29 protein-coding genes are annotated in these 51,279 nt (G+C 60.4%); 16 read left to right on the top strand and 13 right to left on the bottom strand.

The features are described from left to right. Positions 1-430 precede the first annotated feature (430 nt). From Q7C20_RS21735 to Q7C20_RS21720, 4 genes are read left to right on the top strand one after another with little or no spacing between them, the layout of a single operon-like run. Complete coding sequence (locus Q7C20_RS21735; RefSeq protein WP_375070103.1) at positions 431-1,114, top strand: methylamine utilization protein; 684 nt, start codon at positions 431-433, stop codon at positions 1,112-1,114. Next, on the top strand, positions 1,098-3,446 hold the full coding sequence (locus Q7C20_RS21730; RefSeq protein WP_375070101.1) for an EAL domain-containing protein: 2,349 nt from the start codon (positions 1,098-1,100) through the stop codon (positions 3,444-3,446). The genes Q7C20_RS21735 and Q7C20_RS21730 overlap by 17 nt, the downstream gene beginning before the upstream one ends. A gap of 5 nt (positions 3,447-3,451) precedes the next feature. Beyond that, on the top strand, positions 3,452-4,315 hold the full coding sequence (locus Q7C20_RS21725) for a DUF3034 family protein (RefSeq protein ID WP_375070099.1): 864 nt from the start codon (positions 3,452-3,454) through the stop codon (positions 4,313-4,315). Further along, positions 4,315-4,734: a group 1 truncated hemoglobin gene (locus tag Q7C20_RS21720; RefSeq protein ID WP_375070097.1), complete on the top strand. Its 420-nt coding sequence runs from the start codon at positions 4,315-4,317 to the stop codon at positions 4,732-4,734. The genes Q7C20_RS21725 and Q7C20_RS21720 overlap by 1 nt, the downstream gene beginning before the upstream one ends. A gap of 102 nt (positions 4,735-4,836) precedes the next feature. On the opposite strand, the gene Q7C20_RS21715 is transcribed toward Q7C20_RS21720, so the two are convergent. Next, positions 4,837-7,254: a glucose/quinate/shikimate family membrane-bound PQQ-dependent dehydrogenase gene (locus tag Q7C20_RS21715; RefSeq protein WP_375070094.1), complete on the bottom strand. Its 2,418-nt coding sequence runs from the start codon at positions 7,252-7,254 to the stop codon at positions 4,837-4,839. Between the two features lie 442 nt (positions 7,255-7,696). Continuing rightward, complete coding sequence (locus Q7C20_RS21710; RefSeq protein ID WP_375070092.1) at positions 7,697-9,715, bottom strand: TonB-dependent receptor; 2,019 nt, start codon at positions 9,713-9,715, stop codon at positions 7,697-7,699. 212 nt (positions 9,716-9,927) lie between these two features. On the opposite strand from Q7C20_RS21710, the gene Q7C20_RS21705 reads away from it, so the two are divergent. Next, positions 9,928-10,161: a VF530 family protein gene (locus Q7C20_RS21705; protein ID WP_348057334.1), complete on the top strand. Its 234-nt coding sequence runs from the start codon at positions 9,928-9,930 to the stop codon at positions 10,159-10,161. A gap of 4 nt (positions 10,162-10,165) precedes the next feature. Further along, positions 10,166-10,792: a Pr6Pr family membrane protein gene (locus tag Q7C20_RS21700; protein ID WP_348057332.1), complete on the top strand. Its 627-nt coding sequence runs from the start codon at positions 10,166-10,168 to the stop codon at positions 10,790-10,792. A gap of 114 nt (positions 10,793-10,906) precedes the next feature. On the opposite strand, the gene Q7C20_RS21695 is transcribed toward Q7C20_RS21700, so the two are convergent. The 5 genes from Q7C20_RS21695 to Q7C20_RS21675 form a co-directional block, all read right to left on the bottom strand. After that, positions 10,907-11,674, bottom strand: coding sequence for a siderophore-interacting protein (locus Q7C20_RS21695; RefSeq protein ID WP_375070091.1), 768 nt, complete (start codon positions 11,672-11,674; stop codon positions 10,907-10,909). Next, on the bottom strand, positions 11,671-12,192 hold the full coding sequence (locus Q7C20_RS21690) for a PadR family transcriptional regulator (protein ID WP_375070089.1): 522 nt from the start codon (positions 12,190-12,192) through the stop codon (positions 11,671-11,673). Before Q7C20_RS21690 ends, Q7C20_RS21695 begins: the two co-directional genes overlap by 4 nt. A gap of 111 nt (positions 12,193-12,303) precedes the next feature. Further along, entirely contained in the window at positions 12,304-15,390 is a 3,087-nt protein-coding gene (locus Q7C20_RS21685; protein ID WP_375070087.1) for a transglycosylase domain-containing protein, read from the bottom strand. 163 nt (positions 15,391-15,553) lie between these two features. Beyond that, entirely contained in the window at positions 15,554-20,626 is a 5,073-nt protein-coding gene (locus Q7C20_RS21680; RefSeq protein WP_375070085.1) for a dermonecrotic toxin domain-containing protein, read from the bottom strand. Positions 20,627-20,819: 193 nt separating this feature from the next. Further along, positions 20,820-26,219: a hypothetical protein gene (locus tag Q7C20_RS21675; RefSeq protein ID WP_375070083.1), complete on the bottom strand. Its 5,400-nt coding sequence runs from the start codon at positions 26,217-26,219 to the stop codon at positions 20,820-20,822. A gap of 257 nt (positions 26,220-26,476) precedes the next feature. On the opposite strand from Q7C20_RS21675, the gene Q7C20_RS21670 reads away from it, so the two are divergent. Further along, positions 26,477-27,889: an amino acid permease gene (locus Q7C20_RS21670; RefSeq protein ID WP_375070081.1), complete on the top strand. Its 1,413-nt coding sequence runs from the start codon at positions 26,477-26,479 to the stop codon at positions 27,887-27,889. A 4-nt stretch (positions 27,890-27,893) separates the two neighbouring features. Here the strand turns inward: Q7C20_RS21670 and Q7C20_RS21665 are convergent, their stop codons facing one another. The 4 genes from Q7C20_RS21665 to Q7C20_RS21650 form a co-directional block, all read right to left on the bottom strand. After that, positions 27,894-34,400, bottom strand: coding sequence for an NEL-type E3 ubiquitin ligase domain-containing protein (locus Q7C20_RS21665; protein WP_375070079.1), 6,507 nt, complete (start codon positions 34,398-34,400; stop codon positions 27,894-27,896). A 69-nt stretch (positions 34,401-34,469) separates the two neighbouring features. Then, positions 34,470-35,585, bottom strand: a complete 1,116-nt coding sequence (locus Q7C20_RS21660; RefSeq protein WP_375070077.1) for an OpgC family protein — start codon at positions 35,583-35,585, stop codon at positions 34,470-34,472. Between the two features lie 171 nt (positions 35,586-35,756). Beyond that, positions 35,757-37,376 carry an FMN-binding glutamate synthase family protein gene (locus Q7C20_RS21655; protein WP_375070075.1) on the bottom strand — a complete coding sequence of 540 codons (1,620 nt, stop codon included), beginning with the start codon at positions 37,374-37,376 and terminating at the stop codon, positions 35,757-35,759. 29 nt (positions 37,377-37,405) lie between these two features. Continuing rightward, a complete protein-coding gene (locus Q7C20_RS21650; protein ID WP_375070074.1) occupies positions 37,406-38,170 on the bottom strand; it encodes a response regulator transcription factor in 765 nt (254 codons plus the stop codon). 94 nt (positions 38,171-38,264) lie between these two features. On the opposite strand from Q7C20_RS21650, the gene Q7C20_RS21645 reads away from it, so the two are divergent. The 5 genes from Q7C20_RS21645 to Q7C20_RS21625 all read left to right on the top strand — a co-directional run bounded on the left by Q7C20_RS21645 (position 38,265) and on the right by Q7C20_RS21625 (position 42,887). Further along, entirely contained in the window at positions 38,265-39,080 is an 816-nt protein-coding gene (locus tag Q7C20_RS21645) for a carbon-nitrogen hydrolase family protein (protein WP_348060699.1), read from the top strand. A 266-nt stretch (positions 39,081-39,346) separates the two neighbouring features. After that, complete coding sequence (locus Q7C20_RS21640) at positions 39,347-40,672, top strand: APC family permease (protein WP_375070073.1); 1,326 nt, start codon at positions 39,347-39,349, stop codon at positions 40,670-40,672. Positions 40,673-40,778: 106 nt separating this feature from the next. Beyond that, positions 40,779-41,057, top strand: a complete 279-nt coding sequence (locus tag Q7C20_RS21635) for a type II toxin-antitoxin system RelE/ParE family toxin (RefSeq protein WP_375070072.1) — start codon at positions 40,779-40,781, stop codon at positions 41,055-41,057. An 8-nt stretch (positions 41,058-41,065) separates the two neighbouring features. Continuing rightward, positions 41,066-41,371: a HigA family addiction module antitoxin gene (locus Q7C20_RS21630; protein WP_375070071.1), complete on the top strand. Its 306-nt coding sequence runs from the start codon at positions 41,066-41,068 to the stop codon at positions 41,369-41,371. Positions 41,372-41,540: 169 nt separating this feature from the next. After that, the gene (locus tag Q7C20_RS21625) at positions 41,541-42,887 is read left to right on the top strand and encodes an HD domain-containing phosphohydrolase (RefSeq protein WP_375070070.1); all 1,347 of its coding nucleotides are present in this window, start codon (positions 41,541-41,543) and stop codon (positions 42,885-42,887) included. Between the two features lie 30 nt (positions 42,888-42,917). On the opposite strand, the gene Q7C20_RS21620 is transcribed toward Q7C20_RS21625, so the two are convergent. Continuing rightward, the gene (locus Q7C20_RS21620) at positions 42,918-47,075 is read right to left on the bottom strand and encodes a dermonecrotic toxin domain-containing protein (protein WP_375070069.1); all 4,158 of its coding nucleotides are present in this window, start codon (positions 47,073-47,075) and stop codon (positions 42,918-42,920) included. Between the two features lie 210 nt (positions 47,076-47,285). Between Q7C20_RS21620 and Q7C20_RS21615 the strand changes: the two genes are divergently transcribed. Then, complete coding sequence (locus tag Q7C20_RS21615; RefSeq protein WP_348060708.1) at positions 47,286-47,693, top strand: NUDIX domain-containing protein; 408 nt, start codon at positions 47,286-47,288, stop codon at positions 47,691-47,693. Continuing rightward, the gene (locus Q7C20_RS21610; protein ID WP_375070068.1) at positions 47,690-48,196 is read left to right on the top strand and encodes a GNAT family N-acetyltransferase; all 507 of its coding nucleotides are present in this window, start codon (positions 47,690-47,692) and stop codon (positions 48,194-48,196) included. The genes Q7C20_RS21615 and Q7C20_RS21610 overlap by 4 nt, the downstream gene beginning before the upstream one ends. A 126-nt stretch (positions 48,197-48,322) precedes the next feature. Here the strand turns inward: Q7C20_RS21610 and metR are convergent, their stop codons facing one another. Next, positions 48,323-49,240: a transcriptional regulator MetR gene (gene metR, locus Q7C20_RS21605; RefSeq protein WP_057012200.1), complete on the bottom strand. Its 918-nt coding sequence runs from the start codon at positions 49,238-49,240 to the stop codon at positions 48,323-48,325. 182 nt (positions 49,241-49,422) lie between these two features. Between metR and Q7C20_RS21600 the strand changes: the two genes are divergently transcribed. Together Q7C20_RS21600 and Q7C20_RS21595 are read left to right on the top strand one after the other, a co-directional pair. Then, positions 49,423-50,442 carry an alpha/beta fold hydrolase gene (locus Q7C20_RS21600; protein ID WP_375070067.1) on the top strand — a complete coding sequence of 340 codons (1,020 nt, stop codon included), beginning with the start codon at positions 49,423-49,425 and terminating at the stop codon, positions 50,440-50,442. 56 nt (positions 50,443-50,498) lie between these two features. Further along, a complete protein-coding gene (locus Q7C20_RS21595) occupies positions 50,499-51,152 on the top strand; it encodes a DsbA family oxidoreductase (protein ID WP_375070066.1) in 654 nt (217 codons plus the stop codon). The last annotated feature ends 127 nt before the right edge of the window (positions 51,153-51,279 follow it).

Raw genomic sequence — 51,279 nt, 5'->3', positions numbered from 1 at the left:
GTTTTGACCGAGTACAACTTCAATACCTCCACACACTGTTGAGCTTCTCTGTGGGAGCTGGCTTGCCTGCGATGCAGACACCTCGGTACCTCAGGCAAACCGAGTTGATGCCATCGCAGGCAAGCCAGCTCCCACATACAGGCCTCGCAGAGCGGCGGGAACAGGTGACGATTCAGGGCTGCGATCGCGTACGTTAAGTGGTTGCGGTTGACCACTCCCCCTTTGTCGACTACAGCTTTTCTAAGGTGTGTCGATAACCTCTACAGTGCCTGACTGCTTGCGTAGGTTTTTGTCGACCGACGGCTAGGCTTCGCTGTAGATTCAATGGTGGCAATTGGCCTTATTTGCGGCATCATTTACGCCGTAACGCTCGTTGAACCGTTTTGTGCCAAGGCAGGCCGCCTCTCTCTCTTATTTTGTGCGGACCCTCATGGCCAGGATTTTTCAGCAACTTTCCCTTGTCGTTGCGTTGCTCTCGCTTCACGAAGTCGCCTGGGCGGCGGCGCTTGAGGTGGTGATGCGCCAGGCAGATGGCACGCCGGTGGTTGATGCGGTTGTGACGCTGCAAGGCCCGGTTGGCGCGCCGGCCGGTGCGCTGAAGGCCGATATGGACCAGCGCGGCCAGGAATTTTCGCCCCACGTGCTGGCGGTGCACACCGGCACGCAAATCCGCTTTCCGAACAGCGACAACATCCGTCACCAGGTTTACTCATTTTCTGCTGCCAAACGCTTTGAGCTGCGTCTGTACGAGGGCACGCCTGCAGCCCCGTTGTTGTTCGATAAGCCCGGTTTGGTGGTACTCGGCTGCAATATTCATGACTGGATGCTCGGCTATGTCTACGTCACCGATGACCCGCGCTTTGGTGTCAGCGATGCCCGGGGCCACCTGCGTTTTGAGGAGCTGCCGGCCGGTGCTTACCACCTTACGCTGTGGCACCCGCGACTGGCCGGTATGCAGCCGCTCGATGGCGGAGTAGTGAACCTTCCCGCCGCCGGCCTGAGCCACGACGTGCAGTTGAGCCTGGAACCGGGCTCTGCGGATGTGCCGACCACGCCAGCGCCCACTGCGTTTGGCGATGCGTTCAATCGAGCTGCCCATGAAACTGCGCAATAGCTTCCAGGCGCGGGTCGCCAGTGTCCTGATCCTGCTGTTGCTGGTGGTGATCGGTGCGCTGTACTTCAGCGTGAAAGCTGCGACCCGTTCTGCTGTGCTTGGTCAGGCGATGGCTCAATTGGAGGTGGGCTCGCGGGTGTTCGAGCGTTTGCTGGAGGTGCGCGGTCGGCGCTTGGCCGATGGCGTTCAATTGCTGGCGGCGGATTTCGGTTTCCGTGAAGCGGTGGCCAGCGGTGATTCTGCGACCCTGCGTTCGGCGCTGCTCAACCACGGCAAGCGTATCAATGCCAGCGACATGATCCTGCTCGGCATGGACGGCAACGTCCTCGCCAGTACCCTCGATGAAGTGCCCGAGGGCTCGGCCTTTCGTTATGACAATGCGTTACGCGAGGCGCGGCGTAACCGCCAAGCCGTGTTGATGGTGCCCTTGCAAGGCAAGCCGCATCTGTTGGTGGAGGCACCGGTGCTGGCGCCGCTGCCGATTGCCCGGGTGGTGATGGGTTTCAGCATGGACAGCGCGTTTGCCGGGGAGCTGCGTTCGCTGAGTAACCTGGAAGTGTCGTTCCTGGCGATTGATCGCCAGCATCCCGGTGAACTGGTCAGTACCCAACCTCAGGTGCTGCAGGACAGCATCGTTCATCTGATGCTGGGGGATGCCACGCGCAGCGGCGTGTCCACCACCGAGCACATGGACCACAGTTTTCTCAACCAGTCGCTGGTATTGGCCAATGATGACGACGGCCAGGTACTGGCGTTATTACAGAGCCCGCTGGATAGCGCGATGCAGGCTTTTGTGCCGTTGGATGAAAAAATCCTTGGCATTGCCTTGATCGCCTTGATTGCCTCGTTGATCGGCGCCTTGCTGTTGGCGCGCAGTGTGTCGCGCCCGGTACAGGCCCTGGCCCTGGCGGCTGAACGTATTGGCCAGGGCGACTACCAGACGCCGTTGACCCTGGCGCGCAGCGACGAGCTGGGGCGGTTGGCCCAAGCCGTCAACGCGATGCAAAGTGGTATCGCCGAGCGCGAACAGCAACTGGCGCACAATGCCTTGCACGACCGTCTTACCGGCTTACCCAACCGAGCGTTGGTCATGGAGCGCCTGGGCAGTGCGATTTCCACCCAGCGCCCGATGGCGCTGATTTACCTGGGTATCGATAACCTGCGCGCGGCCAGTGAAACGGCCGGGCCAGAGGCGGTGGACCTGCTGCTGCTGGATGTCAGCCGGCGCCTGCAAGCCGCGTTGCGCCCCGGCGACACCCTGGCGCATTTGATTGCCGACGAGTTTCTGTTGCTGCTGGAGGGGGCGGGCAGCGATGAAGCGGTCGGTATGGCCGATAAACTTCAACAGCTGTTGCTGCGGCCCCAGCGTATCGGCGGCCACGACCTGGCGCTGGATTGCCGACTGGGTATCGCGTCCTACCCCGCCGATGGCGAAAGCGCACCCACCTTGCTGGAGCGCGCGGCGATTGCGATGAAGGACGCAGCGCAGATGCCTGGCCGCTTGCAAGTCTACGAGCAGGGCCGTGACCTCGCGCATCGGCGTCAGATCACGCTGATTCGTGACCTGCGGCACGCGCCCGGTCAAGGCCAATTGCTGCTGCATTACCAACCCAAACTCGACATTCGCCAAGGGCATGTGCGCCAGGCCGAAGCGCTGCTGCGCTGGCAGCATCCTCAGTTCGGCCTGGTCTCGCCAGCGGAATTCATCCCTCTGGCCGAGCGCTCGGGCAGCATTAAAATACTGACTCAATGGGTGATCGAAGAGGGCATTCGCCAGCTGTGTGAATGGAACCGCCGTGGGTTGTGCCTGCAACTGTCGTTGAATATCTCGGCGGATGATTTGCTCGATGATGAACTGGCTCACCGGGTGACGGCCTTGTTACGTCGCTCCGGCTTGCCGGCTGAGCAACTGCTGTTCGAGATCACTGAAAGTGCAGTAATGCGCGAGCCGGAAAAAGCCCTGAAAGTCTTGCACCTGCTGCGCGATTGCGGCATCAGCCTGTCGGTGGATGACTTCGGTACTGGCTATTCGTCGCTGGCGCACCTTAAACGCCTGCCGGTGCAAGAGTTGAAGATCGACCAATCCTTTGTGCGCAACCTTGATGAAACCAGCGAAGACGCAGTGATCGTGCGGTCCACCATCGAGATGAGTCACAACCTGGGCCTCAAAGTGGTTGCCGAGGGCGTCGAGTACGCCCATAGCCTGCGCCTGCTTGAGCGTTGGCAGTGCGACACGGCCCAGGGGTATTTAATCAGTCGGCCGTTGAGTGCCGACGCTTTCGAAGCCTGGGTGGCGTTGCCGCTCAGCCCGCAAACTTCTTGGGTCCATTGAGTGGTATGACGGTGCGTTTTTGTCTATTGATCGGCTGTTTTTACGCCCTGACCCTGCAATCGGCGCTTGCCGATAACGGTCGTTTGATTGCCACCGGTGGGGCCAGCAGCCTTGAAGGTGCGGCGGGCGGAGGGATCACGCCATGGGCTGTGCTCACCGGTTACGGTGAACAGCATGAGTGGGGCGCGACGGCCTTCGCCACCACGGTCAACCTGCCGGATTATCGGCTGGACGTGGCCGGGCTGGCGTTGGCCTATGACAACCGCGTTGAGGTGTCTTTCGCTCGCCAGCGCTTCGACCTTGGCAGCCTGGTGCACAAGCTCAACCTGCCCACAGACAACCTCGGCCAGGACGTCTTCGGCCTTAAGGTGCGCTTGTTTGGCGATGTCATCTACGACGCGTTGCCCCAGGTTTCCGTGGGCCTTGAATACAAGCACCAGACAAATTTTGATATCCCAAAACTGGTGGGTGCCAAGCGCGACAGTGACGTTGAAGGCTACCTGGCCGCGAGCCGCTTGTTCATGGGCGCAGCCTTTGGCTACAACGTACTGGTCAACGGCAGCCTGCGTTACAGCCGGGCGAATGAAACCGGCCTGCTCGGCTTTGGCGGCGATCGTCGCGACAGTCGCAGCCTGCTCAAGGAGGGCTCGGTTGCCGTGTTGTTCAACCCGCGCTGGGCGCTGGGCGTGGAGTATCGCCAGAAGCCTGACAACCTGTCGTTTGCCGGTGAAAGTGACTGGGCGGATGTATTTGTCGGCTATTTCCCGAACAAGCATGTGTCGTTTGTATTGGCGTATGCACGCCTGGGGGAGATTGCCACGCTGGATAACCAGAACGGAACCTATCTGTCTGTGCAGGGGAGCTTCTGATGCGCTTTTTATCTGTGCTGTGTGTGCTGCTGATCAGTGCCTGTGCGCAACAACCGCCCAAGGATGACAGCCTTTACCGTGACCTCGGCGCGCTGCCGGGCCTCACCCGGATTGTCGAAGGCATGTTGCTCAACATCGCCCGCGATGAACGTATCGTCGAGCGCTTTCGCCACGTCGATATCCAGCGCCTGCGCAACAAGTTGATCGAGCAGTTTTGTGTGGAAGCGGGCGGCCCGTGCACCTACACCGGTGACAGCATGGCTGAAAGTCATAAGGGCCAGAACCTGAGCCGCAGCGACTTCAACGCGTTGGTGGAAGACCTGATCAAGGCGATGGACAGCGAAGGCATTTCGGTACCGGTGCAGAACCGCTTGATTGCGCGATTGGCGCCGATGCGCGGCGAAGTGATCGGGCACTGACCTCTCTGACACTGCCAGCACCCACATTTTGCTGTGTGCCGGGCATGAAAAAAGGCGGCTACCTTCAACAGGTAGCCGCCTTTTTCTTGCCGCCGGTGTTGCTTAATCCGGCAGTTTAAACGCCATCACATAGTCACCCTGCTTGGTACCCAGGGAACCATGACCGCCCGCCATGACCAGCACGTACTGCTTGCCGTCCTTGCCGGTGTAGGTCATCGGTGTGGTCTGCGCGCCTGCTGGCAGGCGGCCTTCCCACAGTTGCTTGCCGTTTTTCACGTCATAGGCACGCAGGTACTGGTCAAGGGTACCGCTGAGGAACGCCACGCCACCGGCGGTGGTGAACGTACCGCCCAGGCTAGGCACGCCCATGGTCAGCGGGATCGGAACCGGCGAGCTGTCGCGCACGGTGCCGTTTTTGTGCATCCAGATGGTTTTATGCGTGGTCAGGTCGACCGCTGCCACATAACCCCACGCCGGTGCCTGGCACGGCAGGCCCATCGGCGACAGCAGCGCTTCGAGGATCACGCCGTACGGCGCGCCTTTGTTCGGCTGTACGCCTTCGGTTTCACTGACGCGCGGGCCTTGCTTGGCGATCTCGGCTGCCGGGATCAACTTCGATTTGAACGCCATGTAGCTCGGGTTCACGAAGGCGATCTGGCGTACCGGGTCGACGGAGATGCCGCCCCAGTCGAACACACCGAAGTTACCCGGGTAAACGATCGAGCCTTGCAGCGATGGCGGCGTGAACGGGCCGTCGTAGCGCATCGACTTGAAGTCGATCCGGCAGATCATCTGGTCAAACGGAGTCACGCCCCACATGTCGCGTTCTTTCAACGGCGGCGGCATGAAGTTCAGGTCGGACTTGGGTTGGGTAGGGGAGGTGTGATCACCGGCCACTGCGCCTTGCGGTACAGGGATTTCGTTGATCGGCACCACTGGCTGCCCATTGCTGCGGTCCAGCACGTAGATGCTGCCTTGCTTGGTCGATGCCATGACCGCTGGCTTGACGCCGTCAGCGGTTTTGATGTCGATCAGCGAAGGCTGGCCGCCCACGTCCATGTCCCACAGGTCATGGTGGGTGAACTGAAAGGTCCACTTCACGTGGCCAGTGTCGATGTCCAGCGCGGTCAGGCCGGCGCTGTATTTTTCAGAGTCCGGGGTACGGTCGCCGCCGTACTGGTCGGGCATTTGGTTGCCCATCGGCAGGTAAAGCATGCCGAGTTTTTCATCGACGCTGAACATGGACCACATGTTCGGCGAGTTGCGGGTGTAGGTTTTGCCTTCGGCCAACGGGGTGGTGTCGTCCGGGTTGCCGCTGTCCCAGTTCCACACCAGTTTGCCGGTGTGCACGTCGAACGCGCGGATCACGCCGCTTGGCTCGTCGGTGGAGACGTTGTCGGTCACGTGGCCGCCGATAACGACCAGGTTTTTGGTCACGGCTGGCGGCGAGGTGGAGTAGTAACCGCCTGGGGCGAAGCTGCCGATGTTGGCACGCAGGTCGACCTGGCCTTTGTCACCGAAGTCTTCGCACATCTTGCCGGTGTCGGCGTTCAGGGCGATCAGACGGGTGTCGGCGGTTGGCACGAAGATGCGTTTCGGGCAGACGGCGCTGACTGGCGCCGGGCTGGCGGAACCGGTAGGGCTCTGCTCGGACGCGTACACAGCGTCATCGTGATACGACACGCCACGGCAGGTCATGTGCGCCCAACCCTTGAAGTTCTGGGCACCTTCGGTGCTGATCTTCGGATCGAAACGCCAGATTTCCTTGCCGGTGTCCGGGTCCAGCGCAATCACTTGGCTGTGCGGGGTACACACGTAAAGCATGCCGTTGACTTTCAGCGGGGTGTTTTCCGCAGTGGTCTCACCGGGATCGCCTGCGCCAGGGATGTCGCCAGTGCGGAAGGTCCAGGCTGGCACCAGCTTGTGGGCGTTTTCCGGGGTGATCTGCGCCAGCGGCGAGTAACGGTCACCGAAGGCCGAACGGCCATAGGAATTCCAGTCGCCATCGGCTTGGGTCGGCGCTGCGCTGGCCATGCCAGGGACGGCGTCGCGGTCCAGTTGGCCGGTCTTGACCATTTCACCCGGGTTGGTGAATTGGCTGGCAAGCGCGGTCGCGCCGGCCAATACCACGGCGACGCTCAGTGCCGCAGTGCCCATCGGCGCGGCTTGACCACGCAACAGCGGGCGACGGAACCACGGGAGCAACATGACGATGCCCAAGGCGAACAACAGGGCCAGGCGCGGCACCAACTGCCACCAGTCCAGGCCGACTTCCCACAGTGCCCACACGGTGCTGGCAAACAGCACCAATGCGTACAAACCCAATGCAGCGCGGCGGGTAGCCAGCAGCAAAACGCCGGTGAGGGCGATGCCGATACCGGCCAGCAGGTAGTACAGCGAGCCGCCGAGCATGCTCAGCTTGACGCCGCCGGCCAGCAAGGCCAGCCCCATGATCAGCAGCAAGACGCCTAGCAGCCTGGGCAGCAGGCGACTCGGGCTTGAAGCACCATCAGTGCTCATAGTGTGTTTCTCCGTTACGTTGGAATAATTATGTAACCCCGTGCTTCACTGTAGATGACGATTCGGCGCGGGCTTGGTTCAGCGTAAATCCGGTTTTTCTGGGGATAGCGGGGTTATCCACAGGCAAGCAATTTATCCCCAGGCGCAGTCGGGTGTAAGACAGCGCTGTCTCTACGGGCAGGGAAAATCGTCAAGGTGGGGTCGACCGGGGCATGAAACGTTTCAGTTTGTTGCCGACAAGGATAAAGCGACTGCGCGCCGAGAGAAAGCGCGAATCGCAAGATGCATCATTTCAGATTTGGTAACAGTGACAGAATGTCGCTGCAAAACACATGTGGGAGCGGGCTTGCTCGCGAATGCGGTGTATCAGTCAGTGAAGATGCCGATTGATATACCGCATTCGCGAGCAAGCCCGCTCCCACAGGGGGGGCTGCAGTGTTTTTTAGAACGTGGTCCGTACGCCGAACTGCACGCTTCTGCCCGGCGCAGGCGCGATATCACGCAGGATCGAGCTGGCGTACCGCACGGTCTGGTTCGTCAGGTTTTCACCATTCACAAACGCCAGCCACTGGCTGCCGCCCATGTTGAAGTGGTAACCCATGCTCGCGCCCAGGGTGGTGTAGCCATCGGTGCCGCTTTCGTTGTCCGGCACACGGCCTTGGCCAGCGGCGTGTTCCACATCGATACGCGCCTGCCAGCGGTCCAGTTCCCACAGCAAACCACTGTTCAGGCGCAGTGGCGCAATACGCGGCAAGGCTTCGCCAGTGTCCAGGTTGGTGGCGCGGGTGTAGTCGCCCGACAGCTCCAGGGCAAATTTGCCGTAGGCACTTTCGCCGAGTTTCCAGTGATCCTGGGCTTCGAAGCCAGCGAAACGCGCGCGCACGCCGGAGTATTCGTACTCGGGGATGCCGCCTGCGTCTTCCTCGCCCTCATCGTTCAGCGTGCGGCCCGTGCCGAGCAGGCCGATGTAGTTGGAGAAGCGGCTGTAGAACACGCCGAAGCTGCCTTTGTGGGTGCCATTGTCGAAGCGCAGGGCCAGGTCGCTGGACACGGCTTTTTCTTTCTTCAGGTTGGCATTGCCCAGCTCAAAGGTGCCGGTGGCGACGTGCGCACCGTTGGCATACAACTCGTAAAACGTCGGCGCACGCTCGGTGTAACCCAGGGTAGCGGCCAGCGACCAGACGGGCGTGAGGGTGTAGACCGCGCCCGACGACAGGCTGCCGGCAGTAAAATCATTGCGCTTGTCGGCACCGGTAAAGCGCGCATTGCCCTTGGCGTCCGGGTCGACGTCTGTGTGTTCCACACGGCCGCCAAGGCTAAGTTTGAGGCGCTCGGTGGCCTGCATTTCCTCAAGAATAAACAACGCGCCGGCAGTGGTGTCGGTCTGCGGCACAAAGGCTTCTTCGCCCAAGGCCGAGAACTCGTTGCGGGTTACCTGTGCGCCGACAACGCCATTGAATGGGCCGATCGGCTGATGGCGCGCTTCGACGCGCGCTTCATAACCCTTGTTCTTGAACACCGTGCCGGTTTCGCCGCCTTCGATCTCGCGGTGTTCGTAGTCGGTGTAGCCCGCGTCGAGTTTTACCGACGTGAAGGGGCCTTGCAGGTTGCGAAATTCGGAGGCGAACGCGTAGTGATCCTGCTTCATGCGGATGCGCACGTCTTGCTCGGCGGGGGAGCCGTAGTTGCTGTCGTAGTTGCTGTAGGACAGCCCGGCATATCCGTCGTCCCAGGTGTAGGAGCCGCCCACCGCGCCGCCGTCCTGGCGCCCGTCGCTGTTGCCCAGGCGCCCGTTTTTGCCGGGGCCATCTTCAGTGTCCGGAGCGTGGCGGCTGCGCGCAAAACCCGGAATTTTCAGGTCGTTGAATTCCCGCGCGTTGGCGTCAAGGTGCAAGGCGAAGCTGCCATTGCCGGCCTCCAGTTTGCCTGCGCTGCTGCGCGTGGTGTCGGCGCCGCCGTAGCGCAATTCACCGGCGCCATGAATGCCTTCGATGGCTTCAGTGGGAATGCGATTGTCGAAGGTGTTGACCACGCCGCCGATGGCGCTGCCGCCGTACAGCAACGCAGCCGGGCCGCGTACGATTTCAATGCGATCCACGTTGATCGGGTCCAGCGGCACGGCGTGGTCGTAGGACAGCGACGACGCATCCAGCGCGCCCACGCCATTGCGCAGGATGCGGATACGGTCGCCATCCTGGCCACGGATGATCGGCCGGCTGGCGCCAGGCCCGAAGTAGGACGAGGACACGCCAGGCTGCTTATTCAGGGTTTCGCCGAGGCTGCCTTTTTGTTGCAGGGTCAGGTCATCGCCTTCCAGCACGGTGGTCGGCGAGGCCAGTTGTTCACTGCCCAGCGGGTTGCCGGTGATGACTTGGGGCTGCAGTTCAAGGGCGTGGGCTTCGGAGCAGAGCAACAGCGCGGCGGCGAGCGGGGTCAAGCGCCACAGGGAAGAGAGGGACATCAGACATTCCTTGGCAAAGCGGCAGAAAAAAGAAGGCTGGAAACGGTATCGAAGCGGTCACTTTTGATACTTATAGTTACAATATAACATCTCTTTTTTCGCTGAAAAGGGGAACTTTCTCTCAGGGTCTATATTCAATGCGATGCTTCCACCGTCACGCCCCGTCGGCTAAGGTGCGCGGCTGTGTTTCCTCTTTTTGCAAAAGGCCTGGCATGACCGCGACAAGCAACGACCCGCTCCACGGCGTAACCCTGCAACACGTCCTCACGACGCTGGTGGAACACTACGAATGGGACGGCCTGGCCGAGCGCATCGATATCCGCTGCTTCAAGAGCGACCCAAGCATCAAGTCGAGCCTGACGTTTTTGCGCAAAACCCCGTGGGCACGCGAGAAAGTCGAAAGCTTGTACGTCAAGCTGATGCGCACCAAACGCCCGCTGGATTGAGCCGATGAAACGCTTTGTTGCGGCTGCGGCGCTGGCCGGCTGGGTGGGGTTGGCGATTCAGCAATACCTGATCTTTTATTCGCGGCTGGCCTCGGGCGCCAGCCTGTTGGGCGGGTTGATCAACTTCTTCAGTTTCTTCACGGTGCTGACCAACACCCTCGTGGTAGTGGTGCTGAGCTATGCGCTGGTGGAACGGGATTCGGCCGCGAAGCGGTTTTTCCTCTCGCCCGCAATCAGCAGTGGGATTGCCGCGAGCATCATCGTGGTGAGCCTGGCCTATAACGTGTTGCTGCGGCATTTGTGGAGCCCTGAAGGCTTTCAATTCATTGCCGACGAATTGCTCCACGACGTGATGCCGCTGCTGTTCTGCCTGTACTGGTGGCGCTGTGTGCCCAAAGGTACTTTGCGCCTGAAACACTTGGGTGGCTGGGTGATTTACCCATTGGTGTACTTCGCTTATGCACTGCTGCGCGGGCATTTGCTCGGGCAGTATCAGTACCCGTTCATTAACGTGGACACGCTCGGTTATCCACAGGTGTTTGTGAATGCCGGGGGGATTCTGGCGGGGTTTGTGGTGATTGCGTTGGCGGTGTTGGGGCTGGACAAGTTCCTGAAGACACCGTCGAACTAATGTGGGAGCTGGCTTGCCTGCGATGGCGGTGAGGCAGTCAAAGCAGTTTTGTCTGATGCACAGCTATCGCAGGCAAGCCAGCTCCCACATTGGAGCTTTAGTGTGTTTGATGTATCACTCTTCTTCGCTGCCCTCGGCGCGCCAGTAACCCACGGCCTTGAGGAATTCCTCATTGACCTTGTGCGTGTCCAGCAACACACGCCGTACTTGGCGTGACAGCTTCGTTTCGGTAGCCACAAAGCTGTACAGCGAACCGCCCGGCAGCGTCAGTTTCTGCACGGTTTCAAGCAGGTCATCCTGGCCGCGAATTACCCAAATCACTTCAACTTCAGCAGCACTGTTCAGCGTCTGCTTTTCGCCTGCGTTGGCAATCTCAATCACCGCCAGCACCTTGCGCCCGGCCGGCAATTCTTCCAGGCGTCGGCCGATGGCGGGCAGGGCGGTTTCGTCGCCGATCAGCAGGTAGCTGTCGAAGATATCCGGCACGATCATCGAGCCCCGTGGCCCGCCGATGTACAGGTGCTGGCCAACCTGCACCTGATCGGCCCAGGTGGACGCAGGGCCATCGCCGTGCAGCACGAAGTCGATGTCCAGCTCGCCAACGCTCAGGTCATAACGCCGTGGCGTGTAGTCACGCATGGCCGGTTGCGGACCGTCGTCCTTGATGTTGAACGTCGGGCTTTCCAGCGCGGCTCGTTCGGCGGCGTTCTGCGGGAACAGCAGCTTGATATGGTCATCGCTGCCCAGGCTGATAAAACCGGCCAGTTCAGGCCCGCCCAGGGTAATGCGGCGCATGCGTGGGGTGATATCAACCACCCGCAGCACCTCGAGGCGGCGACGTTTGATTTCGTGGGTCACGCGGTGGATGGCTTGCGTAGTCATTGGTCTTTCCCGTCGGCGATGGATTGAGCGGTGCGATTGAGCAACGCCGCGACACGAACGATTTCTTCCGGGCTCCAGCGCCCGTGGTGCGAATGCAAGGCGTGGCGCAGGTTGTGCACCGCCTCGTGGATTTGCGGCGGGCGGTCCTGGCCGCGCAGCGAGCGTTTGCTGACGTCGATGCGCATGCGCACGCCGTCCAGTGCAACTGCTTGCTCGCTTAGGAAGAGACGACCGGCGTCGGTAATTGTGTAGCGTTTTTTTCCGCCGTCGGCGTCGCCCTGAATCAAATCGCTTTCTTCCAGAAACGTCAGGGTCGGGTAGATCACGCCGGGGCTGGGGGTGTAGGCGCCGTCGAACAGGCTTTCGATTTGGCGGATCAGGTCGTAGCCGTGGCAAGGCTGTTCGGCGATCAACGCCGGCAGCAGCAATTTCAAATCGCCGGGTGCAAATACCCGAGGGCCGCGACCGCGGCCGGCACGCGGGTCAAACCCGTCGCGCTGATGAGGATGGTCTCGCATGGTGGGAGCCTCTTTGTGTGTCTAGATATAACGTAAGATATATCTTAGTCGTCACGCAAGAACTCCCGACAGACGGTTCGCTTGGCGTTACCTCTCCCTGGCGTTACACAATCACGGCGCCCGAGCCAGGCACTGCGTAAGGCTGCCCGGTTGCAGATACGGCAACAAAATCGGCGCCATGCCCTTAAGCACCTGCACCGGCAATGCCGAGGTAAAGGTGAAGTGCTCGGCGGATTGGCCGGGCACAAACGCAGTAAGCGTGCCGAAGTGATGCTCGCCAAGGTAGAACACAAAGGTGGCGGTGCGGTTGATCGATTTGGAACTGAGAATCCGCCCACCGGCGCCGATGGCTTCGATGCGGTTATCCCCGGTGCCGGTCTTGCCGCCCATGGCCAGCGGCGTGCCGTCGGCCAGTTTGAAACTGCCGGCCACGCGTTTGGCCGTACCGGCGTCGACAACTTGCGACAAGGCGCTGCGCAGGGCACGCGCCACTTCCACGGTAATCACCTGCTTGCCGGGCGCCGGGTCATTGACCACGCGGGTTTCGTAAGGCGTATCAACAGCAAAATGCAGCGTGTCGATGCGCAGCACTTTGGGCCGCACGCCGTCATTGAGGATGATGCCCATCAATTCTGCCAACGCCGCCGGGCGGTCACCGGAGCTGCCGATGGCGGTGGCCAGAGACGGTACCAGGTGGTCAAACGGGTAGCCCACCGCTTGCCAGCGCTGATGAATATCCAGGAACGCTTCGACCTCCAGCATGGTGCGGATGCGGCTGTCCCGCGCGCTTTGATGGCGGCTTTTGAACAGCCAGCTGTAGACCTCCTGGCGTTCGAACTGGCTGGCTTTTACCGCGTCGCTCAACGTGGCTTCAGGGTGGTTGAGCAGGTAGCCCAGCAACCACAAATCCAATGGATGCACCTTGGCGATATAGCCTTGGTCCGGCAGGTTGTAGGCGCCGGGGCCATAGTCTTTATAGAGCTTTTCCAGGCGCTCGTCGGTCAGTTTGAGCGTGCTTTTGACCCCGGTCATGTGTGCCCGCACAAACAGGTTGAAGCTCTGCTGGCTGGCGTTTGGCAGCAAATAACGATGCACAGCAGCCAGGCGAATCGGCGTGGGGCGCACGCTGTCGAGGAAGGTGTCGAGGCGCGCCTGGGTGTCTTTCTTCTGGTACTTCTTCCAGAACTTGCGCAGGAACGTGGTGCCTTCGCGGTCGGCAAAACCGGCGAGGTATTCCTGACGACGCGGGTCGTTGTCGTCCTTGAGCAATTGCGCGCTGTTGTTCTCGCCCGCATAGGTGACATAACGCACCACATCGCGCATCAGCCGAATGAACGGCAGGTTGATGGATTCACGCAAGGCGTCGCGCAGGCTGGGGTTGCGGCCGTTGTCCTGGCTGCGAAAATTGTTGAAATGGTGCAGGCCGCCGCCGGTGAAAAAGCTTTCGCCGGGGCGGGCCGAATAGGTGCGGTCAAGGGCGGCGTCAAGCATGCCTGTCAGGGATTTGTCAGGTGCCTGGATCAGGTAGTTGATGGCCCAGCGGCTCAGGCGGTCCTGGTCATCCACGCTGATTTTTTTCAACGCGGCGGGCGCCTGGGCGGCGTACTTGTCGTGCAGCTCGCCGATGATTTGCAGGTAGGTGGTCAGCACCCGCAGCTTGGCGGTGGAGCCCAGCTCCAGTTTGCTGCCTTCGTTGATATCGAAGGGTTGGTCGGTGTTGTCGGTTTGTACGCGTACCCGCGAGCCGTCGGCGGTCAACTCAAACAGAGTGAAGCTGTAGCGCACTTGCGCAGTGCTGGCCGGGGTGAGCAGGCGTTCGCCGAGCAGGCCGACCTGACGGGCGTACTCCGGGTCGGCGAGGTGCTTGAGGTAGTCGCTGACCTGGCCCTGCAGTTGGCCTTGCAGCGTGCTGGTGGCCGAGAGGTCGAGGCGATCCAGGTCGTACAGCGGCCGGTTGAGCAACGCCGCCAGGCGGCTGCGCGCCACGCTGATGCCCTTGTTGGTTTCAATCGGCTGCACCGTGGGTTGTTGCACCCAGTCGCGATACGTCACCTTGCTCGCCAGTGCGGCCTGCAACAGCGCCGGTTCGATCACCCCGTTCTGGGCCAGCAAGCGCAGGTGGCTGTCGGTAAGCTGCGCCAGTTCATCGCGCCCTTTGGCCAGGTAATGCGAAGGCCGGCGCTGGGCAATGATCAGCGACAACACCTCGCGCAGCGCCAAGCCTTGTTGTGCGTTCACCGGGCCGGTCAGTGCCGCGTTGACCTGATTGAAATCGGCGCCGTACCACACGCGCAAACCCTCGGCCATGCCGTGCACTTCACCGTGACCCGGCACTGCTGACAGCGGCACGCTGTTGAGGTAATCGCGCAGGATATTTTTGCGCGCGGGCAGGGTGTCGGGGCCGTCGTGGTAAGCGCGCACGGCGGCGGAAAACATCTGCCGCAGTTTCTCGCTGCCCGACACGGTCAGGCCATCGGGTGAGTGCCGGTATTTTTCCAGCTGAGTCGCCAGGGTGCTGCCACCGGCACTCTGGCCCGGCAGGTGGAGCAGCTTGGCGACCTGCGACCACGCCGCCTTGGCAAAGCGCGGCCAATCCACAGCGGGGTTGGCCTGCGGTTGCGCGGTGTCAAGCAGGTCGCGGTCTTCGATAAACAACAGGCTGCTGACCACCAGCGGCGGAATCGCGTCGAAGTTTGAGTACAGCTGTTGCGGGTAGTTGTACTGATACAGCGGCACCGCGCGGCAGTCAGTGATCGACAGCCCGGCCTGGATTTTCTCTGCGTAAGGCACGAACAGGCCTTTACCTGCGTAATCCATGAGCGCCGGCGAGAACCGCGCCTGAGCGTCGATCACATAACCGCGCTTTAGCAGGCGCGGCAGGAAGGTGCCGAGGTCGCTGTAGCCCAGGCGGCGATCAAAAGGCCCCGCGCCAGGGTAGACCATGGCGTCGCTGGCGCCGGGTTTGACCTGGTAGGTGAGGTCGTGGGCCAGACGGCTGAGTTCCCGGGCTTGCAGGCGCGAGGTGCGCATTTCCTTGGCGGCGGCAAAACCCAGGGCAACCAGCGCCATCAGCACGATCAGCCAAAACAGTCGCCGCCAGTAGCGGCGCTTGGGTTTATTTTTGGGTAAAGGCGCTGGGTCCGAACTGCCTTGTAGTTTCGCAGCCTCTGTCGATTCGGTTTGCCACCGTGCGCCCATAGTCGATTGATCCCTTCACGCAGATTGATCGGGCTTGGTTCAAGCGTAGTCGCTGGGGGGCGGGCTGCGAGGGAAATTGTGATCAACCCGTCAAGTAAGCCCCCGCTGATCTTGCCCGGCGACTTCGTCGGCACACTCCACGCCGGTAAAACCCGATCGGCGGTCAGGCCAACCGGCTTAACACCTCACGGGTCAAACGCCGCGCCAGTTCTCCTTCGTCGCGCACGCTGTCGCCGAGTAGGCGCAGATAAGTCGCATCACTCATCTCCTCGCCCGTCAGCACCACGCTATGCGGCACGCCCATTTTGTCGGCCAGCAGCGCCAATTGTTGAAACAGCTGCTGGCTGACCTGCGCGTCTCTTTGGTCCGCCGGTTTTTTTTGATCCAGCGCCCAATCCTTCTGCGCATAGCGCAAATCGTCGACACCGCTGGTGGCGTCCGAATGCAGGCTCAGGTTGTCTCGAAATGCCTGCGGGTGGGTTTCCATCAGGTAATCGCGCCAGAAATTATGCTGCAGCATCTGGTCAACCAGCCCGTCGCCTTGCTCCAGTGCCAGCACGCTGGCGCAGGCTTGATCGAGCTGTTCAGGGCTGACACCTGCCGAGGTCCTGTAGGCCATGTGGCTGGCCAGCCAAGGCAATTCGAGGCGTTCTCGCAAGGCCGTTTGATACGCGGCGTACACCTGCACTTCATCGACCTCGCCGCGCAACCCGTCTACCACTTCGGTGTTCAGGTGCTGGCCCAGGCCGCCGTCTTCGAGGGCGGTGATGCGGTGGCGCACATCCGCCTGGGCGATGAGGTTGACCTGTTGCAGGCGCGATTTCTGTTTCGCCAGCCGGGCCAACGCGGGCCCCAGGTTCTGCGGGGTCGAATCGCGATGAGCCTCAAACACCAACACCTCGATACCCATGGCATTGAAGATCTCGGCACCCGCGTCGGCGCAGGTAAACGGCGCGGAGGCCATGGTGAACAAGCGTTCGCGCAAGCCGTCGTCGACGTGCATGTTCTTGAGCATGCGCAACACGTTCGCGCTCAACTGCGCTTTGTTAAGCCGGTAGAGGTCCGCGTCTTCACGTACCTGAAAAACGATGTCTTCCAGGTGCAGGCTGCGGATCACCTCGAAAAACCCCTGGGAGCCGTGCTCGGCTTCCAGCTCATTCCACACCAGCTGCAAGTGTTCCTTCTGCTCTGGCGGTTGATCTTCCAGCCAGAACACGCTGTCGGTTGCGCCGCGCGCAGGGTAGGTGCGGTAAGGGTCCAAACCGTGGGCACGCCTGAGGCTGACCATCAGGTTCTCGCTGTCGAAGTCGAGTTTGCGTCGATCCAGCTGGGTGCGAATCACCACCTGTGCCTGCGAGGAACCGGGTTCCACTGCCGGCAGGCGTGTCACCGACGTGTTGCGCATATTCAGCACGAAGCCGAGGGGGCGCTCCACGTCGAACAGCCCCGGCGGCCAGTCGCGGATTCGGGTGTTGTTGAGCATCAGCACTTGCAGGTCCGGCATGTGGCCGATATCCGGCGGTACCAGCAGGTGCGGGTTGCTGGACATGATCAGCACGCGTAAATGATGCAAGGGCTTGAGCGCAGTCAGGCTGGATGCTGTCCAGCGGATCGGATTATCGGACAGTCCCAGCAAAGTGAGCCCAGGCATATCGCTCAAGGCTGCGGGCAGCTCGGTCAAGCTGTTGGCCGTCAGGTCCAGACTGGACAGGTTGGGGAAGTTGTGCAAAAAGCCCGCGTCAATATCGAGCAAGTCGGTGGCGGTCAAATCCAGGCTGGTGACGTGCCCAAAATCCGCACCAAGCCTCGGGAAGAGCTCGAAGTTGCCCTCTATGGCCCGCCCACTGAGGTCAAGTTTGAGGCCAAAGAGTCGATCGCCATATTCGCTCTTGTAGTGTTGCGGCTGTCGTTCCCAGCAATTACGCAGCTCGGCGCTCACATCGATTCGGAACAGCCGCTCGTCGTCTGCCAGCCGGCGGTTGGAGGAGCGTGTGGGCGAGAGCAGCCACTCGTGCAGGTCTTCCTCCAGTGCTCTTTTCTCTGCCTCGAATGCTTTCAGTGTGTCGAGCCCTTCAGGCGTGCTCATCAGCGCGGCGTAGCTTTGTACTTCGCTGTCGGTCATGCGCGGGTAAAGGCGCCGGATGCGCGCTTCCACCGAGCGGCCAGGGCTGAACAGTTGGCGCAGCGCCTTGAAGCGCGGGCGTTGTAATAACAGCAGGGTTTCACGTTGCGCCACCGGCGGGGTCGGCGGTTGTGCGAGCACGGTTCTGCGTTCGGCGGGTGGCAACAGTTTGGACTTGAGCCATTTCTCAAGCGCACGGCCATCGTCAGTTTGGTAGCCGAGGGCGATGCGGCGGTCTTCGGGCAGCACGCGCAGCATGGCCTCATACAGGTCGTAGGTCTGCCGAGGCGCTTCGGCGAGGGCATAGTGCCCGTCGGCCTGGAGGATCAGCACCCTGGCGATCGACGCGTCGCCGGGCCCGACGGCACAGCGCAGCGGGCCATTGGCGGTGCCTTTGTGGATGCTGATGCGCAGGTCGCCGAAGGTATCGCTGTGCACCCGCAACGCGTTGAGCAACAGGCGTTCGGTGTCGGCGCTGGGGGGCAGATTGGTGTACAGACCTTCGCAGGCGTGGGTGGCGCGGATTTCGAACGCCAGCTCCCGGGCCAGGTGCTTTAGGCGCAACGGCACGCGGCGCTCCTGGCTCATGATCTGCCGTTCACTCGGCCGGGCGTGGCTCAGCAGCCTTTGCACCAGGGTGCCAGTCAGGTCGGGAACCTGCTCTTGCAGCAATTGGCCGTTGGCGTCGTCGGTGACCTGCGCGTTGCGGTACAGATGCTCAAACAGCACGCCTTTTTGTGTGTTGAGGTAGTCGGCCAGTTGATCGCGCAGGGCCTGTACCCGGTCGGCCGGTTCGGCGGGCAGGTGGCTGCCGAGCAGGCCCTTGAGTTCTTCTTCGCTCAGAGACGCCACGAGCTGATGGGGCAGCCGCCCTGCGTTTACATGCTCAAGGCTGATTCGCAGGGTGTGCCCCAAGCCTGCGCCTGTGTCGCCGTACCGTATGGGTTCACCGCTCAGGTCGGCGGCGTCAAAGACGTCGATGGCGCTTTCGGCGGGCCATCCCGGCAGCTCGGTGAGAAGTTGCGCGATCCAGCTGTCGGCATCGCCCGTCGGTTCGCCGTTGCGCACTCGCGCAACGAGGGTGTCGACGTCCTGGCGCAATTCAACCCGTTCGAGGGTGTCGTCCAGCAGCGGCGGCAGCTCGGTGTTGTCGACATAAATGCGCCGCAGTTCGTCGATGCCGATGCCGCTGATCTCACGAATCTGCTCCAGCTGTGCAGGCGCCAGCTCGGCCGTGACCGGGCTGAGGCGTTGCATCAGGCGTTGAGTATTCCAGGTCAGCGGCTGTTCGCCCTCGTGCACCAGCGTGCCGTCGCCGTTGGTGTACACCTGGGGTTGATAAGCTTCGGGCCGTTCGGGATGCACCACGTGATGTTGGCCGGTGTCCGGGTCTTGGGTGACTTCGTAGTGATGCGCGTCCAGGCGCATGATTTTTTTGCCGGCGACGTTATGGAAGCCGTTTTTGTCGGCTTTGGCGGTCGGCGCCGGTGCCAGTTCTTTTTGCCGGTACGGGGTCAGGTCGGGGTTCCACAGGGCTTGTTTGCCACTGGGCAAGCGCACCGCGATCAAACCGTCGACGAAGGCCGACAGTCTCAACTTTGCCAGTTCGCCCAGTTGCGAGCCGATGCCGAACAGGCCCAACTGCACGAGGCTTTGCACCGCGCCCACCGCGTGTTCGATGGCCTCGATGCTGCGGTCCTCGGCCCAGTCCAGCAGGCCCTCGAAGATCTCATCGGCGATTTGCCACGCGCTGTAGGCAAGCATCAACGGGCCCAGTACCGGCACCAGTGGTGTGGCGATCAGCAGTGCCACGTTGAGGATGTCGGAGAGGATTTTCTCAAGGTTGTCCCACCAGGCCCAGCGTGCCATGCGGTCGGCATAGGCGGTGCTCACCGCGATCTCGCGGCTGTCGTTGAGTAGCCTGTCGAGCTGCTGCTGGTACAGGTGGCTCCAGAGCCCCTGTTTCAGCCCTCGGGCGCCAAGCTGCACGTCGGGTTTGTCGACCGGGGTATCGCGCCAGCTGGGCAGTGGGTCCAGCGGTTGCCGGGAATGCCAACTGACCCTGCTCAGGCGGTCTTGCAGCTCTGTCAGAAATACCCCCCGGCTGGCCTGAGGCACGAAACGACAGAAGAAGCGTTGATAGTCGGGTTGGCGAAGTTGGCGGGTGAGTTCCTGCACGAACGCCCGCGTATCGGGGTATTGCTTGAGTGGGTGTTCCGGGTCATCGGGTATGTAGACCACGAGGGGCGCCGACTCGCGGCTGCGCAAAAGGTCGGGGGCGATCAACACGATGCCGGTGAGCACGGTGTCCATCATCAGCAGGTCGTGGCAACGCACCGGCAAACCGTTGACGGTGAGGTCGGCGCGGCCCTCAATCAGGCCGGGCAGCAAGCTGTGCATGGCGTGGTCGATATGCCCCATCAGCAATGCGCTGTGGATCGCGGCGCGGAAGGCGGCTTGCTGGCTGAGGATGACCCTGGCGCGTAAAACCCCGGCGACCACTGGCTGCTTGAGCCCCAGCTGTTCTTCGAGATGTTGGCTGTAGAGGGCGCCGATATCCAGCTTGCGCACCAGCGTCTTGAATTGCCCGACGGTGATTCGGTGTTTGATGTGTTTGACGTCGTAGCGGCCCTGGGCGTCGGGTCGGGTGGTAAATACGGAGTCGTTGGTGAAGGTGTCCCCTGCGGCAAAGTTATGCAGGGCCGCCTGCAATAACGAGACGCTCCTGCTGGTCACGCCGCTCAGAGGCGTGCCGGTCGGAATATACAGTTTGAGGTAAGTATTACGGACATCTTCTTCCACGCCGTAGTGTTGTTTAAGCGCCTGTTTAAGTAGCGGTTCGGCGAAGGTTTCGATGTCTTGCAGCTTGTTAAGCTGCTTGTCGACGGCATTTTGTGTTTCCCAGTGTTTGGCCACCGCTGCTTTTAATAACGGCTGCTCGGGCGAGCGTATTCGGTACCAGTCTGCGATGCTTTTTGAGGCCTCGCCCAAGGCCTTCAAACGCTTGGGTGAAGCCTGCTTGGCCCAGGTAGGCAGGGCGTTGGAAATAAGCTCGAAATGTACGCCGTTGTCGTCGGATGACGCCGCGGGCGTAGCAGTATTAACCACTGACATGAGAGTTGCCTGGTGCAATAAATGAACCGGCAGCTTAAGCAACTAACGAGTGCTTAATAAGTTTGAAATATGGGTGTGGGGTGGCAAGTTTTGTTGGAGTAAAGAACCGATAATCGAACTGAAGTTATATATGTTTAGCGCCTTTTTTATGACTGCGCAGGTTGCCGCTTTACCCCGGATAAAACGTGATCACTTACTCACGCCGCGCATATTTAATGCTGTTCTTCAACAACCCCAACCAAATCGGATCGTTAGCCGGCCCCCACCGGTATTGAGTCCCGTCGTGGAACAACACCGTCAGTTTTTGCGAATGCCACAGCTCCATCCTGGCAATCAGCTGCGCCATATAGTCTTTCGCCGGGCACACAATCGATGCCCATGGATCGCAGATCCACAAGCCCGACCAGTGCGCCTCGCTGAAGTCCGCCGTGTGGTGGACGCCTGGCGGCGGCGTGCCCACCAGCGCGAACGAATGGGCCGGCGGGCGCGTGCCCCATAGCTGCGCGGCACCGTCGTTGGCATGCACATGCTCACGTGCCACATGGGCCAATTGGTCGCAATTGCCGGCCCCGGTTCTGAGAATAACCTCGGTGTAGTTGGGGCGGTCGATCATGCTGTATTCCCACATCACCACCGGCCTGGCGACCTGCATGCGAAGCACCTCGTTGCGCGTGGCCCCTGTGATATTGGCCGAGCCGATCCCGGTTCTGTCCAGGCGTGCCAGGGTGCTGACGTTCGCGCGTTCGGCCAGGTATTTATTGAGTTGGCTGGTGCTGGTGGTGGGGACGGTGGTATTGGGCCCCCAGTACTCAATCCTGATGGGGTGGGAGACGACCTGGATGTCCAGGCTTCGTCCCTGCGAGGAGGCATGAAGCAACAGCTCCCGTTGTTTGAGTGTGCTCAGCATGTTGCCCTTGACGCGCATCATTGCCACCGTCTCCTCGGAAAAACCGCGACGGGCCAATTGCCCGTACAGCGTTTCCAGGGTCGGCAGCGCCACCAGCGGTTGGTCTCCAATAAATCCGCCAGCCTGCAGGAAGCGGTTTTTCAGCTCGGCGTAGCCATTGATCAAATCCTGGTGATCACCGCCCTTGCTGAAGTCCAGCAGGTGCAATTGCATGTCCTCCAATATCCCGGGAGCCCCCATGGCTCTGTAAAAAACCCCCACGTCGGCCTCGACCACCAAGTGCTGCCCCACGGCAACGCTCGGTGCCGTGAGGTCGACCAGCAGCCCCCGCAGGGTGCGCTCGTCATCAATGCCCTCAACGATCCCGTTAAGTTTCACAGCGATACTTTGATTCTCCAACACGTTGTCGCGTTGGAGGTTGGGCAAGCCAAATTCGGGCTCGTCGAGGGCCTTGCCGGTGGCCACGGATTTGTAGCGCAGCGGTGGCTGCTGGGGCTGCGCGATCAGTCTGAACTGCATGCCGTAAGGGGACACCTCGTACACGCAGCGGTTGATCACCAGTTTGCGCTTGCCCGCGGGTTGCAGCGAGGCGGGAACCAACCGGATGTGCTCCAGCGCCTGAACGCGGCGCTTCTGGATCGAATGATGGTGTACATGAATTTTTTTGATGAAACAGATCAGCGGGATCGGACTGCGTTTTGGCCTGCGGGGAGGGCACGTGGCCTCGAACCCGTCGGTGAGCCCAAAAAAGGCCGGGGAATTCAGCTCGTCCAGATGATCGCGGCTGCCATGGCGCAGGCGCCAAACGCGCTCTTGCCCTACCAGGTCGGTGGCGTTGGAGCGTTGAATGATCAGCGGCGGCGTGTCGAAAAGCGGTTCCGCGACCAGGGCTTTGTAGCCATCTGCCGTACTGACCGGGGTGACTTCAATGGCGTGCTCGAGTCGAAAGTTGATCAGTGCAGGCCCATAGGGCCTGGCGATGATCGGGTCGAAAGCGTGCCATGCGCTGAGGCGGTTGATGACCAGCACATCCGTTAAACCGTCGGCCCGCGTCAGGGTGGCCGGGCCCACATCTGCCCTGTTTTGCAGCCGGTTGTAGGGGAAGGTGCTGCCCGGTGCGAGGGTTTGCCGGGCGCTGCGCAGGGCTTGGCTCAATGCGTATCGGCCGGACTGGTTCAGGTGGACCAGGCCAAACCGGGTAAGGCGCACCAGCGTTGGCACGAACTCCAGGGGGTTGAGGGTACCGTTCAGGTAGCGTGCACTGAGTTTGCTCAGTTGCAGGAGTTTTACATACGTGGGGGCAACATTTTTCAGGTGGCTCAGGCCACCGATCAGCAAGCCCTTGGTGGGTACGAACATGCCAATCGTGTCGAGGAAGCACCCCCATGCGCCATTCAGCTGACGCCGGGCATCGCCGGAGGCCAGGTCCTTGCCGCAAGACCAGAACGGGATAAGGTTCAGGAGCGCCTGGTACAAGGCTTCGGCGTTTTTCTCCCGCTCCTCCAGCAACGTCGAGCCCTTGGCCTCTGCCAGCAGGGGGTCGATGTCGAGGAAAAAATGCCGGTCGACGATGGTGCGGGCCAGGTTGCGGCTTCTGGGAGAATCGAAGGTCAGTGGCGAGGCGAGTGCTGCGGCCGGCGCGAACTGCCACACCTTGTCCACGATCACCGTTGAATGCTGGTCAAGCCGTGGTGCACTGCCTTTGAGGTAGGCGTGTTCGTCAATGGGAAGCGAGGTGCCCAAGTACAGTTGGCTGGTGGGCTGGGGACTGTGAGGGGTGCCGGTGGTGACTTTTAACGGTTCGCCTCCCAATGTGAGTGCGGCCGGCAAACGGCTGTTTTTGAACACCTGGTTACGCAGCGCAAACAGCTCGTAGTAGTGAACGTTGTGGAAAACCTCGCAGCGCAGGATGAAGCCGAACCTGCCGGTTCGGGACATTTTTTCTTCCCGCGATTGTTCGAGCAGCGGTTTTTTCGACGGTTGGCGCACCACCAACAGTTGCACCTCACCTTCTTGCAGGTTCGAGCGATCAGCCACTGGAAGCTGCGCCAGCAGGTATTGAATGATGCAGGTGTAGGCCTCTTTGAGGTGTTGTATGCGGGTTTCGGAGAGGGTTTCGAACAACCGGTTGATGTCCGAGAGTTTGGCGAAATGTGGCTTCATCTGCGCCAGGTTGAAGTCCACCCAGGAGGTGCGCCATTGTTCGGCGAAAGGTTGCAGGTGCCCGCTCATGTGCAGGTCCTCCAGCGATTGCAGGTTGGCAAAGGGCACCGATTGATGGGAAGGCAACCGCTGTGGCCCCGCGCCCCACTGCAGGCCCGCGAATGTCAGCCAGCGGCTGCCGGGGAACACGCGTTGAAGATCCTTCAGGGCAAGGCTTCGGCGGGTGGTGAGCGGGGTGGTGAAGAGTGTCGAAGCGTCTCGCAGGCTATCGATACGGGTGGCCAGGGTTGTTTTGACCGCTTCGATTTCATCCAGCCTGTAGGCTTGATCTTGCGCGGCGGGTTGCAGTTCGCCGCTGGCAACCGCCCAGTCGATAAGGCTGCCGGTGGCGTAATGTTCGCGCCACTGTGTGTGCGCATCCGTGTCTGATGTGTGTGTGGCCAGGGTCATCACGTCGCTGAACGTGAGATACCTGGATGAGCCCACCGCAAGCGCTTCGGCGAGCATCACGCCTTGCTTGAAGAGCATCCAGGCATGGGAACTCATGAAGTACAGCGAGTCGGGAATATCCTGCACCAGACATTCCGGGGCGATGCCGGCCAACAGAATGTGCGCGACCAGGGCGGTGGTTTCGGCGGTTGCGGCGCCGGTTTCGATCAGGTGCAGCTCGATGGCGGTGCGCAGTTGTGTGTAGGACCAGCCCCAGTAGTCGCGGTGATTGAGGTCGAGGCCAGCCACCCGGTAGCGGGTTTGACCGGCCTGCGGGTCAAGGTCGAGGATCAGCGCAGCCAACACCAGCGCGTCACGGCTTGCGCGGGTGGTGGTTTGATCCGGCGCGTGGCCGTACCACTGCACGGCGACGATCAACTGGTCTGCCAGCTTTTGTGCGGTGGGGCTCGCCAGCACAGCGTGCAGTTGTTCATCGGCCTGGGCCGGGCTGGTCAGCTTCGTCAACAACCCTGCGCCTAACAGTTCGAGCAGGCCTTTATTGGGCCTGGGTAGGAAATCCGTACTGATCTGCATGACCCTGGCGCGTTGTTCGGCTGAAAGAGTCAAAGCGCCCGATTGGGGCATGCCCAAGGCGCCCCAGTAGTTGCCGAACCTGGGGGACAGGGGCGAGTGGGTTTCCAGCCGGTGCCGGGTTTCTTGCGCAGCGTACTCATCCAGCGGAAGGTCGAGGTGGTAGCGCTGCAGCGCGTGTTTGAGGTCAACCTGCTTGCGCGGCGCCAAAGGCGTGAGGGCCGGGTGGCTGAACGCGGGGTCGCTCACTGTAACCGGGTGGCTGGCGGTTATCGGTGCGCGCGTTTCCTCGGCGATCAGGTCGCCCAGGGTGGTGGACAGCGTGTCGCGATCATGGGCGCCGGCCAGTTGTAGGCGCAGGTGCATCAAGGCGATATCGGCGTTGGCCAGGTCGCAGGCCGGAGGGATGGGCGCGGGTTGACGGGCACGCAGGTGTTCAATCAGGTCCCACACGGCGTCGACTGTTTGCGGCACGTCCAAGGCATACAGTTCAAGCCATTGCGCCAGGCTGAATCGTGCGTCCACAGGGATGCGCAGGTTCAAGCCACGGGCACTGTTTTTCAGGCGTTCAAGCTGCTCCTTCAGGGCCGGGTCCGCCAACTGGTCATGGCTGATATCGACACGTAGCTGGGTCGGGTCGGTACCGCTGATGGTGTGGGTAACTGGGTCGAATTCATAGCTGTCGGGGTTCAGCTCAGCGGTGTGTTCCAGGGCCATGAACAGCGGGTTCAGGGTGATCGCTTTGAGCAAGCCCGCTGCGGTGTTTAGCGTATTCGCGCAAAACGATTGTGAGGTGAAAGCCTGCCGTGCCGCGTGCAACGCGAGCGGGGTAAAGGCGGTTTCGGTCAAATCCGCCGCCGTGAGCTGATCCAGTAAATGCTCGGCCAGGCTGTGCAGGTCGCTGTTCGATTGCTCGAACGCGGTGGCCAAAGGGCAAGGGCGTTCGCTGCCGCAGAAAGACTGAAGACGCTGCATTTCTTCGATCACGGCGCCACGCTGCACGCGGTTTTGCGGTTGCGGGTAGCCGTAGAACCGCAATACGTGGCGGGCGCTCAATTGCTGCGGCAGTTGTGCAGCCTCGAGTGTCGGGCAGGGCAACCCGATGGCGTCCGGGTCGATGACCTGGGCGATGGCCAAAATCGGCTGTGCAAGGCGCCGCCAGCCGCTGTCGTCATCGAGGCTGACGCTCGGCGTGGTCGCGTCTTTGGCGTACAGCGCGCCTTTGCGCAGGGTCATGTCGGCCAGCTGCACCGGTTGGCGTTCGGCCCAGCTCAGTAAACGTGGTCGGTCGAGCGCCTGGAAGTAGAGTTGCAGCCAGCAGTGCAGAGAGCACGCAGGTGCAATGTCCAGCAGATTGGTGGGCGTGTCCCAGCAGCTTTCCAGGTGCTCGATCAGCGCCTGGATCATCTGCCGGTCGCCGTCCCGGCGTTGCTCACGGCCCTGGTCGAGGGTGGTTTGCGGGTCGGGTGCAGGTGCATCTGTGAGCGTGTTCAGGTGGGTCATCCATGAGATTCCGGTGCGGGTGATTGTCTGGCTGACAATCGCTCGCGTTATCCTGACCCTGGGCGCGCGCGGCGGCATTGCGACCTTTCCGTATTGGCCATGGCCTTTCTCGCTGCGTGCTGAAAGCCTTGCACCAGAGCCTTGAGACAAGGCATGACGCTGCCGGGATAGTCTGGAATACTCACCGGCGTTTCGCTGCGCTGCTCACGAGGCAGTGCCTATAAAAAGCAGTTACTCCAACAACAAGGTGGTACTCCATGCCCGTTGGCAACTCCACGTCCCACGAGGACACTGTTCAAGGCGGCCCGCTAAAACGCGAACTTGGCGAGCGGCATATTCGTTTGATGGCGCTTGGCGCCTGCATCGGCGTCGGCCTGTTCCTGGGTTCAGCCAAGGCCATCGAAATGGCCGGCCCGGCGATCATGCTCGCCTACATCATCGGCGGCCTGGCCATTCTGGTGATCATGCGCGCCCTCGGCGAGATGGCGGTGCACAACCCCGTCGCCGGTTCGTTCAGCCGATATGCCCAGGATTACCTCGGCCCGCTGGCGGGCTTTCTCACCGGCTGGAACTACTGGTTCCTGTGGCTGGTGACCTGCGTCGCGGAGATCACCGCCGTGGCCGTGTACATGGGCGTTTGGTTCCCCGACACCCCGCGCTGGATCTGGGCCCTGGCGGCGCTGATCAGCATGGGCACCATCAACCTCATTGCGGTAAAAGCCTTCGGTGAGTTCGAGTTCTGGTTCGCCTTGATCAAGATCGTCACGATCATAGCGATGGTCATCGGCGGCGTTGGCATCATCGCGTTCGGCTTTGGCAATGACGGCGTGGCGCTGGGTATTTCCAACCTGTGGGCCCATGGCGGCTTCATGCCCAATGGCGTGCAGGGCGTGCTGATGTCCCTGCAAATGGTGATGTTCGCCTACCTCGGCGTGGAGATGATCGGCCTGACCGCCGGTGAAGCGAAAAACCCGCAGAAAACCATCCCCAGCGCCATCGGCTCGGTGTTCTGGCGCATTCTGCTGTTCTACGTCGGCGCGTTGTTTGTGATTCTGTCGATCTACCCGTGGAATGAAATCGGCACTCAGGGCAGCCCGTTTGTGATGACCTTCGAGCGCCTGGGTATCAAGACCGCCGCCGGTATCATCAACTTTGTGGTGATCACCGCTGCGTTGTCCTCCTGCAACGGCGGTATTTTCAGCACCGGGCGCATGCTCTACAGCCTCGCGCAGAATGGTCAGGCCCCGGCCACGTTTGGCACCACGTCTAAAAATGGCGTGCCACGCAAAGCGCTGCTGTTGTCGATTTTTGCCTTGTTGCTGGGCGTGTTGCTGAACTATCTGGTGCCGGATCAGGTGTTCGTTTGGGTGACTTCCATCGCGACCTTCGGCGCGATCTGGACCTGGCTGATGATCCTGCTGGCCCAGCTGAAATTCCGCCGCGGCTTGAGCCCTGCCGAGCAGGCGGGGCTCAAGTACCGCATGTGGCTGTACCCGCTGAGTTCGTACCTGGCGCTGGCTTTTTTGGTGCTGGTGGTGGGCCTGATGGCCTACTTTCCGGACACCCGTGTGGCGCTGTATGTGGGGCCGGCGTTTCTGGTTCTGCTGACCGTGTTGTTCTACGTGTTCAAGTTGCAACCGGCGGGAGAAGGCGTTCCACGCTCGGCTTGAGCGACTAGTCGTCGACCCACTTGACCGACCTTTGCGCTGCCACGGTTAACTGGTTCACCAGTCTAAGGCGTTCGGCAGCTTGCAAGTCGATCAATGATTGGCGCCTTTCCAGATAGGTGTCGGAGCGTGTGTCCGGCACCTCACTCTTCAACTTTTCTTCCTTGTAGCGTGTCACGTCGCTGATGGTAGAGAAGGGTTCTGGGAAGTTAGAGGCCAAGTAGTCGATCCAGAATTCTTCCAGGAGCAGTGAGGCCTGGAACGCTCCTGTACTCTTCATGACCGTGAGTTGGCGCCTGATGTTGTCGACGTCTGCGCTCTCGATCATGTCTTCGACCGAATACAGCATTCCGGCCGGCTCAAGTGGCAGGTCCCACTCCTGGGTCAACTGGGTTCGCAGGTAGAGTTTGACCTCTGCATCATCCGGGTTTTTGCCCATATCGCGTTCGTTTCGCAGGAAATCTTCGGCTAACTGATCCAGTGCGCGCAGGTAGAACCAGCCGCGAGCCAACCTCAGCAGTTGTTCCGTGGCTTGCAGGCTGCCTGGCTGGGACCGTGCTTTATGAATCTTGCACTCGATCTCCATATTCATGAACACCAACAGCGCACCATCACCACAGGTGCCTGCCGAGTAGGTGTTCTGGTAGATGCGCTGACGCAAATCAGTGGATTCGCCCATCGCCATGAGCACCCGCCAGACCCGCTTTGTCAGGGCCATCCTTGAACGTTCGCTGATTTTGTAGGCCAGCGTCTGGGTCAGGTCTCGCAGCACACGGAAAGCGTCATCAGGACTGGCGCCCTCATGCTGTTCCAATTGCTCCCACAACGCCCTGCGCTCGGCCCGCTCGGTCACGGGAATACCTTCTAGCCAGCGATTGAAATCAGTGTTGGCGGGGGGCATGTGCAGGGCGCCCGGCATCGCGCCGCCCAGCAACATGCCCGTGCGGTGTCGGTACTCCGTAAGCTGCTGCAAGGTTGCTTCGTTCAGCGGGTTGTCGTGCAGAACGGTAACGCGGTTCGTCGCTTGCATGCCGGCATCGGTGAACAGCACTTGCGGCACCGTGGTGAGCTGGTTTTCCTGGAGCTGCAGGCTGCGCATGCGGGTCAGCGTCTCTGCGCCGATGGGCCATGTGTCTATACCGGTCTGGCGCAGGTGCAGTTCACGCAGACGCCTCATGCGCGATACGTCTGGGGGCAGACCCAGTGGGTTGCCGTCCAGAGTCAACTCTTCCAGCGACGTCATGCCCGCCAAGCGCTGCTGCGATTCAGCGGTGAGGGTAATGTTGTTGTCGCTCAGATCCAGTCGCTCAAGTAGTGCCATATCAGCGATGCTACCGGGCAGTTGGGTAAGCATGCAGTCGAGCTTCAGCGTCTTGAGGTTGGTAAATTTGCTCAGGAAGGCCTCTCCCGTCGACGGAAAGCTGTCGCCGGAAATTGCCAGGTATTCAATGTGTTCGAAACCTCGGGTACCGATGATGAAGTCAGCATCCGGCAGGCCATTGCCATTGAGTCGAAGCACCAGGCTGTGGGTATCGAAATGCAGACCGTCGTAAGGGCGCCGTGTCTCATGGCGCCAGGCACTACAAATTTGCTGCGCCGTTACGCGCCGTCGGGCCAGATTCATTCCCCACGGGTCATTGGCGTCCTGGGCGTATTCTGCTTCCGCCCAGCGCGTCAGGCCGAAGACCAGCGCGTCGTATTCGGCCTTGCGCTCCGCCAGTTTTTGCAGCTTTTGCTGTTGGGTTTCGCCCAGTGAGTCGAGCAAGTTATTGGCATCAACCGGTCTGAAACTGGGGTAAAGCTCCAGAACCTTGCTCACCAGATCCACGGGAGGAGTCCTGCTGAATGGCCACCAACCCGGCATGCTAAACGGATAGGCGATAAACGAACTGTCGACACGCATCGGCGGTTGCAGCCAGTACGGAATGTGCGGGATGCCCAGCAAGGTTTTAATGGCGACGCGCTGTTTGAGCGCCAGATCGGCAATCGCGTTGCGCAGCGCCGTTATGTCGCCGCTGTCATCCATGCCCAGCGCGGTGCGCTGTTCATCGCTCATTACCTGCCAGATAGCCGTCAGCAGGTCGGTGGTGGCGGTGCTCGGTTGGCCGATCAACACGCCTTGGTCGTCATAGGCCTGATAGCGCCCATCGACCCGTACGAGGCTTTTTTGCTCAGTGCCCGCCAGGTGCCCGGCGCTTTCGAGCACTGGCCCGCTTGGGCTGCCTTTATGGATATCCAGGCGTACGTCGGCGGGCCAACCGGGGAGCTGGGCGAGTGCGTATAGCATGATTTTTTCGCTGTCGGGGTTTTGCAGGCTTGTCAGGTACACGCCTTCAAAGGCGCGGTTCAGGCGAACATCGTTGGCGGTCAACCTGGCCTGTTCGGCAAGGCGCAGCGGTACCACGTCATGCTCGTTGAGTCGCTTGAGTTCCTTGGGCGTGGCGTGGTCGAGAAGCGCCTGCAGCGCACTCCCCGGCAGTTGCGGGTAATGCTGGCGCAAGCGCGTGTGCAAACCGTTGCCGGGGCGCTCGCTCTGGGTGTAAAACGCTTCGAACAGCTGGGTGCGTTCACGGTGGGCGTGCTCGGCAATTTTCTTCGCCAGTTTGAACAGTCGCTCCTGCAAGCCTTCCGGCAGTTCGCCCAACAGCGTCTTGGTCAACGTGTCGTTGCGCACCAGGTTCATCAGCGGCTCAGCACTTCGACTCTGCGCTTCTGACAGGCGGATTTTCTCGCTGGCACCTGCGTTGGCCGTAGGGGCGTGGGCGATGATGCGACCCTCGGCATCATGGATTTCTACCACGTGGCTCGGCGGCCAGTGTGGGAGTGAGTACGCCAGCTGCAATTGCAGAGCAGGCCTGGCAAAGGGCGTCGCCGAATAGGTGCTCATGGCCTTGATGAAATGCAGGATTTGCGCTTCGATGCCGAACCGTTTAGTGCTGTCCTTTAACAGCGGCGGCGGGGGCAGGCCGGCGTAATGGACCTCTCGCAAGGCGCGGGCCGGTGTATCGGTAAGCGAGAGGATGCGCGCACTGGTGCGCTCATCGACGTTGAAATCGGTGCCCAGGCGCGAGAACAAATGATGGTCGTCCCACGTCTGCGGCCGCTCGCTTTCCAGTCGCCAGGCGCCATGGCGATTGTGCTCAAGGCGCGGGGTGTCGACACCGACTTTGTCTGGATGCTTTAGCCGCCACTTGCGCACCTTCTGATCGAACATTACCGGGTAAAACGAGCCGTATAACCCCAGTAATTGATCGCCGTCCCAGTCATATAGCCCTTCGGGGTTGGGTTGCAGGTCCTTTGGCAGCACGTTCTGCTTCTGGTACTGACCCAGCGAGTAATCGAGCAAGCTGACCAGGCCTGCGGGGCTGCGACGTTCGCTCATCAAGTCGCCCAGCGTGTTGCGCAAACCCTGGGCGTCAGCCGCAGAACTCATTCCCAGCAGGATGCGCTCCCCGGGTTGCAGCACTGAGCCTATGGCGAGGTAGAAACTGTCGACGGCCGGTGTCACTGGAATCGTACCGCCATTGCGCATGTCGTACGCCTCGTAGCGACCTTCGCCGTAATGCAGCAGTTCGACGGTGGTGTCATCCGGCCCGCTGTTTTTATAGCGGTTGCGTGCCACGCCGTCGGCCATTTCAGTGACCACGAAATCGCGCTTGCAGTGCTTGAGCAGCAGTTTACCCGCGAATTCCCTGGCCCACAGATCGGCATCCGGGTTGAACGTGCGGGGGTGATAAAGGCCGTCAATCGCGGCATCAATCCGTAAGGCGGTGCGATGCTGTTCAATGTGTTCGCGTACGTTGGCGGGTAGCGTTCCGTCGCTTAGAAAGGTGCTTTGCTGTGCAGCGCTCAGGGGTATTTGCGCCAGCAATTGCTGCAGGTTCGCAGGGCTCAACGGCGCAAACAGCGTGTGCAGTTTGGCCAGCAGCGGTGTGACCTCCACGCCCGTGGGCCCTGCCATGATCGGCAGAAAAGCGCGGGCTGCGACGCTGTCTGGCACTTGATGCTGCGCCTGCCCGGCGTAACGCGTCATGGCGCTGAACAGCGCGATACGCTGCGCGCTTGCCAATGCGCTGATCTGCAACCGCAGCCGCGCAATACGCTGGGCTTCAGTGAGGTGTTGGGTGCCTTCTTTGCCCAGGGTGGAGGTGGCCGGCTGCTGGCGGATAATCAACTCGAACATGGATTCCAGGGAGACAACATCGGTCTCTGCGCCGTCGAGGGAAAGGTAAGTGCCGTTGTCCAGGCGTTTAAGGTTGATGGCATGCCGGGCAGCATCCTTGGCTGCGTAGCTTTCTACCCGCAGACCTTGCTGATCGTGCACGTGGATAACCGCCTCGGCTGGCCAGGTGGGCAGCTGCGTCAGCAGGCAGAGGACGGCGCCATCGGCATGCGCCGGCATGTTGCCGCGACGGTGAAAGCCTGTGCTCAACTGCTCGATCACCCGGTCGACTTGCAGGCGCCTCACCGCTTCCACCAGGTTGACTGGCGGCAGCTCACCCGCCCAGATTTTGTCCAGGGTTTCGCGGGGGGTAGTGGTGGTGCGTAACAGTGTGCGGATCTGCGCGGGCGACGCTGCGGATTCGCCATTGGGCAGCATTTGAGCAACCAGTTGGCTGTCCGAAAGCTGGCCGGCACCGTGCAGGTCGAGGACCCAGGCCTGCACTTTCGGGTCGAAAACAATCGGGACGGCAACGCCTTTTTGGTTCGGGTGCTTGAGTAAGAAACCCGGCGTTTTTGCGGCGGGATCAAGCTGCGCCACGCTTCGCTGTTCGCCCTGTTGCACCTGCACGTATTGCTGGCCGTCTATCAAATAAATGCCTTGGGCATTCGGTACCTGGCCATCGAGCAGGCGTTGGTCGGCTATCGCGTAAGGGCGCAGGTCCGGCTTCCACAATGCGTGAGTACCGTCGCTGTGGGTGACTTTGCGTGGGCCACCCAGCCGCTGCAGCAGGTTCTCCATGCGCTGGCGATGCACACGGCCGGCGGTGGAGATCAACACGCCGTTCACTGCCAGGTCCGCTGCGTCTGCCATGGCTGCGGCAAAATCATTCGCCTGGCCCTTGGCGGCTTCGTTGATGCCGATGATCAGGCTGTAGGTCAGGTTGCCGAACACCACCCCTTGCATCAGTCGGTTCAGGCCGCTGACGCCACCGGGTACAGGGGTCAGCAACAGCGCCATGATTTCGCTGGCAATCGCTGCCGCGCCGTCGATCACGCCCTGCAGGTCGCGCTCCGAGCGTCGGGTCGCGAGCAGGCCGAGGTTGGCCTGATACTGCTGGATATGACGAAAGGCAAGGGCTTGCACCAGGCTCATCGGGCGGCCTTGTTTGGGGTCAGCGACAAACCTCACGTGGTCCAGCGTTTGTTCCGGAAATAACCTGTGAAACGACTTATAAAGAAAGCTCGCCGCAACGCTCAGGCCTGGCGGGCGTGGCTCACTGCGTAACAGGTCATTGAACTGATGGATGTCGGTGAACGGCAGTTGGCGCGAGAACCAGCCGAGGTTGCCGTCGCGATGGCTGGCCTTAAGGTCAGCGAGAAAATGCGCACCGGCGGTCTTGGCATCGATGTGATACCGCAGGGCGCCGCTGGGGCGGAACGGGAAGTAGGAAACCACCCCGAGGCTGCCCACTTGAATCAGCAACAGGGGCACTGGAATGCGCTTGCCGGAGGTATCCACGAAAGGCACGGCCGGCAGCAGAGTGCTGTCGAGGTCCATGCTCAACGTCTCAAACGCTAACGGTTTGCTGCCATCGATGGCCGCGACCAGCGTTTCGTACAGGGCCAGTGTCAGGTCACTGCTGGCACGGTTGCGATAGGCCTCCATTGCTTCAAACCGTAAGTTGGCGCGCGCGTTCGCCTCGATCAAGCCTTGCAGTGTGCCGCCTGGCCCCAGGGTTTCTGTCAACTCCGCCTGCAGTTTTTCGCCCAGGTTCAATTCGCGGCAGATGGCGATGAATTGGCTCACGGTCAGCTTTTTTTCATCCACTCCCGTCAGGTAGGACGCGTTGACATAGCTATGACCCGAGGCTTGAGGGGTGCCGGTGCCGAAGTCGAAATTCAGGCAGGCCGCGTCCCATAACGAGAGGCTCGACAGGTGCGCACGGTACTGCCATTCGTCCACGGCCCGGCGAAAGCGCTTCGCGGCCCCCAAACCGCCAACTGCGCTGCTGCTGCGGGGTTCCCAGGGCAACGGCGGTTCGAGTTTTTCCAGGTAGCGGGTGTGCAAGAAGGCCTTTTCAGGGTCGAGGCCGCCGAGCTTGGCGCTCAGTGTGGCCAGGCCGCTGGCTTTGAACCGCTCTCTCTGAAGGGTATTTTCGGCCTCTACCGCCTTGAGCGCGGCGTGCGCCTCGCGTTGCAGCCTGACGTAATCGCGCTGCTGCGCCAGCGTCAGGCTATTCATTGACTGCGCCATAACCTGGCGCAGCAGTTCCAGGGCCTGCTGCTGGCCCCAGGCTTCGCTGGACTGCAAGTGGCCGGACAGGCCGTTGGTGAATTGATGGGTGGGCATGAGCCGCTTCCTTTCACTGTGAGACGTAAAAGGAGATGGAAGCATTCGCCCACCCAGAGTGGGCGCTAGCTATGTAGCACGGGGCTGGCTCAGGCGTTTATTCAACTCAAGCCAGGCGCCCAGCGCGGCCATCAACAACACCCCGGCCAACGCGGTCAGCAATTGCACCGGCACTGTATCGCCCGCCATGGCGTTGAGCATGTCCGCCAACGGCGCGAGCACCACACCCAGGCAAAACACTTCCAAGGAGAAACGCCCCATGCGGCACACCTGCGCGGCCACCGGGTTTTGCGTCCAGCTCGCCGTGGGCAGCAGCTTGGCGGTGACGTAGGCGAGGGCGAGAAAATGCAACAGGCGCAGAGGCGACAGGTCGGTCTTGCTGATCGGGTAGATCCACTCGCTGATCCACGCGGGCATCACTGCGTCATGAATCTGCGGCCAGCGCCACGACAGGGTCAGGACGCCGGCAACCACGACATACACCGCCGCCGCCATGAACAGTGGCTGGCATGGCAATGCGCGGGTTTCGATGGCTTTGGGTTGCTGGCTGCGAATCGCCGCCGCGCCACCCAGCACAAACAACAATTGCCAGGTCACCGGGTTGAAGTACCACACGCCATCGGCAATGGCCCGCAAGTTCCACCCCATCCATGGCGCCAGCAGGTACACGGTCAGCGACACCGCCACCACCGCCCACGGCTTGCGCAGCATAAACGGCAACACCAGCGGCAGACTGCCAAGCAGCACGATGTAAAGCGGCAGTGGGTCCATCAAGTTGGGTTTGAAGCGCAACAGCAGCTCATCGAGCAACGCGCGTTGTGGGTCGCTGATGAAGTGGGTCATGCCCATCTCTTGCACCAGGTCACGGGTCTCGACGTGGCTGTTGGCGAAAAACACGATGCCCATCAGCACCGCCAGCAAAAAGATGTGCACCACGTACAGCACCCAGGTGCGCCGCAGGATTTTCAGGCAGGCCATCAGGTAGCCTTCGCGCTGCATGACTTTGCCGTAAGCCAGCACCGAGGCAAAACCCGCCAGGAACACAAAGATTTCCGCCGCGTCGCTGAAGCCGACGTTGCGCAGGGTGATCTGGCCAAGGGGATTGTGGGGGACGTGATCCCAGAAAATGAAGATCAACGCCAGGCCCCGAAAAAAGTCGATGCGCGGGTCGCGTCCGTTAAACATGGCAGCGGGCTCTTGAGCGAAGGGTGTATTAAAGACAGGCAGGTGTAGGCATTGACGTACGCCGAGCGTGGGGCGGGCGCAGGTTGGCGGTATTTGTAAGCAATTGCAAAGGTTGGGTATTACCGGATGTCTCTACAGCCCGCCCAGGTCGGGTGGGCTGAAGGTTGAGTGTCAGGCCGCCACTTCTGCATTCGGTTCAAAACTGTCCGCACGCGCCATCTGCCACATGCGCGAATAGAACTCACCGTTCACCTCACCGGTGAGCAATTCGCCGGGCTTGAGGAACACATGCAGTTGCGAGAACAGCTTGATTTCGGTTGCCGACATGCGTCGCACCAGATGCTTGGCCGACAACTGCGACGGGTGATCCAGGCCCGCGGCGGCGAGCATCTCCGCCAACGCCTTGAGGGTGTTGCGGTGGAAGTTGAACACGCGCTGGGCTTTGTCCGGCACCACCAGCGCGCGCTGACGCAGTGGGTCTTGAGTCGCGACCCCCGTCGGGCATTTGTTGGTGTGGCAGCTTTGCGACTGAATGCAGCCGATTGCAAACATGAAACCGCGCGCCGAGTTGGCCCAATCGGCGCCGATGGCCAGCACGCTGGCGATATCGAACGCACTGACGATTTTGCCGCTGGCGCCAAGCTTGATCTTGTCGCGCAGGTTCAGGCCCACCAGCGTGTTGTGCACAAACAACAGGCCTTCACGCAGCGGCACGCCGATATGGTCGGTGAACTCCACGGGAGCCGCGCCGGTGCCGCCTTCCTTGCCATCCACCACGATAAAATCCGGGAGGATGCCGGTTTCAAGCATGGCTTTGGCGATGCCCATGAACTCCCACGGGTGGCCGAGGCAGAACTTGAAGCCCACCGGTTTGCCGCCGGACAGTTCGCGCAGTTGGGCGATGAACTGCATCATTTCGATGGGCGTGGAAAATGCGCTGTGACGCGACGGTGAGATGCAGTCTTCGCCCATCATGATGCCGCGCGTGTCGGCGATCTCTTGGGTGACTTTGTGCTTGGGCAGGATCCCGCCGTGGCCGGGTTTGGCGCCCTGGCTCATTTTGATTTCGATCATGCGCACTTGCGGGTTTTGCGCCTGCACGGCGAAGCGCTCCGGGTCGAAGCGGCCGTCGCTGGTGCGGCAGCCGAAGTAGCCGCTGCCCAGTTCCCAGGTCAGGTCACCGCCGTTTTCGCGGTGGTAAGGGCTGATGCTGCCTTCGCCGGTGTCATGGGCAAAGTTGCCGAGTTTGGCGCCCTGGTTCAGCGCGCGAATCGCGTTGGCGCTGAGCGAGCCAAAGCTCATCGCCGAGATGTTGAACACCGACGCCGAGTACGGCTGCGTGCACTGCGGGCCGCCCACCATCACGCGAAACGCGCCGGGGTCGCTCAACGGCGCCGGGCGCATGGAGTGGCCGATAAACTCGAAACCCGACTGGTACACGTCGATCAAGGTGCCGAATGGCTTGTCGGCGCTTTCGTTCTTGGCGCGCGAGTACACCAGCGAACGCTGGGCCCGGGAAAAGGGCAGGGCGTCGCTGTCGGACTCCAGCAGGTACTGGCGGATCTCCGGGCGGATGGCTTCCACCAGGTAGCGGATATTGCCCAGGATCGGGTAGTTGCGGCGTACCGCGTGGCGGCTTTGCAGCAGGTCGAAAAGGCCGATAAGGCTCAACACGCCCGTGACCACGGTGATCGGCCACAGCCATTCATGTTGGATAAACGGGAGGCTGGCGAGGGTGAAAATGACGCACACGGCAAAGAACGCGTAACGGCTTAGTAACGACAGGCTCATACGGTTTTCCTTGGGTTCGGACTCATCGGCTAGGCGTTTTGCGCCTGAAGAAAGATCGAGAACAGCTCCGACTGGGATTTGATCCCTAGCTTGCTGTACATGTGTTTCTTATGGACTTTCACGGTTTCAACAGAGATTTCCAGCTTACGAGCGATTTCCTTGCTGGAGCAACCGCTGAGCATCAAGCGGCCCACATCCAGCTCGCGGGCGGTGAGTTGCGCGCCCCATTCATCCGTTTGCTTGGGGGGTTCAGGCGTGTTGACCTGGTTGAGCTCAAAGGGCACGCGTTGGCGCAGCAGGCTCAGCACCCAGGGTTGGATCAGCGACAGCAGGGCGATTTGCGTTGGGTCAAACCGCTGTTTCGAGCCCAGGGACAGGCACAGGGTACGCCCGTCCGGCAGGTGGCAATTAAACTGGATTTCATCGGCGACCACGTTCAAACGGAAGTAGCGCTGGTAATACTCGGTGAGTTCGAAATGCTCCGGCGCGACCTCTGCCAGGCGAAACAGCCCGGTGCGCGACTGCTCGCGGCTGGCGATGTAGAAGGGGTCGAGCAGGTAGAGGCCGTTGAGGTAGTCCTGGAACAGGTGGTCCGGTGTGCCGTCGGCGCCCGGGCATTCGGCGAACACCAGCGGGCGGTGTTCACTGCTGAACAGCAATACCACCCAACTGTCGAAGGGCACATATTGGTTGAGCAGGCGCACCAGTTGGGTCCAGAAGTTGGGCTGGTCCAGGGCATCTATCATTTGCCCCACCGAACGGTGCCAGGCGATGTCTTCCAGCGACACGGTCATTGATCTACCCCTATCGGGTTACCCCCGCCGCGTAATTCCCAGGCAGGTTATGGCTGCGCATACTGCGGCACAGATAAAGAACAAGGAATACCTGATGAAGGTCGAATTTGCCCAGTTGGCAGGCCGTGATAACGGCACAGCTTACAACCTTGAGCGCGCCCTGGCGGCAATTGCCGCCTGCGCCGATGACACGCAACTGATCATCTTCCCGGAAACTCACCTGATGGGTTTTCCGACGGCCGAGACCGTCGCCGACATCGCCGAGCCGCTGGACGGCCCCACGGTGCAGGCCGTTATTGACGCCGCCCGTGAGCGAGCGATTGCCGTGGTCATCGGCATGGCTGAAAGCGACAACGGCCAATTCTATAACACCACCTTGTTGATCACCCCCGAAGGCATTGCCCTGCGTTATCGCAAGACCCACCTGTGGGCCTCGGATCGCGGCGTGTTCACCCCCGGCGATCGCTACGCCACGTGCCTGTGGAACGGTGTGCGCGTCGGCCTGTTGATTTGCTACGACATCGAATTCCCGGAAACCGCCCGTGCCAACGCGCAACTGGGCGCTGAGTTGCTGATCGTCACCAACGGCAACATGGACCCCTACGGGCCGACACACCGCACTGCAATCATGGCCCGCGCCCAGGAAAACCAGGCATTCGCACTGATGGTCAACCGCGTGGAAGAGGGCGACGGTGGCCTGTTGTTCGCCGGCGGCAGCGCGTTGGTCGACCCATTTGGCAGCTTGCTGTTTGAAGCGGGCCGCGAAGAAGGGCAATTCACGGTTGAGCTGGATGTTGACCAGCTTGTGGCGGCGCGCAAGGACTACCGCTACCTGGATGACCAGCGCTTGAAATTGCCGGGAGAGGTGATTGAGCGCAGCGATGGGACGCGCGAATTGTTGATCCCCTGAGCAGGCTTATGGGGTGATTGGGCTCGTTGTGGCAAGCGGGCTTGTTGTGGCGAGCGGGCTTGCCCCGCGTTGGGCTGCGCAGCGGCCCTGAAACCTGCCTGCGCGAAGTGCCTGATACACCGCGTTCGTCTTCACTGGGGCCGCTTCGCAGCCCAACGCGGGGCAAGCCCGCTCGCCACAAAAACTCTTTGAACATAAGAAAAACAGCTTCTGCTTCACCGACTTCAGTTCTGCCATAAAACCAATAATTCAGCGGAGAATCGCTCATGGCTCGTTTGCAACGCACCCTGTCGTTAGGGTCGGTGGTGCTGTTTGGCATCGCCTATATGACGCCGATCATTGTGCTCGGCACGTTCGGCATACTGGCGCAATCCACGGCCGGCATGGTCCCCGCCGCGTACCTGGCGGCGTTGGTGGCGATGTTCTTCACCGCGATGAGTTACGGGCGCATGGCGGCGGCCTTCCCGGTGGCCGGTTCCGCCTACAGTTACGTGCGCAAGGCGATCAGCCCCAAGCTCGGCTTTATCGCCGGTTGGGCGGTGTTGCTCGACTACCTGTTCCTGCCCATGGCCATCTGGCTGATCGGCGCGGCGTACCTCAATTCGGCCTTTCCTTCAGTGCCCCAATGGGTCTGGGTGCTGGCGTTTATCGGCATCACCAGCGCCATCAATATCGTCGGCCTTAAACTGGCGAACGGCATCAACGCCTTGCTGATGCTGATCCAGGCATTGGTACTGATCGCGTTTGTGGTGTTGTGCATCCATTACATCGGTGGCGATGCGAGCAAACCGTTGTGGACCCTTGCCCCGTTCTTCAACGGCCAGATGCACATGCCGCTGATCATGAGCGGCGCCGCCATCGCCTGCTATTCGTTCCTGGGCTTTGATGCCGTCAGCACCCTCACCGAAGAAACCCGCGACCCACGCCGCACCATCCCACGGGCGATCATGTTGATTACCTTGATCGGCGGGCTGATCTTCGTCGGCGTGTCTTACTTCGTGCAAGTCGCCCATCCCTCGTTTGAATTCACCAATGTGGATTCGGCCGCGTATGAAATTGCGCGCAATATCGGTGGCGACTTGTTTGTGTCGATCTTCCTGATCGGCTTGATCGTCGGCCAGTTCGCCTCGGGGCTGTCGGCCCAGGCCAGTGGTTCGCGCCTATTGTTTGCCATGGGCCGCGACGGCGTGCTGCCCAAATCGTTCTTCGGCAACTTGCATGCGCGCTTTGGCACGCCGGTCAACAGCATCCTGTTATGTGCCGTGGTGGCCTTGCTGGCGTTGAAGCTGGACGTGACCACGTCCACCTCGTTCATCAACTTCGGCGCATTCCTGGCCTTTAGCCTGGTCAACCTGTCGGTGATCTTCCATTACTGGATCGGCGCCAAACAGCGCGGTGCACGCGAGCTGATTCTGTTTTTGGTATTCCCGACCATCGGCCTGCTCGCGGATTTGTGGCTGATGATCAGCCTCGATCACCTGGCGATTTATCTGGGTGTAGCGTGGCTGGCAATCGGGCTGATTTATCTGGGAGTACTGACGCGTGGGTTCTCGCAACAGCCACCGGAACTGGACTTTCAGGAAGCTGCATAGCGCTTACCGCTTGTCGCTACATCCGGGTACCTATTCAACTGCCAGTTGAATATCTAGAAAACCAATGTAGAGTTGGTCGTTAATGAATAACGTTAAGCATTAAGCGATGATAAAAAGCTTCAAATGCGCCGACACCAAAACCCTTTTTGAAACCGGTGGAAGCCGGCGTTGGTCCGCCATCCTCTCTGTGGTGGAGCGAAAGCTGAGCATGCTTGATGCTGCGGTAGACCTTAACGACTTGCGGTCACCGCCCGGGAACAGGCTCGAACAGTTGCATGGCAATAGAGAAGGGCAACACAGTATCCGAATCAATGGTCAATTCCGGGTCTGTTTCATTTGGGGCCTTAATGGTCCGGAAAACGTTGAAATTGTGGATTACCACTGAGGTGAATCATGTTTAAGAATGGCATGCGACCCGTACACCCTGGGGAGATTCTCAAAGAGGAGTACCTGGAACCGCTGGGCCTGACCGCCGCCGCCCTCGCCAGGGCGTTGCACGTCTCTGCGCCTACGGTGAATGACATCGTATTGAAGCGCCGCAGCATCAGCGCAGATGTTGCATTACGTCTGGCAGTTGCCTTGGAAACCACCGCGCAATACTGGCTCAACTTGCAGACCGCCTATGATCTGCGCACAGCTGAAATCGCCAAAGGTGCCCAGATACTCAAGGAAGTAGAGAAGGTCGCGCATTGCGCCTGATAATCTTGCTTGTGCTTGGACCCGGTGAAAGCCGGGTTTTTTATGCCCGACGAAAACGAATGATGCTGAAGAGCCATTACTCATCAAAAAGCCGACTAAGCTACTCTGTAACCGCCAGGAAGGCAGACTCAAACCGTAAGGACCGCATACCGACGATCCGAGGTGTCCCATGGGAGAGTCCGTTACCTTTACCGACAGCGACCGTCCTGTGGTGTTGTTGATTGATGCCCACCCGGACGTATTGCACAGCCTCAATCAACTGCTGAGCCTGGAACCTTTCGAACTGCTCAGCGCCACCTGCGCCGCTGACGCCTTGAGCCTGCTTGCCAGCAGACCCGTCGACCTGGTGATGAGTGCCGCGCGGCTGCCAGACCTGGACGGCGCTTCGCTGCTGGCGCATGTCCATCAAGCCTACCCTCACACCGTGCGCATCCTGCTGACCGGTGAGACTGAGCTGACACTTATCGTCAAAGCCATCAACGAAGGTCAGATCTATCGCTACCTCAGCAAACCCTGGAATGACGAAGAATTGCTGCTGGCGCTGCGTCAATCCCTCGCCCATCAGCATTCCGAGCGCGAGCGTCTGCGCCTTGAACAATTGATCCTGCAGCAAAACGAAACCCTCAAGCAGCTCAACGCCTCCCTGGAAAAACGCGTAGCGGCGCGCACCAGCGAGCTGCAGCAGACCGCCGACATGCTCGACCTCGCCTATGAGGAGCTCAAACACAGCTATGCCACCGGCACCGAAGTGTTCTCGTTGCTGGCCAACCTGCGCCTGCCACGTGCCAAGCAAACCAACCGGCAGATTATCGAACTGGTGCGCACCTGGTGCGTGTCCCATGGCGTGGACGAGGCGAGCAATCGCGACCTGACCATGGCCGCCGCGCTCTACAACATCGGCAAGCTGAGCTGGAGCGACAGCATGATGGCGTCGCCCTCGGACCTGTTGCACAGCGCCGACCGCGAGCGCTATCGCGCCTACGCGACGCAAAGTGAATCGCTGCTGATGACCCTGGAACCGATGAAAGACGCCGCGCGCTTGATTCGCCATCACCAGGAACGCTGGGACGGTTCAGGCTTTCCCGATCACCTCAAAGGCGAGGCGATCCCCGTGGGTTCACGCTTGCTCAAATTGGCCGTCGATTTTATCGAGCTGCAAAAAGGCCTGATCCTGGAACGGCAGATGAACAGCGACGAAGCGTTGCTGTACATCCGCAAATACGCCGGGCGGCTGTATGACCCCAACATGGTCGAAGACTTTGTGTCTGTGTGCGCCACCTACCTCCATGACGTGACGCTGGGCGACCCCAACGTAAAAGTCCTGGGCACCCGCGAGCTGGAAGAGGGCATGGTGCTGGCGCGCAGCCTGAACGCCGATAACGGCATGTTGCTGCTTAATGCCGGCAAAGTTCTTAATCTGCCGCTGGTGGATAAGTTGATCGCATTCGAAACCATGGAAGGCGCCAGGTACACCCTGTTTATCAAGGTGGATAAGGGTGTGTCGCCAACCACATAGCACAGCGACAGCACCTCGTGTACGGGGCTTCTATACCTTCCAGACTTTCGGCTTACTGCCGTGATAGTCGAAGATCCCCCGGACGACGTAGATATCCTTTGCGTCTTCCTTTCCGGTCTTTTCAAACGCCACCCGCCATCGACCTCGGCCTGGTCCGCTATCCAGTTGCGGTAGATCGACATAGGTGAAGTTGCCGATTTTTTTCCGGCTGACGCGGCCTGCTTGTATGTCCTGAATGATTTCTTCAACTTTGTTTTTTGCAGGGATGGGCAGCAGCGCCAGCTGAGTGTCTGCCAGTTCATCTGTTTTCACGATGTTGATCACGGTGCCGCTGGGCGCAGTCGGTGTTGGCGCGGTCGTTATCCCTGGCTCGGGGGTTGGTTTTTCAACTTTATGTGTGGCCACGCGCGACGGCGAAAACTCCAAAGGCGTTGAAAACTGCGGGATGTTTTTTTCAAATGCCACGACGCTAATACTGTCGATGACCTGCACGCCCGCATCCGCTCTACTGGCACCACCGGAAGACAAGGCAATATAAGGAATGCCGGATTGCTTGAATGCATCGGTATAGGAAGCAAAGCCCAGGGTACCGAGACGTTCTGCTTGCCTTTCAATTATGAAGCGGTGCAACACTTTTCCTATTCGTGGAGAAGACAGCAGGTTATTCAAAGTGTCCTCGGGGTTTTCGTTATTATCGGACGCTACTTTTCCAAGAATTGCACGGCGCCCTTTTTCGTCCAGGAATGCATTGAGCGTATCTTCGTGCCAGTTGGGTGGCTTGAGTTTATGGTTGAATTTATTAAAAATGTTCAATTGTCTTTGTGTGAATGCAAAGCCTACAAATTTCGCCCCGGTGTCGAAATCGACAGCGCTGATCGATGCCCGTATGTATTTTGAGAAATCGTCATTTTTCCCCATCAACCGTTTTATTTTTATGAAGAGATTTTCCATTTCTTTGGGAGAGAACGTCAGGTAGTCGGCAAAATCTTCGATAGTCGTATTCAAGTACGCATAGGTGTTCACGTCGAACTTAAGTGTCAACAGCGCGTTGCGTAAATCTTGCTTATAAGGCACGTCGTAGTCACCTCGAACAATACGGCGAAAAGTGACTTCATCTACCCTTAGTCCTTCGAGCACCTGGTCACGCAGCGTTTTTTTCTGCGGACCACTGAGTGTCTTGATGACGTCTGCATATTGTTGGTGTGCCGTAGAGGGCCTGTCCAAGCAGAGTGCTCTGAGCAAATCATCATCCAGTTGCTGTTCGGCGGTAAGCGGCCGCAGCGCGCTGATCACCGGGCCTCCTCCTCTTGTCGTGCGTTCAAAGCGGGGCTTCCAGCTTTTGGCGTCGCCCGGTACCACCATAAAGTCCGTTTTAATGCCGAGCGAGTCTTTCACATAGCGCGCGCCATCTTCGACATAGGATGGGTACAGGTAATAGCGATCGTCATCCGCCCGCATGGCGATGAATTGGTTGTTGCGACTGTCGATAAAACTGGGCGCACCCAGGCTGCGCGACAACCTGTAATGGTGCGTTTGCGCGAACGCCTCCACGTCGAACAGCGCGTCGATGGGATCCGGTAAGCGATACTCTGCGACGTTGACCCAGGCTGGGTCCAATGGCCGGATGGAGGTCGTTGCAACCTTGATACCGGTGACGCGTGCGCCTGCGCGTTTACCCAGCAGCCCTGGGATACGACGCCCCAGTGTTTGGGCTCTGCGTATACCCCCGACGACAGCGCGATGAAGTAGCCTCTGCACTGTCTTGGCCATCAACAGTTCCACCAGGAAGTCGGCGATTTCAACCCCGTACACAAAGGCGTTCACCGCCGACTCCCATGCAATTTGGGCGTTGCTGCGTGAACGGTGATCGGCATGCGCCAGTTGAAAGCCAAGTTGCGCCGAATACAGGAAGACCTGTAAGTCACCGGTTACAGGGCTTACGGTATAGCGGTTCGCGCTGCGTGTATCGCTGAAGATCCGTGCAAGCTCCTGCGTATCGAGCGTGGCCATGCGCTGGGTGAAATAGGTGCGCCATTGTGGTTGTGCCTTGAGACCATCCAGTTCCCCGAGCCCATTCACCAGTTCTCGAAAGGGGGCGTTATCAGGCGCATCCGGGGTATAGAGGACACACACGCCGCCTGGCTTTGTGTGTTTTCGCTGGATGATCAGCACGCCATTGATCACTTGCCCCCCGCGTCCCCCTTCCAGCCCGCTGCCCATCACCAACAGGTGGGCCACGATGTCGTGCGTGCCAACCTGAGGCCGGGTTGCCGGATCCGGAAAATGGGTGATTGCATGTATCCAGTCAAACCCACTGCCTGGCGTTTTGAAGATGAACAGGTCAGAAACCGCCGGGTTCAAGCGGCTCTCAAGGGCCTCCTTGCGCATTCTTGCGGTATTCGCTCGCTGCCAGGCCGTGGCCAGGGCCTGGCCTTCGCCGCTTTGCGAAAAAGCCGACCTGAGGTAATCGTCATATTTTTTGCCAATGTCCGCCTCGTGGGCGAGTGCGCGTAACTCTGCATTGTCGAGTCTGCCCACTCTTGTCCCTGAACGGTCGAACAGGCCGGCTGTGGCGGTGATCGCTCTGTGCGCTTCATGCAGCGACCACGGATCGACGTTACGCCGTGCGTAACTTGCCAGTGTGCGCAGATCCACAACCGCCCTGGTTTTCCATTTTCCCTTTGTCAGTACCCGCTCCTTCAAAAAGAGCGGGATATCAATGCCGGGGTCTTCGCTGATGTAAACCGTGTCGGCTTGTTCATCTTTATATCCCGTCACCTCGACGTCGGCGGAAGAGGTAACACGCAGCCTTACCAAGCTCTCGTAGGGCGCCAGGTCAACATTGGCATATTCCGGTTTTTGGCGTTTCAACACCCTGCTGACTTCGTTCTCGGAAAAAGAGGTCAATGACAAAACCTGCTCAAGCAGCGGTTTTAGCGTGTCATGGCTTGCCAGCATTGCTGCTTCATATTGGCGGTACTGAGCCTGATCCTGCGGGCAGGCGGCTTTCAACCAATCGGGTTCGTGCGGTTTGACCAGCAGCAGATTTCGGGCAGCAAGGGCTGTGGATGCATCCAACTGCGGTGCCAGGTACGCGACGCAGTCAAGTTCGCCGGTCAACGGTAACGTGGGTTTGCGCAGGAGCGCCCGGGTATTGAAGTATTGCCGCACCCGCAGCGAGCGAACGCTGTCGGCAATCACATCGGCCTCAATCATCGGCGGATCGTCTGCCAACACAAGTGCGCCGCTCAGTCTCTCGTGCGCTGCTGCCGGTAGGGATGCGGCTAGCAGCTTGCCTGCCGATTCATTCTCGCGAAGCCGCTGCTCCACGGCTTCGTTCAATCGCCGCAGATTTTCATATTCTTCAAACCCTTCCCCAGGGGTGTAAAGCAACACGCTCCCCGTAGGCGGCTTGACTGCGGTTGTACTCATGATGAACGCACTGGCGAACTCACTGCCGTCTGCCAGCGTCAGGCGGTACACGCCAGGTCTTTGCTGGGGGAGGAGGGCCATTTCCCGTGCTTCTGCGCTCGGGTATTTCAACACAGCGTCTGCCAGTGTTCGCGCTGCGTCCGACAACGTGCCGTCCACTGTGCGTAATGCCAATTGATGGGCCAGCACTTGGCGCCGCACTGCAATCAGGCGCTCTTCGGTGTTGGGTTGTGCGCCTTTTTTAGCCCTCCAGAACTCGTTGAGTTTTACCGAAAAGGCAATTTCCAACACGCTGGCCAATGTCGCTACAGGCGTGGTTGCAGACAGGCGTTTATCTGCTTGCAGTGTTTGGGCCTCCCGATAGAAGGTGCCGGTCTCTTCGGTGAGGTAGGTATCGGCATCCGGCATGCGTAAGCGGTTAAGCAGCGAACCAAGCGGTTCGCTGCTTAACAGTTGAGGTTCTCCCTGCTCGGTTTCACGGTAACGCGTATAAAAAATCCGATTCGGATTTATGGGTCGGTCCAACTCGGGAAACAGGCTGGCTAGTTGTATCTGGTACACCGTGCCCAGGCTCGGTTGTTGCTGCAACAGGTCGTCTGTTTGGGCATTGAGGCTGCCCAGTTCGCGCACAAGGTGTGCCTGTTGTTCGTCCAGGCTTTGCTTCGCCGGCGGCTCCACAGGCAGTGTTACGGGCTGTAAAGGACTTGGTGTCAGGTCGGGATCGTCATTCTGTGGCGTTTGAGGTGACATGTGCATGCAGGTACTCGGCTGCGGGGGCGCTGTGTGCTGCTGCGCAGCAGGCCCGGCTGAATGGGAATTTGCGAGTCTACGGTTGGCAGCGAGACGACTTGCGGTGCATGTGTGTACCTTTTAAGCGGGTTCAAACGCTGCGCTGTCGAACGGGCCGTTCAGTTGATTGCGCTTGATGTGCGTGGGATCCTTGGCGACTTTCCCCAGGGGTTGATTATGTCCACCACAATTCGCATCGCCGCCGCCCTGTTAATCGGCAGCGACGGCCAAACTCTGCTGGTGCGCAAGCGCGGTACCCAGGCCTTCATGCAGCCTGGCGGCAAGATCGACGCAGGCGAACAACCGGCCCAGGCGCTCGCCCGTGAACTGCACGAAGAACTGAACCTGACGATTGACCCCGGCGACGCCGTCTACCTGGGCCACTTCTCGGCGCCGGCCGCGAACGAACCAGGTTTTACCGTGGAAGCCGAACTGTTCCAGGTGCACATCGACGTGGCGGTGACGCCCGCGGCTGAAATCGAAGAAGTGCGCTGGATCGACCCGGCCGGTGACGGTGGCCTGCCGTTGGCACCGTTGACGCGCGACCTGATCCTGCCGTTTTACCGCGCTTCGCTGACCCAATGATCATTCGCGCCCTGGGGGCCAGCGATGCCGAGGCCTATCGGGCCTTGATGCTCGAAGCGTACGGCGCCTACCCGCAGGCGTTTACCTCCAGCGTGGCGGAGCGCGCTTCGATGCCGTTGAGCTGGTGGGAAAAGCGCCTGAACAGCCCGCTGGATCGGTTGCTCGGCGGGTTTGACGGCGACGAGCTCGCAGGCATCGTTGGCCTGGCTTTCGAGCCACGTGAGAAGGCGCGGCACAAGGTGACCCTGTTTGGTATGTACGTGACCAAGGCCTGTCAGCAGCAAGGGTTGGGCCGCCAGTTGGTCGAGGCGGCGCTCGACGAAGCGCGCAAGCATCCGCGCCTTAAATTGATTCAACTGACCGTCACCGCCGGGAATGACGCGGCGTTTGCGTTGTACCAGCGCTGCGGCTTCATCCAGTACGGCCTGGAGCCACTGGCGGTGCGGGTGGGCGTTGATTACTTCGACAAGATCCACATGTGGCGCGAACTCACAGCTGACTGAAAACCGTATCCCCTGTGGGAGCTGGCTTGCCTGCGATAGCATCAACCCGGTGTACCTGATACACCGCGGTGCCTGCATCGCAGGCAAGCCAGCTCCCACACAAGCCACACAATTGATGTGTGAAGGCTAGCGAACTGCGCTGACTCCATCCAGCGTCGAAAACGACGTGTCCTTGGCCGTCAGCAAAAAGTCGCGCATATACGGCGCGTCGAGCATGTCCGCCCGAATCCCCGCATACAGCGTCGCAAACAAGCCTTTTTCGCCCAGCCGCTTGGCCTTCACATACCCGCGCGAGCTGTATTCATGCAGCGCCCAATGCGGCATGCCGCACACGCCACGGCCGCTGGCGACCAGCTGCATCATCATCACCGTCAGCTCCGAAGTGCGCACCTGCGCCGGTTCCACGTCGGCGGGTTCCAGGAACCGGGTGAAGATGTCCAGGCGGTCGCGTTCCACCGGGTAGGTGATCAGGGTTTCGGTCAGCAGGTCCTCGGGCACGATGTACGATTTGTTCGCCAGCGCATGCTGGTTGGCCACCGCCAGCATGGCTTCGTAGGTGAACAGCGGCACATAGGTGATGCCCGGCAATTCCAGCGGGTCAGACGTCACGACCAGGTCCAGGTCACCACGGGCGAGGGCGGGCAGTGGCGCGAAAGCAAAGCCCGACGCGAGGTCCAACTCGACTTCCGGCCAGGCGTCGCGGAACTGGTCGATGGTTGGCATCAGCCACTGGAAGCAGCTGTGGCACTCGATTGCCATGTGCAAACGCCCGGCGGTGCCACCGGCCAATCGCGCGATATCACGCTCGGCGCCACGCAGCAGCGGCAGGGTGGCATCCGCCAGTTGCAGCAGGCGTAAACCGGCGCTGGTAAAGCGCAGCGGCTTGGTCTTGCGCACGAACAGCTGCATGCCCAGGCGCTCTTCCAGCTCCTTGAACTGATGGGACAGCGCCGACTGCGTCAGGTGCAGGCGCTCGGCAGCTTCCACCAGGCTGTCGGCTTCGCGCAGGGCGTGGAGGGTCTTGAGGTGACGGATCTCGAGCACGGGCTCTCCATGAAAACAATTTGTGCGAAAGTTGAATGGCGTGAGTTTGTCTCATGTTGCTCTGCGTGTCGACTTTGACCGCCGGGCACTCTTCATCAAACTGTCATGGAAGTGTGGCAGCGCGCTTGAACAAACTTCATCAGACTCGCGCTCTACTGGGGTTCTGCGTTTCGGTGTTTTTCATGCGCGTGTTGCTTTTACTGGCCGCTCTATTGTTCGGCCTGCCGTCTTTTGCGGCTTCTCGATGTGACGTCAATGTCCCGACTCAAACGGTCGATCTGGCTCAGGTAAGCATTGCCTACCAGAGTATCGGCCGCGCGTCTGACCCTGCCTTGCTGCTGGTGATGGGCCTGGGCGGGCAGTTGATTCACTGGCCGGATGAAGTGGTCGTTGCGCTGTGCGAGCAAGGCTTTCGGGTGATTCGCTACGACAACCGTGACGTCGGCCTGTCGACCTGGCGCCAGGCGCCGGCCAGCGCCAACCTCACCTTCGAAGTGCTGCGCTACAAACTCGGCCTGCCGGTGGCAGCGCCCTACACGCTGACCGATATGGCCGATGATGCGCTGGGTTTGATGGACGCCTTGAAGATCCAGCAATTCCACGTGCTGGGCGCAAGCATGGGCGGCATGATCGCCCAACACATGGCGGCGATGGCGCCGCAGCGGGTGGAGAGTCTCACGTTAGTCATGACCAGCTCTGGCGCCGAAGGCCTGCCGGCACCGAGTGCGGCGCTGTTGCAACTGCTGTCGCGGCGCAGCGCGCCGAATCGCGAAGTGGCGCTTGAACAGCAAGCCGATTTGCTCGCCGCGTTGGGCAGCCCCTACGTGAAAGATGACCGCCAGATGTTGCTGCATCAGGCGGCGCAGTCTTACGACCGTGCCTTCAACCCGGACGGCGTGAAGCGCCAGATCATGGCGATCCTCGCCGAACAAAGCCGCGTGCCGCTGCTCAACCAACTGCGCGTGCCGACGCTGGTGGTGCACGGTACTGCTGATCCGTTGTTGCCGGTGATGCACGGCGTGCACCTGGCTGCGCATATACAGGGCAGCCAGCTGAAACTGATTCCCGGCATGGCTCATCGTTTTCAGGAGGCGTTCAAGGCGCCGCTGCTGACGGCGGTGTTGCCCTATCTCAAAGCCCATCGCGAAGATGCGGCGCACTGGGCGCGGATTGACTTGGGCGAGCCTTCGAACGTGTTGTGAAGTTGGTGTATCGTGGAGCTTTTGCGGCGCATTGACGCCAGCGAGGTCGCCTGGTCATGAGTACTTCCTTGAAAATCGATTTTGTCAGCGATGTGTCGTGCCCCTGGTGCGTTATCGGGCTGCGTGGGTTGACTGAAGCGCTTGATCAATTGGGCGCTGAAGTGCAGGCCGAGATTCATTTTCAGCCGTTTGAGCTGAATCCGAATATGCCTGCCGAAGGGCAGAACATTGTTGAGCACATCACGGAAAAATACGGCTCGTCTGCTGAGGAGTCCCAGGCTAACCGTGCGCGGATTCGCGATATGGGGGCTGAGTTGGGATTTGCTTTTCGTACGGACGGGCAGAGCCGGATTTACAACACGTTTGATGCGCACCGGCTGTTGCATTGGGCGGGGTTGGAGGGGTTGCAGTACAACCTCAAGGAAGCGTTGTTCACGGCTTATTTCAGTGATGGGCGGGATCCGTCTGATCATGGGACTTTGGCGAGCATTGCTGATGGTGTGGGGCTGGATGGCAAGCGGGCTGCTGAGATTCTGGCTTCGGATGAGTATGCGGCTGAGGTGCGAGAGGAGGAGAAGCTGTGGGTTTCTCGGGGGGTGAGTTCGGTGCCTACTATTGTTTTTAACGGGCAGTATGCGGTCAGCGGTGGGCAACCGGTTGAAGCCTTTGTCGGGGCGATTCGGCAGATTATTCGGGAGGCGAAGGGGTGAGTTTTGGGTGGGGTTTTGAGTACATATCCGTTGCTGCGGTGATGGCTGATATCGGTTCCGCTCTTACAGCGGGTCACTTTTGGCAAACGCCCCAAAAGTAACCAAAAGGTCTTCGCCCCACCACTCG

Origin of the sequence: Pseudomonas sp. AMR01, from assembly GCF_041946035.1 — a bacterium.
In the GTDB taxonomy this organism is placed as follows: domain Bacteria; phylum Pseudomonadota; class Gammaproteobacteria; order Pseudomonadales; family Pseudomonadaceae; genus Aquipseudomonas; species Aquipseudomonas antarctica_B.
This window is presented reverse-complemented; position numbering and strand designations above follow the sequence as displayed.

Coding starts and splice junctions, on each gene's coding strand:
- Q7C20_RS21690 (WP_375070089.1), bottom strand. CDS start 12,192: ATGCGAGACCATCCTCATCAGCGCGACGGGTTTGACCCGCGTGCCGGC.
- Q7C20_RS21675 (WP_375070083.1), bottom strand. CDS start 26,219: ATGACCCACCTGAACACGCTCACAGATGCACCTGCACCCGACCCGCAA.
- Q7C20_RS21625 (WP_375070070.1), top strand. CDS start 41,541: ATGGGAGAGTCCGTTACCTTTACCGACAGCGACCGTCCTGTGGTGTTG.
- Q7C20_RS21665 (WP_375070079.1), bottom strand. CDS start 34,400: ATGCCCACCCATCAATTCACCAACGGCCTGTCCGGCCACTTGCAGTCC.
- Q7C20_RS21710 (WP_375070092.1), bottom strand. CDS start 9,715: ATGTCCCTCTCTTCCCTGTGGCGCTTGACCCCGCTCGCCGCCGCGCTG.
- Q7C20_RS21615 (WP_348060708.1), top strand. CDS start 47,286: ATGTCCACCACAATTCGCATCGCCGCCGCCCTGTTAATCGGCAGCGAC.
- Q7C20_RS21725 (WP_375070099.1), top strand. CDS start 3,452: ATGACGGTGCGTTTTTGTCTATTGATCGGCTGTTTTTACGCCCTGACC.
- Q7C20_RS21640 (WP_375070073.1), top strand. CDS start 39,347: ATGGCTCGTTTGCAACGCACCCTGTCGTTAGGGTCGGTGGTGCTGTTT.
- Q7C20_RS21650 (WP_375070074.1), bottom strand. CDS start 38,170: ATGACCGTGTCGCTGGAAGACATCGCCTGGCACCGTTCGGTGGGGCAA.
- Q7C20_RS21705 (WP_348057334.1), top strand. CDS start 9,928: ATGACCGCGACAAGCAACGACCCGCTCCACGGCGTAACCCTGCAACAC.
- Q7C20_RS21645 (WP_348060699.1), top strand. CDS start 38,265: ATGAAGGTCGAATTTGCCCAGTTGGCAGGCCGTGATAACGGCACAGCT.
- Q7C20_RS21630 (WP_375070071.1), top strand. CDS start 41,066: ATGTTTAAGAATGGCATGCGACCCGTACACCCTGGGGAGATTCTCAAA.
- Q7C20_RS21620 (WP_375070069.1), bottom strand. CDS start 47,075: ATGCACATGTCACCTCAAACGCCACAGAATGACGATCCCGACCTGACA.
- Q7C20_RS21685 (WP_375070087.1), bottom strand. CDS start 15,390: ATGGGCGCACGGTGGCAAACCGAATCGACAGAGGCTGCGAAACTACAA.
- Q7C20_RS21670 (WP_375070081.1), top strand. CDS start 26,477: ATGCCCGTTGGCAACTCCACGTCCCACGAGGACACTGTTCAAGGCGGC.
- Q7C20_RS21595 (WP_375070066.1), top strand. CDS start 50,499: ATGAGTACTTCCTTGAAAATCGATTTTGTCAGCGATGTGTCGTGCCCC.
- Q7C20_RS21735 (WP_375070103.1), top strand. CDS start 431: ATGGCCAGGATTTTTCAGCAACTTTCCCTTGTCGTTGCGTTGCTCTCG.
- Q7C20_RS21700 (WP_348057332.1), top strand. CDS start 10,166: ATGAAACGCTTTGTTGCGGCTGCGGCGCTGGCCGGCTGGGTGGGGTTG.
- Q7C20_RS21715 (WP_375070094.1), bottom strand. CDS start 7,254: ATGAGCACTGATGGTGCTTCAAGCCCGAGTCGCCTGCTGCCCAGGCTG.
- Q7C20_RS21655 (WP_375070075.1), bottom strand. CDS start 37,376: ATGAGCCTGTCGTTACTAAGCCGTTACGCGTTCTTTGCCGTGTGCGTC.
- Q7C20_RS21680 (WP_375070085.1), bottom strand. CDS start 20,626: ATGTCAGTGGTTAATACTGCTACGCCCGCGGCGTCATCCGACGACAAC.
- Q7C20_RS21635 (WP_375070072.1), top strand. CDS start 40,779: ATGATAAAAAGCTTCAAATGCGCCGACACCAAAACCCTTTTTGAAACC.
- Q7C20_RS21720 (WP_375070097.1), top strand. CDS start 4,315: ATGCGCTTTTTATCTGTGCTGTGTGTGCTGCTGATCAGTGCCTGTGCG.
- Q7C20_RS21610 (WP_375070068.1), top strand. CDS start 47,690: ATGATCATTCGCGCCCTGGGGGCCAGCGATGCCGAGGCCTATCGGGCC.
- Q7C20_RS21695 (WP_375070091.1), bottom strand. CDS start 11,674: ATGACTACGCAAGCCATCCACCGCGTGACCCACGAAATCAAACGTCGC.
- Q7C20_RS21660 (WP_375070077.1), bottom strand. CDS start 35,585: ATGTTTAACGGACGCGACCCGCGCATCGACTTTTTTCGGGGCCTGGCG.
- Q7C20_RS21730 (WP_375070101.1), top strand. CDS start 1,098: ATGAAACTGCGCAATAGCTTCCAGGCGCGGGTCGCCAGTGTCCTGATC.
- Q7C20_RS21600 (WP_375070067.1), top strand. CDS start 49,423: ATGCGCGTGTTGCTTTTACTGGCCGCTCTATTGTTCGGCCTGCCGTCT.